The organism is Amycolatopsis sp. NPDC051061 (assembly GCF_040682935.1).
Classification (GTDB): Bacteria; Actinomycetota; Actinomycetes; order Mycobacteriales; family Pseudonocardiaceae; genus Amycolatopsis.
In genome coordinates this window covers 1-57,671 of record NZ_JBFBBZ010000023.1, presented here as the reverse complement: position 1 = coordinate 57,671, position 57,671 = coordinate 1, and the positions used below count along the sequence as shown (strand labels likewise).

Annotated in this window: 44 protein-coding genes (1 of these 44 running past the window's edge); 24 read left to right on the top strand and 20 right to left on the bottom strand. The window is 71.9% G+C overall.

Going from position 1 to position 57,671, the window contains the following annotated elements:
- A protein-coding gene (locus AB0N03_RS28520; RefSeq protein WP_364377760.1) for a MarR family winged helix-turn-helix transcriptional regulator crosses the window boundary here: on the bottom strand, nt 1–333 show its 5' portion. Its footprint begins 120 nt before the window's first position; only the first 333 of its 453 coding nucleotides appear in the window; the start codon lies at nt 331–333; its stop codon lies beyond the left edge, outside the window.
- Between the two features lie 67 nt (nt 334–400).
- Here AB0N03_RS28520 and AB0N03_RS28515 point away from each other — a divergent pair, with 67 nt between their 5' ends.
- Entirely contained in the window at nt 401–793 is a 393-nt protein-coding gene (locus tag AB0N03_RS28515) for a MarR family transcriptional regulator (protein ID WP_364377758.1), read from the top strand.
- A gap of 68 nt (nt 794–861) precedes the next feature.
- Nucleotides 862–1,632 carry a class III extradiol ring-cleavage dioxygenase gene (locus AB0N03_RS28510; protein WP_364377756.1) on the top strand — a complete coding sequence of 257 codons (771 nt, stop codon included), beginning with the start codon at nt 862–864 and terminating at the stop codon, nt 1,630–1,632.
- 183 nt (nt 1,633–1,815) lie between these two features.
- On the opposite strand, the gene AB0N03_RS28505 is transcribed toward AB0N03_RS28510, so the two are convergent.
- Nucleotides 1,816–5,241, bottom strand: a complete 3,426-nt coding sequence (locus AB0N03_RS28505; protein ID WP_364377754.1) for a PE-PGRS family protein — start codon at nt 5,239–5,241, stop codon at nt 1,816–1,818.
- 209 nt (nt 5,242–5,450) lie between these two features.
- Complete coding sequence (locus AB0N03_RS28500) at nt 5,451–6,374, bottom strand: hypothetical protein (protein ID WP_364377752.1); 924 nt, start codon at nt 6,372–6,374, stop codon at nt 5,451–5,453.
- Between the two features lie 231 nt (nt 6,375–6,605).
- Here AB0N03_RS28500 and AB0N03_RS28495 point away from each other — a divergent pair, with 231 nt between their 5' ends.
- From AB0N03_RS28495 to AB0N03_RS28485, 3 genes are read left to right on the top strand one after another with little or no spacing between them, the layout of a single operon-like run.
- Nucleotides 6,606–7,847, top strand: coding sequence for an AI-2E family transporter (locus AB0N03_RS28495; protein WP_364377750.1), 1,242 nt, complete (start codon nt 6,606–6,608; stop codon nt 7,845–7,847).
- On the top strand, nt 7,844–8,980 hold the full coding sequence (locus AB0N03_RS28490; RefSeq protein ID WP_364377748.1) for a DUF5931 domain-containing protein: 1,137 nt from the start codon (nt 7,844–7,846) through the stop codon (nt 8,978–8,980). Before AB0N03_RS28495 ends, AB0N03_RS28490 begins: the two co-directional genes overlap by 4 nt.
- A complete protein-coding gene (locus AB0N03_RS28485) occupies nt 8,977–9,633 on the top strand; it encodes a response regulator transcription factor (protein WP_364377747.1) in 657 nt (218 codons plus the stop codon). Before AB0N03_RS28490 ends, AB0N03_RS28485 begins: the two co-directional genes overlap by 4 nt.
- 3 nt (nt 9,634–9,636) lie before the next feature.
- Here AB0N03_RS28485 and AB0N03_RS28480 read toward each other — a convergent pair whose 3' ends face one another.
- Complete coding sequence (locus AB0N03_RS28480) at nt 9,637–10,671, bottom strand: hypothetical protein (RefSeq protein ID WP_364377745.1); 1,035 nt, start codon at nt 10,669–10,671, stop codon at nt 9,637–9,639.
- A gap of 96 nt (nt 10,672–10,767) precedes the next feature.
- Here AB0N03_RS28480 and AB0N03_RS28475 point away from each other — a divergent pair, with 96 nt between their 5' ends.
- Entirely contained in the window at nt 10,768–11,436 is a 669-nt protein-coding gene (locus AB0N03_RS28475) for a DUF1707 domain-containing protein (RefSeq protein WP_364377743.1), read from the top strand.
- 72 nt (nt 11,437–11,508) lie between these two features.
- Here the strand turns inward: AB0N03_RS28475 and AB0N03_RS28470 are convergent, their stop codons facing one another.
- The 8 genes from AB0N03_RS28470 to AB0N03_RS28435 all read right to left on the bottom strand — a co-directional run bounded on the left by AB0N03_RS28470 (nt 11,509) and on the right by AB0N03_RS28435 (nt 19,639).
- The gene (locus AB0N03_RS28470) at nt 11,509–12,909 is read right to left on the bottom strand and encodes an MFS transporter (RefSeq protein ID WP_364377741.1); all 1,401 of its coding nucleotides are present in this window, start codon (nt 12,907–12,909) and stop codon (nt 11,509–11,511) included.
- Nucleotides 12,910–13,019: 110 nt separating this feature from the next.
- The gene (ptsP, locus tag AB0N03_RS28465; protein ID WP_364377739.1) at nt 13,020–14,651 is read right to left on the bottom strand and encodes a phosphoenolpyruvate--protein phosphotransferase; all 1,632 of its coding nucleotides are present in this window, start codon (nt 14,649–14,651) and stop codon (nt 13,020–13,022) included.
- Nucleotides 14,641–15,381, bottom strand: coding sequence for a hypothetical protein (locus AB0N03_RS28460; protein ID WP_364377737.1), 741 nt, complete (start codon nt 15,379–15,381; stop codon nt 14,641–14,643). The genes ptsP and AB0N03_RS28460 overlap by 11 nt, the downstream gene beginning before the upstream one ends.
- A 28-nt stretch (nt 15,382–15,409) precedes the next feature.
- The gene (locus AB0N03_RS28455) at nt 15,410–16,279 is read right to left on the bottom strand and encodes a ribokinase (protein WP_364377735.1); all 870 of its coding nucleotides are present in this window, start codon (nt 16,277–16,279) and stop codon (nt 15,410–15,412) included.
- A 260-nt stretch (nt 16,280–16,539) separates the two neighbouring features.
- Nucleotides 16,540–17,673, bottom strand: a complete 1,134-nt coding sequence (locus AB0N03_RS28450; RefSeq protein WP_364377733.1) for a DUF6346 domain-containing protein — start codon at nt 17,671–17,673, stop codon at nt 16,540–16,542.
- A 41-nt stretch (nt 17,674–17,714) separates the two neighbouring features.
- Nucleotides 17,715–18,776, bottom strand: a complete 1,062-nt coding sequence (locus AB0N03_RS28445; RefSeq protein WP_364377731.1) for a hypothetical protein — start codon at nt 18,774–18,776, stop codon at nt 17,715–17,717.
- Nucleotides 18,769–19,107: a hypothetical protein gene (locus AB0N03_RS28440; RefSeq protein WP_364377729.1), complete on the bottom strand. Its 339-nt coding sequence runs from the start codon at nt 19,105–19,107 to the stop codon at nt 18,769–18,771. Before AB0N03_RS28440 ends, AB0N03_RS28445 begins: the two co-directional genes overlap by 8 nt.
- Before the next feature lie 22 nt (nt 19,108–19,129).
- Nucleotides 19,130–19,639 carry a YbaB/EbfC family nucleoid-associated protein gene (locus tag AB0N03_RS28435; RefSeq protein WP_364377727.1) on the bottom strand — a complete coding sequence of 170 codons (510 nt, stop codon included), beginning with the start codon at nt 19,637–19,639 and terminating at the stop codon, nt 19,130–19,132.
- Between the two features lie 147 nt (nt 19,640–19,786).
- Between AB0N03_RS28435 and AB0N03_RS28430 the strand changes: the two genes are divergently transcribed.
- Nucleotides 19,787–20,524, top strand: a complete 738-nt coding sequence (locus tag AB0N03_RS28430) for a TetR/AcrR family transcriptional regulator (RefSeq protein WP_364377725.1) — start codon at nt 19,787–19,789, stop codon at nt 20,522–20,524.
- Here the strand turns inward: AB0N03_RS28430 and AB0N03_RS28425 are convergent.
- From AB0N03_RS28425 to AB0N03_RS28415, 3 genes are all read right to left on the bottom strand, one after another.
- On the bottom strand, nt 20,521–21,258 hold the full coding sequence (locus AB0N03_RS28425) for an SDR family oxidoreductase (protein ID WP_364377723.1): 738 nt from the start codon (nt 21,256–21,258) through the stop codon (nt 20,521–20,523). The genes AB0N03_RS28430 and AB0N03_RS28425 overlap by 4 nt on opposite strands.
- Nucleotides 21,259–21,348: 90 nt before the next feature.
- Nucleotides 21,349–24,189: a leucine--tRNA ligase gene (leuS, locus tag AB0N03_RS28420; protein ID WP_364377721.1), complete on the bottom strand. Its 2,841-nt coding sequence runs from the start codon at nt 24,187–24,189 to the stop codon at nt 21,349–21,351.
- A gap of 154 nt (nt 24,190–24,343) precedes the next feature.
- The gene (locus AB0N03_RS28415; protein ID WP_364377719.1) at nt 24,344–25,504 is read right to left on the bottom strand and encodes an esterase-like activity of phytase family protein; all 1,161 of its coding nucleotides are present in this window, start codon (nt 25,502–25,504) and stop codon (nt 24,344–24,346) included.
- Between the two features lie 66 nt (nt 25,505–25,570).
- Between AB0N03_RS28415 and AB0N03_RS28410 the strand changes: the two genes are divergently transcribed.
- Nucleotides 25,571–25,990, top strand: a complete 420-nt coding sequence (locus tag AB0N03_RS28410) for an SdpI family protein (RefSeq protein ID WP_364377717.1) — start codon at nt 25,571–25,573, stop codon at nt 25,988–25,990.
- Here the strand turns inward: AB0N03_RS28410 and AB0N03_RS28405 are convergent.
- A complete protein-coding gene (locus AB0N03_RS28405; RefSeq protein WP_364377715.1) occupies nt 25,987–26,568 on the bottom strand; it encodes a YqgE/AlgH family protein in 582 nt (193 codons plus the stop codon). The two genes, AB0N03_RS28410 and AB0N03_RS28405, sit on opposite strands and share 4 nt — an antisense overlap.
- 201 nt (nt 26,569–26,769) lie before the next feature.
- Between AB0N03_RS28405 and AB0N03_RS28400 the strand changes: the two genes are divergently transcribed.
- The 9 genes from AB0N03_RS28400 (at nt 26,770) to AB0N03_RS28360 (ending at nt 44,450) form a co-directional block, all read left to right on the top strand.
- The gene (locus AB0N03_RS28400) at nt 26,770–28,062 is read left to right on the top strand and encodes an MFS transporter (RefSeq protein WP_364377713.1); all 1,293 of its coding nucleotides are present in this window, start codon (nt 26,770–26,772) and stop codon (nt 28,060–28,062) included.
- Between the two features lie 142 nt (nt 28,063–28,204).
- Nucleotides 28,205–28,756, top strand: a complete 552-nt coding sequence (locus AB0N03_RS28395) for a YbaB/EbfC family nucleoid-associated protein (protein WP_364377712.1) — start codon at nt 28,205–28,207, stop codon at nt 28,754–28,756.
- A complete protein-coding gene (locus AB0N03_RS28390) occupies nt 28,756–29,079 on the top strand; it encodes a WXG100 family type VII secretion target (RefSeq protein WP_284743459.1) in 324 nt (107 codons plus the stop codon). The genes AB0N03_RS28395 and AB0N03_RS28390 overlap by 1 nt, the downstream gene beginning before the upstream one ends.
- 15 nt (nt 29,080–29,094) lie before the next feature.
- Nucleotides 29,095–35,550: a toxin glutamine deamidase domain-containing protein gene (locus AB0N03_RS28385; protein WP_364377710.1), complete on the top strand. Its 6,456-nt coding sequence runs from the start codon at nt 29,095–29,097 to the stop codon at nt 35,548–35,550.
- Nucleotides 35,550–35,984: a hypothetical protein gene (locus tag AB0N03_RS28380; protein WP_364377708.1), complete on the top strand. Its 435-nt coding sequence runs from the start codon at nt 35,550–35,552 to the stop codon at nt 35,982–35,984. The genes AB0N03_RS28385 and AB0N03_RS28380 overlap by 1 nt, the downstream gene beginning before the upstream one ends.
- The gene (locus AB0N03_RS28375) at nt 35,981–37,396 is read left to right on the top strand and encodes a TNT domain-containing protein (protein ID WP_364377707.1); all 1,416 of its coding nucleotides are present in this window, start codon (nt 35,981–35,983) and stop codon (nt 37,394–37,396) included. The genes AB0N03_RS28380 and AB0N03_RS28375 overlap by 4 nt, the downstream gene beginning before the upstream one ends.
- On the top strand, nt 37,397–39,640 hold the full coding sequence (locus tag AB0N03_RS28370) for an ADP-ribosylglycohydrolase family protein (protein ID WP_364377705.1): 2,244 nt from the start codon (nt 37,397–37,399) through the stop codon (nt 39,638–39,640).
- Between the two features lie 16 nt (nt 39,641–39,656).
- On the top strand, nt 39,657–42,506 hold the full coding sequence (locus tag AB0N03_RS28365; protein ID WP_364377703.1) for an ADP-ribosylglycohydrolase family protein: 2,850 nt from the start codon (nt 39,657–39,659) through the stop codon (nt 42,504–42,506).
- Between the two features lie 36 nt (nt 42,507–42,542).
- Nucleotides 42,543–44,450, top strand: coding sequence for a TNT domain-containing protein (locus AB0N03_RS28360; protein WP_364377701.1), 1,908 nt, complete (start codon nt 42,543–42,545; stop codon nt 44,448–44,450).
- Here AB0N03_RS28360 and AB0N03_RS28355 read toward each other — a convergent pair.
- The 3 genes from AB0N03_RS28355 to AB0N03_RS28345 form a co-directional block, all read right to left on the bottom strand.
- Nucleotides 44,437–45,279: a class I SAM-dependent methyltransferase gene (locus tag AB0N03_RS28355; protein WP_364377699.1), complete on the bottom strand. Its 843-nt coding sequence runs from the start codon at nt 45,277–45,279 to the stop codon at nt 44,437–44,439. The two genes, AB0N03_RS28360 and AB0N03_RS28355, sit on opposite strands and share 14 nt — an antisense overlap.
- Before the next feature lie 12 nt (nt 45,280–45,291).
- Nucleotides 45,292–46,629, bottom strand: coding sequence for an ATP-binding protein (locus AB0N03_RS28350; RefSeq protein WP_364377698.1), 1,338 nt, complete (start codon nt 46,627–46,629; stop codon nt 45,292–45,294).
- Nucleotides 46,630–46,797: 168 nt separating this feature from the next.
- Nucleotides 46,798–48,240 (bottom strand): CCA tRNA nucleotidyltransferase, encoded by a 1,443-nt coding sequence (locus AB0N03_RS28345; protein ID WP_364377696.1) that lies wholly within the window; start codon nt 48,238–48,240, stop codon nt 46,798–46,800.
- Nucleotides 48,241–48,339: 99 nt separating this feature from the next.
- Here AB0N03_RS28345 and AB0N03_RS28340 point away from each other — a divergent pair, with 99 nt between their 5' ends.
- Nucleotides 48,340–48,894 (top strand): NUDIX hydrolase, encoded by a 555-nt coding sequence (locus AB0N03_RS28340; RefSeq protein WP_364377694.1) that lies wholly within the window; start codon nt 48,340–48,342, stop codon nt 48,892–48,894.
- On the top strand, nt 48,891–51,044 hold the full coding sequence (locus AB0N03_RS28335; protein ID WP_364377692.1) for a DUF6049 family protein: 2,154 nt from the start codon (nt 48,891–48,893) through the stop codon (nt 51,042–51,044). Before AB0N03_RS28340 ends, AB0N03_RS28335 begins: the two co-directional genes overlap by 4 nt.
- 124 nt (nt 51,045–51,168) lie before the next feature.
- Here AB0N03_RS28335 and AB0N03_RS28330 read toward each other — a convergent pair whose 3' ends face one another.
- On the bottom strand, nt 51,169–51,798 hold the full coding sequence (locus AB0N03_RS28330; RefSeq protein ID WP_364377690.1) for a hypothetical protein: 630 nt from the start codon (nt 51,796–51,798) through the stop codon (nt 51,169–51,171).
- A gap of 417 nt (nt 51,799–52,215) precedes the next feature.
- Between AB0N03_RS28330 and murJ the strand changes: the two genes are divergently transcribed.
- The 5 genes from murJ to AB0N03_RS28305 all read left to right on the top strand — a co-directional run.
- Nucleotides 52,216–53,934, top strand: a complete 1,719-nt coding sequence (gene murJ / locus AB0N03_RS28325; RefSeq protein ID WP_364377982.1) for a murein biosynthesis integral membrane protein MurJ — start codon at nt 52,216–52,218, stop codon at nt 53,932–53,934.
- A gap of 121 nt (nt 53,935–54,055) precedes the next feature.
- Complete coding sequence (locus tag AB0N03_RS28320) at nt 54,056–55,603, top strand: protein kinase family protein (protein ID WP_364377688.1); 1,548 nt, start codon at nt 54,056–54,058, stop codon at nt 55,601–55,603.
- A 31-nt stretch (nt 55,604–55,634) separates the two neighbouring features.
- A complete protein-coding gene (sigM, locus tag AB0N03_RS28315) occupies nt 55,635–56,258 on the top strand; it encodes an RNA polymerase sigma factor SigM (protein WP_086679039.1) in 624 nt (207 codons plus the stop codon).
- Nucleotides 56,255–57,061, top strand: coding sequence for a hypothetical protein (locus AB0N03_RS28310; RefSeq protein WP_364377686.1), 807 nt, complete (start codon nt 56,255–56,257; stop codon nt 57,059–57,061). The genes sigM and AB0N03_RS28310 overlap by 4 nt, the downstream gene beginning before the upstream one ends.
- An 80-nt stretch (nt 57,062–57,141) precedes the next feature.
- Nucleotides 57,142–57,671: FAD-dependent oxidoreductase (locus AB0N03_RS28305; protein WP_364377684.1), on the top strand; the 530-nt coding region annotated here is incomplete at its 3' end.

Here is a 57,671-nt window from a genome sequence, read left to right as displayed (position 1 = left end):
CTCGTCGAGGTGCGCCTGGCCGGCCTCGGTCGGCACGAGCACCGCACGCCGTCCGTCGCGCTGATCGGCTTCGCGGCGCAGGAGCCCCTGCTCGACGGCGCGCGCCACGAGCCGGCTCGCGCGCGGCTGGTCGACGCCCATCGCCGCACTCAAGGCCGTGACCGTGCTGGGTTCGCCGCGTTCGGCGAGTTCTTCGACGACGTCGAGCAGCTCGTGCACCGGGTCGTGCGCGCCCTGGCCGCGGGCCTTGCCGATCCGGCTCAGTGCCCGCCGCTGCTGGCTGCGGCGGATCGCGATCATCGCGCGCTCGACGTCGGCCACCGCGTCCGTCATGGTTGCCCCACCTCCGAACTACATGTAACTTTACATGCAGTTGTTCATCGACATAGTCGGAGTTCTCATGAAACCCCTCGGCTGGTGGCTTCGCCACGTCCACGAGCTTCTCGAATCCTCCATGGCCCGGGCCCTCGACGCCGAGTCGCTGAGCCGCCGGCACTGGCAGGTACTCAACACGATCGCCCTCGGCGCCCGCACGCCGGAGGAGGTCGACGCGGCACTGGCGCCGTTCGTCGCCACCGAAGGGCCGATGACGGCCAAGGTGGCCGACCTGCGCGCCCGCGGCTGGGTCGCCGAAAACGGCGAACTCACCGAAGCGGGCCGCGATGCCCACACCCGCGTCGAGGAGCGCGTCGAGGCGTTCCGCACCGCGGTGACCGGCGGGATCAGCGACGACGACTACCGCACGACGATCCGCACGCTGGAGCGCTGCGCGGCCAACCTCGAAGGTCACTGAAGGAATATCCCGGCAAGCGCCGGCGTCGGGTATCCTAGTAGTTGAACTTTCAAGCACTGGAGCCGTCGATGACCCGCACCCCGGTCCTCTACCTCAGCCACGGAGCGCCGCCGCTCGCCGACGACACCACGTGGACCCGCCAGCTCGCCGCCTGGTCGGCCGACCTGCCCCGGCCCCGCGCGATCCTGGTCGTGTCGGCGCACTGGGAGGAGGCGCCGCTGACCATCGCGGCCACGACGACCGTGCCGCTCGTGTACGACTTCTGGGGCTTCCCCGAGCGCTACTACCAGGTGAAGTACGCGGCGCCGGGCGCGCCGGAGCTGGCGGAGAAGGTGCGGAAGCTGCTTCGCTCGACTGACACGCCGGTGCACGACGCGCCCGAACGCGGGCTCGACCACGGCGCCTACGTGCCGCTCGTCGAGATGTACCCGGACGCCGACGTCCCGGTGCTGCAGGTTTCGATGCCCTCGCTGGACCCGCGGGAGCTGTTCGACTTCGGCCGCAAGCTCGCGCCGCTGCGCGACGAAGGCGTGCTGATCATCGGCAGCGGCTTCTTCACCCACAACCTGAGCGGCATGGCCCGCGCCACCGACGGGACACCGCCCGCGTGGTCGGCCGAATTCGACCACTGGGGCGAGGAGGTGGTGCGCGGCGGCGACGTCGACGCGCTGCTCGACTTCCGGCACAAGGCGCCGGCGGCGGCGCTCGCCCACCCGCGGATCGAGCACTTCGCGCCGCTGTTCGTCTCCCTCGGCGCGACCGCGGAGGAGAAGTCCGGCCGCACGGTCATCGACGGCTTCTGGCACGGCCTGGCGAAGCGGTCGCTGCAGTTCTCCTGACCCGCCCCCGAACACGAACGAGCCCCAGGAGCCGGTGTCGGCTCCTGGGGCTCGTCGTCTCCAGGGAAGGAGCGCTTTTTCGATCGTCAGGCACTCCGTGCGAGGAGACCTCGCGGCGCGTGGAGCACCTGCCGGGCTGGGGGGCCGGGCGGGTTCTGGCTGAACCCGCCCGGCGTCACCGAACTACTTGCGCTTGACCAGACCCATCAGCTTCGCGAGGAAGCCGGTCGAGTCGAGGCCCGACATCGCCGGAACCTGCGCGGCCGGGGCGGCGCTGTCCAGCACCGGCAGCTTCGCGTTCACCGGCAGGGCCGGGGCGGCGGGCAGTGCGGCCGGCAGCTTCGCGTTCACCGGCAGGGCGACCGGCAGAGCCGGGAGGCCACCCGCGGTGGGCAGCACCGGCAGCGCGACGGGCAGGCCGCCGGTCGGCAGGTCCGCACGCTTGGCGACGGGCAGGGCACCCAGGGCCGGCAGCGCGGGCAGGGCCGGCGCGGCGATCGGCAGGCCGCCGGTCGGCAGGTCTGCACGCTCGGTGTGCCCGGGCAGGGCACCACCCAGCGCCGACAGGCCGGAGACCGCGGGCAGCGCCGCGGTGTTCGGCAGGGCCGGCTTCGGCAGCGCCGAGACACCGGACAGGCCACCCGCGGCCGGCAGCTGCGCCAGCTTCGTCAGGCCGGCCAGCGGGTTGCCCCCGGTCGGCAGGTCGGCGCGCTCGGCGCCCACCGGCACGGCGACCGGCAGCGCGGGCAGGCCCTGGGTGGGCAGTCCGGCGATCGGCAGCTTGCTGGTCAGCCCGTCCAGCGAGGGCAGCCCCTGGGTGGGCAGGCCTTCGGTGGGCAGGACCTGGGTGGGCAGGCCTTCGGTGGACAGCCCCTGGGTGGGCAGGCCACCGATCGGCAGCCCCTGGGTCGGCAGGCCACCGATCGGCAGCAGGCCGGTCAGGCTCTCCAGCGAAGGCAGCCCGTCAGTCGGGAGCCCCGCGGTCGGGAGCCCCGCGGTCGGCAGGCCACTGCGGAGAGCGGCGAGCGAGGGCAGCTCGTCGGCCGCCAGCTCCGAGCCTTCGGTCGGGAACGCGATGGCGTCCTCGGCCTCGTCGATGCTCGTCATGTCGATCGCGTTCGCGGTCGCGACCCCGAGCAGCTCGAGGGGCACCCCGAAGATCTGCACCGGCAGCGCGAACGCGTGGTAGAAGTCGTAGCCCGACAGAGCGGACCCGTCGCCCGCGGTGAGGGCCTCGCCACCGTTCTGCGTGGTGAGCGTGTTGTCGCCGAAGGCGTGCGCGACGCCGCCCACGGTCACCGCGTCGCCGAACAGCTGCGCGATCGCCGTGGCCGGGATGTCGAGGATGTTGCCGGAGATGGCGCCCTCGACACCCGAGGTGGTGTCGTCGCCCGCGTTGTCCACGGACGTCGCGTTGATCCCGGTGCCGCCGGCGACACCCGCCGCGCTGACGGCGTCACCGAAGACCTGCGCCACCGGCAGCGCGTCCACGCCGACGATGTTGCCGGCCACGCTGCCGCGGTCACCGTTGGTGGTGGCGTCGCCACCGGCCTGCGACATGGTGTCGCTCGTGCCCAGGCCGTGGCCCAGGGCGGCACCCGCGACACCGTCGCTGAACAGCTGCGCGGCACCCGCGACCGGGGCCTTCACGATGTTGCCGGCCAGCGCACCGTCGTGCCCGTCGGTGAGGGCGTCGCCGCCCGCCGAGGAGTCGGTGATGTTGTCGTTCTCACCGGTGCCGATGCCCGCGAGGGCGGCACCGCTGCCGGCGGCCAGCACCGGGAGCGAGACCGGGGCCTCGATGATGTTGCCGGCGCCGGCGCCCGCGGGGCCGTTCGCCGTGACGTCGCCGCCCGCGTTGGACGTCGTGTCGGTCGAGCCCTTGCCGTGGCCCTGGCCGATGAACGCGCCACCGATGTTGGCGACCTGCACCGGCAGCGAAGCCGGCACGGTGCCCAGGTTCGAGCTCAGGAAGCCGTTGTCGTCGTGGGTGCTGCCACCGCCGCCGCCGGAGACGACCTTGGTCTCGTCGGCCGAGCCGACGCCCTGGCCGATGAACGAGCCGCCCACGCCGAAGACCTCGGCGGGCAGGCCGACCGGCACCTGGACGACGTTGCCCGAGCCGGACGAGTCGTTGCCCTGCGTGCCGTCGTACGCCCCGGCGGTGACCGTCTTGTCCTCGGTCGCCGCGCCGGACGCGTTGCCGATGTGGCTGCCGCCGATGCCGAAGACCTCGGGCGCGCCCGCGGCCTGGGTGTTGACGATGTTGCCGCCGAGGAACGAGCCGTTGCCCTTGGTGTAGCTGCCGTTGCCCGCGTTGGCGTCGGTCGTGTTGTCGTGCGCCGCGTTCGCCTGGCCGATGTAGGTGCCACCGATGCCGAAGGCCTCGACCGGCAGCGCGACCGACGGGTTCAGGACGTTGCCCGAGCCGCTCGCGTCGTCACCGGCGGTCTTGACGAAGCCACCCGAGTCGACCGTGCTGGACGAGCTGCTGCTCTCGTCTTCGCCACCGCGACCGGGGAGCGCGTCGCCGGACATGGCGTTGCCGATCCACGAGCCCGCGACACCCGCGACGTTCGCGATCGGGGACAGCGAGGCCGCGGCGCCGTTGCCGGACAGGAACGAGTCGTTGCCGCTCGTCTCGAGGTAGGTCGGGATGCCGAGGCTGCCCTTGCGGGTGTCCCCGGCCGTCGCGTTGGCGGTGGTGTTGCAGCCGTCGGAGTTCGACAGCGAGCCCCACACGGCGCCCGAGTTGCAGTTGAACTTGACCGGCAGGGCGATCGGCGCGCCGATCACGTTGCCGGAGCCGCTCGCCTGGTCGCCGGAGCTGAACAGCGAGCCGCCCGAGGTCCCGACGGTGTCGGCGGTGTAGCCGTGGCTCTGCCCGTTGCCGAGCAGGTACGAAGCGGCGTTGCCGGTCACCTGGACCGGGGTGGCGAACTGGCCCGCGACCACGTTTCCGGAGAGGGACGAGCCATCACCGCTGGTGTCGACGTCGCCGGTCTCGGTGGTGCTCTGGCTGGCCGACCCGCCGGTCACCCGGCCGGTGCCGCCCGCGACGCCGCCGCCGTTGCCGGCGATCTGGACGGGGAGCGCCCAGTCGAGGGCGACCGCGTTGCCCGCGAGGCTGGAGTCGTGCCCCGTCGTCGCGATGTCCTGGTCGTGGTTCCAGTTCTGGGTGTGGTCGCCACCCTGGACGTTCGCGTCGCCGAGCACGCCGACCGCGTTGTCCACGATCTGGACCGGGACGACGACGTCGCCCGTGACCTTGTTGCCCTTGAGGTTGTTGTGGCTCGGGGTGAACTTGGCACCGAAGGTGCTCTGGCTGGCCGGGCTCGCCTCGTCGAACTGCTTGGCAACCTCGTTCGCGGCGTTGGTGGCCGGCTTGGTGCTCAGCTCCGTCTGCCCGGCGGGCAGGTCCAGCTGGCCGAAGGGGGTGCCGACCGCGTTGTTGGCTTCCTGGATGGGAGCCGTGACGTTCAGGTCGAGCGGGGAAGCCGGGGCGTCGGGGTTGACGTTCTCGTCAGCCGAGGCGATGCCGGTACCCAGCATCAGCAACCCACCCGTGACAAGTGCGGTCTGGAGTCCGCGCTTTGCCCACGTCTGCATGGGGTTTTTCTCCTTTATTTCGGTTTCCCTTGCGGGCTTATGGGGGTGCGCTCGTCGAATTCGAAACGGGGTCCGAGCCGCACCGAGGGGGAAGGAACTTCTTGCGGGCGCGAGAAAGCGCACCGCCGTGTCACGGGTACTTCGCGGACGCGGGCGCCGTCAGATGAAGACGGACTTGGGCGCGTCGGCTACCCGTGGAAGGGAGGTGTTCAGTCGGGAGTGACGCCGGGCTGCTCGCCCGGGGTGCGCGACGTGTTCCGCAGGCCACCGCGGTAAGCGCTGGCGGCGGCGTCGTTGACGGCAGCGGAGACCCACGAGGGGACGCCGAAGTTCAAGCCGTCGAGGTGACCACCGGGGGCAGAGCTGCCACCCGGGGCGGTGGGAACGAACGGTGCGGCCGGAAGCTGCACCGGGACCAGCGGCGACGGCAGATCGCGGTGCCCGTCGCGGGACTTGCCCGCGGCACCCGTGCCGTCGTGCTGGACACCCGTCGGCATCGCGAGCGCGGCTCGCAGTGCGGCGGGGAGCTGGACGGTCGAGACGGCGACCGGGTCCGTGGCCTGGCCGGCCGGCGTGGTCACCGGCTCCTGCCCGGCCGGGGTGAGACCCGGGAGCGGGACCACGGCGCCGCGGCCGGCCGGGTCGAGCAGCTGCCACACCTGGTGGCCGAAGTTCTTGGCGGCCGGCTCGGGGGCGACGGTCTCCTCGATGACCTGGCGGGTGTCCTCCGGCTTGCGGGCGATGTGCTCGACCGCGCCGAGGGTGCGCCGCACCGGGCTGACGACGGCGTCCTGGCTCAGGTCCGCGGCCGAGTCGCTGACGCGCTCGGAAACCTCGTGCTGGAAGACCCTCGGCCGGCTCCACGACGTGGCGGCCTGGTGGGAGTCCGCGACGTTGCCCGGGATGCCCGAGACACCGTGGTTCACGTCGCCGAGGTCCCCGGCGGTCGCGGCGGTCACCGGCGTGACGGAAGAGGGGCCCACCTCGACGGTGTCCGCGGAAGCGGCGGCACCGGAGACGAGCCACGCGGCGGCGGTGCCGGCGACGGCCCCGCCGAGCACGAACAGCGCACGCGACACGAGACGGCCGGCGTGCTTGACGCCCTGCCCCTCGTTCGTCGCGGTGTCCGCCACTCGTGCTCTCCTCGTACCGGGGGATCGATCGGCCACAAGCCGTTGCGGAAGCGACCTAACCAAACCCGGGACGCGCCGCGCACCTTCGACACGACTTGATGCCCCCATCGTGTGAACGACACACTGTGTTGCCCGGTCTGACGGCGGGTGATCACGCCTGGCAGCGATCGGTGGCGGACGCGGCCGCGGGAAAGCGGCCGAATCGGGTGGTTCAGCCAGTACGGTGTGTCAGTGAGCCACGCGCGACGCGAAGACCCGTTCCTGCCGGAGCACGAGAACATCACCGGAGTGATCCCCCGGGGCCTGCGCATCAGCGCGGCGCTCGCGTGGCGGTTCATCGTGATCGTGGCCGCGCTGTACGCCGTGGTCTGGGTGATCGGCTACCTGTCCGTCGTCATCATCCCGCTGTCCATCGCCCTGCTGCTGTCCGCGCTGCTCGCGCCGGCGGTGCAGAAGCTGGTGGCGGTGAAGTTCCCGCGCGGGCTGGCGACGGCGATCGTGCTGGTCGCCGGGCTGGCGGTGCTGGGCGGGCTGCTGACGTTCGTCATCACGCAGTTCTCCTCCGGCCTGCCCCAGCTGCAGAAGCAGCTCAACGACAGCCTCAACCAGATCAAGGAGTGGCTGCTCAACGGGCCGCCGCACCTGCGCCAGGAGCAGATCCAGGACTTCATCAACCAGGCGATCGGGTTCATCCAGAACAACCAGGCGTCCATCACGACGACCGCGCTGACGACGGCGAGCACCGTCGGCGAGATCCTCACCGGCTTCCTGCTGACGCTGTTCATCACGATCTTCTTCCTCAGCGGCGGCGAGGGCATCTGGACGTTCCTCGTCCGCGCCGTGCCCGGCCGGGTCCGCAACCGCGTCGACGTCGCCGGGCGCCGCGGGTTCGCGTCGCTCGTCAGCTACGTGCGGGCGACGGCCGCGGTCGCCGTGGTCGACGCGGTCGGCATCGGCGTGGGCCTGTGGATCGTGGGCGTGCCGCTGGTGATCCCGCTGGCGACGCTGGTCTTCATCGGCGCGTTCATCCCCATCATCGGCGCGGTCATCGCCGGCGGGGTCGCGGTGCTGATCGCCCTGGTGACGAACGGGTTCATCGGTGCCGTCATCGTGCTGGCCATCGTGATCGGCGTGATGCAGCTGGAGAGCCACATCCTGCAGCCGCTGCTGCTCGGGCGGGCGGTGAAGCTGCATCCGCTGGCCGTGGTCCTGGCCATCACCGCCGGCCTGGTCGCGGGCGGGATCGCCGGCGCGCTGCTGGCCGTGCCGCTGCTGGCCGTGCTGAACGCCGGCGTCCGGTCGCTGCTGCACGAAACCAACCCGGACCCGGCCGAGGTGAACGTCCTGAAGGACCAGGCCGCGCAGCCGAACGACGCCAACCCCGGGTCGTCGACGGCCGAAATCGCGACGGTCGGCGAGGCCGAAGCCGAGTCGTCGACGGCCGAGCCGCCGAAGCGCACCGACCGGCCGTGACCGTCCGGCGGTCACCGGACCCGATCACGCCCATGTGGCGTGGCGTGCTCGCGTTCCGCGTGCTCACCTGGGCGTTCGCCTGCGGCACCGTGATCATCCAAAGCGGGCACTACCAGCGCGAGTGGCTGGCCTGGACGATCCTCGGCGTGATGGCCGCGTGGTCGGTCGTCAGCAGCTTCTTCTACCTGCGCGAGCGGACGCGGCCGCCAGTGCTGGTCGTCTTCGACCTCGTGCTCACCACCGCGCTGCTGCTGACCTCGCCGTGGGTGCTCAGCGACGCGCAGTTCGCCTCGAACGTCCCGCTCATCACGACGGTGTGGGCGGCCGTGCCCGCGGTCGCCGCCGGCGCGCGCTTCGGCGCGAGCGGCGGCGTGCTGGCCGGGCTGGTCCTCGGCGTGGCGACCGGGCTGGCGCGGGAGAAGTTCGACCTCGACGTCGCCCGCGACGGCGTCCTGCTGGCCGCCGCCGGGCTGCTGGTCGGCATGGCCGCGACGATGGGCCGGCGCTCCGCGGCGCGGCTGGAGCAGGCGCTGCGCAAGGAAGCGGCGACGGCCGAGCGGGAGCGGCTGGCCCGGTCGATCCACGACAGCGTGCTGCAGGTGCTGGCCCGGGTCCGCAAGCGCGGCAACGAGGTCGGCGGCGAAGCCGCTGAGCTGGCGAAGCTGGCCGGCGAACAGGAGATCGCGCTGCGGTCGCTGGTGACGACCGAACCGCTGAGGCCGAACGACAGCGGCACGGCGAGCCTGCGCGCCGCACTGCAGCTGCTCGCCACGTCGTCGGTGCAGGTCTCGGCGCCGGCGGACGACGTCGAGCTGCCCGCCCACGTCACCGGCGAGCTGGTCGCCATAACCCGCGAAGCGCTCTCGAACGTGGAGAAGCACGCGGGCCCCGGCGCACAGGCGTGGGTGCTGCTGGAGGACCTCGGCACCGAGGTGGTGGTGAGCATCCGCGACGACGGACCGGGCATTCCGGACGGAGTTCTCGAGCGAGCGGCCGCGGACGGGCACCTCGGTGTGGTGGAATCCATCCGGGGGAGGGTGCGCGACCTCGGCGGGAGCGCGACCCTCGACACCGGGCCCGGCCGGGGCACCGAGTGGGAGGTCAAGGTGCCGAGCACGAGGGGTGCGAAGTGAGCGACGAGCGGATCTCGGTGATGGTGGTCGACGACCACCCGATCTGGCGCGACGGGGTGGCCCGCGACCTGACCGAGCACGGCTTCGACGTGCGAGCGACCGCCCCCGACGCCGACGCCGCGCTGCGGATCGCGCGGACCGTGCGACCGGACGTCGTGTTGATGGACCTCAACCTCGGCACCACCTCGGGCGTGGCCGCCACCCGCGAGATCACCTCCGCGCTGCCGTCGACGAAGGTGCTGGTGCTGTCCGCGAGCGGCGAGCACCAGGACGTCTTGGAGGCGGTGAAGGCCGGCGCGTCCGGCTACCTGGTCAAGTCGGCGTCCGCGGCGGAGCTGGTGGACGCGGTGCACCGGACCGCGGCCGGCGACCCCGTGTTCACCGCGGGACTGGCCGGGCTGGTGCTCGGCGAGTACCGGCGGATGGCCGACGCGCCGGCCGAAGGCGCCGAGCCGCCCCGCTTGACCGAGCGCGAGACCGACGTCCTGCGCCTGGTCGCGAAGGGGCTGACCGCGCGGCAGATCGCCGAGCGGCTCGTGCTGTCGCACCGCACGGTGGAGAACCACGTGCAGTCGACGCTGCGGAAGCTGCAGCTGCACAACCGCGTCGAGCTGGCCCGGTACGCGATCGAGCACGGCCTCGACGAGGAGTAGCCCTCAGGGCAGCACCGCGAAGCCGGACCAGGTGCTCGTCGGCAGCGCCGCCTTGCCCATCCGCCACGCCGGCTCGCCCGGGTGCCAGGCGGCGAGCACGCCGTCGGCGAGCACGAGGTCACCGGAGTCCGACCAGTCGAAGCCGCCACCGCGTTTGAGGTGCTCGGTGATGAACGGCATCGCGGCGACGTGTTCCCAGTCCGGCCCGTCCAGGCGCAGCAGCCAGAGGTCGCGGGTCTGCGTGCTGGTGCCGCGGTAGGCGGGGTTCGCGAAGTCGACGGCCCAGATGCCGCCGTCGCGCGAGGGCACGACGGTGGGTGTCCTCGCGACGACCGGCCGGCTGAGCTGCCGGCGGCTGTTGTCCCGCAGGTCGACGAGGGTGAACTCGGTGAGGCCGTCGAGGAGCATCCGGTCGCCGGCGACGCCGAGGATGCGCGGCGCCTGCTGGACCGTGCGGCCGGTCTCCGGGTCGATCAGCGCGTCCGTCGACTCGGCGGCGCCGGAGTTGATGGTGATCAGCAGGCCGTGCGGGGTCCCGGCCCGGACCTGAGTGTGGCAGCTGGCGGACTGGCCGTGGGAGAACTCGCCGCCGGAGAGCGAGACGCGCTGCAGCCGGCAGGCGTCGGGCGTGTCCTGCCGGATGACCCACACGCTTTCGCCGTCGACGGCCGGCGCCACCGACCAGGCGCGGCCGAGGGAACGCGGCGGGCTCGCGGGGCCGGTGTAGACGAGGATTTCGAACGGGTCGTCGCTGCCGGTGCCGGACGGGTAGGCCGTCAGGACCGCGTGCGTCCCGACCCGGACCACGCTCAGCCCCAGGTCACCGCCGGGATAGCCGGGCGGCGTGGCGACGGGTCCGCGGTCCGCGTCGAACAGGGCGGGACCGGTGGTGGGGACGAGGGCGGTGATGCCGATGCCGCCGGTCGTCGGGGACCCGGCCAGGCCCTCGGGCAGGGTCGGCGGGGCGGCCGGCGCCGTGGTCGTGGCGCTCGGGCCCGGCGGCGGTGACGGCGTTTCGCCCGTGCACGCGGACAGCACGACCAGGGCCGCGCAGACGGCGGCGCCGCGGAATACGGGTCCGTTCAGGGTTTTCCCCCGATCTCCCTGGTGGAATCCGGTTCTACCATCGTGGGCATGGGTGAGGAAGAGACCGCGGCGGCGGAACCGCTGACCGAGACCAAGCCGTTGGGCGAGCGCGATCTTCGGGTGTCCGACGACGAGCGCGAGCACGTCGTCGGGGTACTGCAGAAGGCGATCGGGCGGGGGATGATCGACCTCGACGAGTTCACCGAGCGCACCGACCGCGCGCTGGCGTCCCGGACCCGCGGCGAGCTGAACGCCGTGCTGGCCGACCTCGCCGGGCTTTACCACCCGGCGGCCGCGGTCGCCGCCGCGCCGTCGTACGCGGCTGCTCCGCCGGTGGGCTACGGCGGTTACTCGCCCGGACGGCGTTTCGAACTCAACGCGAAGTACTCGTCGCTGGTCCGCAGCGGGCCGTGGGTGGTGCCGCCCGAGATGGTCGTGCGGAACAAGTACGGCTCGACGAAGCTCGACTTCACCGAGGCCCAGGTGCAGTCGCCGGTGGTGCACATCGAACTGGACGCCAAGTGGGGTTCGGTCGAGGTGATCATCCCGGAGCACGCGGCGGTCGACGTCAACTCGATCACCGACGTCAAGTTCGGCTCGCTGGAGGACAAGACGCGCAGCAACGGGCACCTGGGGAACCCGCGCTTCGTGCTGAGCGGCCGGGTCCACGGCGGTTCGCTGGTCATCCGGCACCCGCGGCGCGGGTTGTTCGGCTAGCCGGGGCCCTCTGCCCCCGGCGTCAAGAAGGCCTCCCCACCCAGGCATCGGGTGGGGAGGCCTTCGCCTTTGTCAGGCGCTTCGCAGATTCCTCGCGACGAAGCCGACGAGGATGGCGAACGCAACGGCCGCGAGCCCGGCGACGACGTGCAGCCCGCCGGCGAGACCGTGGGTGCGGACGACGGCGTTGCCCAGGGTCCCGACGGTGGCGATGCCGAGGGCGTAGCCGAACTCGTTGACGGTCTGGGCCAGCGACGCGGCGGCACCGGCCTTGCGCTGCGGGACCGAGCCGACGACCAGATCGGTGCCGAGCGCGACCATCGGACCGACCCCCACCGACGTCACGGCGAACCCGAGCGCGGGCCACGCGGGCCCGGCGGCGGGGTCGACGAGGGCGAGGATCGCCATGCCGGCCGCGGCGAGGGCAACACCACCGGCGATCAGGACGTTCGGCTTCACCCGGCGCGCGAGGGCGGGCGCGGCGAGGAAGCTGACGGTGGAGGCGGCCATCCCGGGCAGCAGGCCCAGAGCGGCCCCGACCGGCGAAAGGTGCTGCGCGACCTGGAGGAACTGCGCGACGAACAGCATCGTCGTGCCGCCGAGCATGCTGAACAGCAGCATCCCGCCGAGCGTGGTGCGGAAGGCCTTCGCGGCGAAGAGACTGAAGTCGACCAGAGGGTCTTGCAGGGTGCGCTGCCGCTTCACGAAGACGTACCCGACAGCCAGGCCGGCGATCAGCGCGGCCAGGGGAACGGGGTGGACGCCGTCGCGAGCCAGTTCCTTGACGCCGTAGACGGCGGGGAGGATCGCGGCGAGCGAGAGGGCGACGCTGGGCAAGTCGAGCCGGCCGGCCTGCTCGTCGCGGTATTCGGGCAGCAGCTTCGGGCCGATGACGAGCAGCAGGACCATGGCGGGCACGCCGAGGAGGAAGACCGAGCCCCACCAGAAGTGCTCGAGCAGGACGCCGCCGACCATCGGGCCGATGATGGCGCCGACGGTGAAGCAGCCGGCCCAGATCCCGATGGCCTGGGCTCGTTGCTGCGGGTTCTTGAAGAGGGTCCCGATGAGGGAAAGGGTCGACGGCGCGAGCGTCGCCCCGGCGATCCCGAGCACGGCCCGCGCGGCGATGAGCATGCCGGGCGTCGTGGCGAAGGCGGCTCCCACCGAGGCGACACCGAATGCGGCGGCCCCGATGAGCAGCAGCTTCCGCCGTCCGATCCGGTCGCCGAGCGTCCCCATGGTGACCATGAAGCCGGCGACCATGAAGCCGTAGGTGTCCATGATCCAGAGCTGTTCGGTGCCGTCGGCGTGCAGGCTGGTGGCGAGCTTCGGCAGCGCGAGGACGAGGACGAAGACGTCGAGCGAGACGAGCAGGGTGGGCAGGGCCAGCACGGCCAGGCCGATCCACTCCCGACGCCCGGCCCGCGCGGTTCCGGCCGCGGCTCCGGCCGGCGCTTCGGCGGTGATGGTCATGGCTGCTCCCTCTCGGCTCGGTGGTGCTTTCACCACTTCGTCGAGCGGGGTACGCCGGAATCGACAGCCCGGCCGTTCTTTTCGCCGAGAAGACCGTGCAGGCCCAGTTGTCAGGGGCGAGCTGCCGCCCGCGCCGCCGCCGGGTCCGACGTGGCCAACGCCGCCGCCGCCAGCGTCTCGCACTCCGCGAGCGCCGCCGAGGCCAGGCTCGCGCCCACCGCGCGGATCGCCGGGGCGTTCATCGACAGGCTCGTCAGGCCCAGACCCGCCAGGACCAGCGCCAGCCGCGGGTCCGCCGCCGCTTCACCGCAGACGCCGGCCGGCTTGCCCGTGGCCTTCGCCGCGTCGCCGATCAGCTTCAGCAGGCGCAGCAGGCCCGGCTGCCACGGGTCGTTGAGCTTCGCCACCGCGCCGAGCTGGCGGTCCGCCGCGAACGTGTACTGGGCGAGGTCGTTCGTGCCCACCGACACGAAGTCCACGGCTTCGAGGATTTCGCGGGCGCTCAGCGCCGCCGCCGGGATCTCGATCATCACGCCCGCCCGGGCGATGCCCGCCGCGCGGACGCGCTCGGCGAACCAGGCGGCTTCCTCGACCGTCGCGACCATCGGGGCCATCACCGAAACCTCGGCGCCGGAGTCCTCCGCCGCGCCGGCGATCGCCTCGAGCTGGCGGTCCAGAACCTCGGGGCGGTCGAACGCCACGCGCAGCCCGCGGACGCCGAGCGCCGGGTTCGGCTCGGCCTCCGGCGAAAGGAACGCCAGCGGCTTGTCGGCGCCCGCGTCCAGGGTCCGCACGATCACCGGCTTGCCGCGGAACGGCGAGAGCACCGCCGTGTACGCCGCGCGCTGCTCGGCCACCGACGGCTCCTCCGAGGCGTCCAGGTAGCAGAACTCGGTGCGGAACAGGCCGACACCCTCGGCGCCCGCGTCGGCCGCGGCCCGCGCGTCCGCCGGGGAGCCGACGTTGCCGTAGACCTTCACGCGGTGGCCGTCGGACGTCGCGCCCGTGCCGTTCCAGTCGGCCAGCTGCGCCACCGTCGCCGCGACGACCGGCGCCGACGGGTCCACGACCTCGACCGTGCCCGCGTCGCCGTCGACCGCAAGCGCTTGCGCGGCCAAGCCCAGCAAGCCCCGCACCGCGACGACGGCCGGGATGCCCAGTGCCCGCGCCAGGATCGCGGTGTGGCTCGTCGGGCCGCCCTCTTCGGTGACCAGGGCGAGCACCTTCGCCGGGTCGAGGCCCGCGGTGTCGGCCGGGGCGAGGTCGCGCGCGACCAGCACGCTCGGCGACGCCAGCTCGGGCACGCCCGGCGGTGCGATGCCGAGCAGCTCGGCGACCAGCCGATCGCGCACGTCGCGGACGTCGCGGACGCGCTCGGCCATGTACCCGCCCGCGGCGGCCAGCGCTTCGGCGAAGCCTTCGGCGGCCTGGTGGACGGCTCGCGCGGCGGGCAGTCCCTGCGTCTTGACCAGCTGCTCGGCCTGGGAGGCGAGCGCCGGGTCGGCCGCCATGGCGGCCGTGGTGATGAGGATCGTCGCGGCCTCGCCGGTGGCGGTCTCGGCCTGCTTCTCGAGCCGGCCGGCGACGATCGCGGCCGCCGGCGTGATCCGGGCGGCTTCGGCGGCCGGATCGGCCGGGGCGGGGGTGGCGGCGGGCTCGCCGAGCGGCTCCGCGACACGGACGACGGGACCACTCGCGCGGCCGGGGCTGACGGCGACCCCGGACAGAAGCTCAGACGACATGGTCTAGACCATAGCTCAGATACGTCTGGATATCTCGTGGTGGCGGGCGCAAGCCCCGCTGACGCACCTGTTCGAGCACCGGCCGGACCTCCTCGTGCCACCAGGCTTCGGCCAGTTCGCCGCGGCTGCGCACCGGCCGCCCGGCCAGCATACGGCGGAAACCCCAGGCCTCGGCCGAGTCGGCGAGCCGGAACCAGTCGGCCGGATCGTCGAGCCACAGCCCGAGCCGGACGTCGTCCGGCAGCGGGACGCGCTCGAGGAACATCCGCTCGGCGGTCTTCGACGGCAGGTCCGCGAGCGTCAGGCAGCGCAGCGCGCAGGCGACGGTGCTGATCCAGCGAACCCGGGCCCGGATGGTCGTGGCGCCGCGGGCGCGCGCGATGGCGACGCGGTGGTGGCCGTCGTCGACGAAGAACATGTCGGACAGGCGCACGAGCCGCACCGGCGGGAGGTCGGCCGACGTCCGCGTCAAGCGGTCCCAGCGATCGCGCAGCGCCCGGTTGCGCGGGCGGAACTCGCGGTCGAAGTCGCCGGCGCGGGCGACCGTGCCGACGATGCCCGCCAGCGGGACGTCGTAGACGCCTTCGTCGACCTCGGTCTGCTTGCCGAGCGCCTTCAAGGTTTCGCCGAGCGGCATGATCGCGAGGTGGTCGGGCCGGCGTGCCTCCGCTATCGCCCTCAGCTGAGCGGCGTAGCCGCGCCACCAGGCCGAACCGAACGAGTCGCCCATGTGAGGTGCAACACGCGCCTCGCGATGATCATTCCCCCAGGTCGGCGGCGGTGGGATAGGACGGCTGCGCGCCGTGCCGCGTCACGCTGAAGGCCGCGACGCGCACCGCACGCTTCGCCGCGGAGGCGAGGTCGGCGCCATCGGCGAGAGCCGCGGCGAGCGCACCCGCGAAGGCGTCCCCGGCGCCGGTGGTGTCGACGGCTTCGACCTCCGGCGCCCCCACGTTCGTCGTGCTGTCCTTCTCCACGACGACCGCACCCGCCGCGCCGAGCGTGACGACGGCGGCTCGCGGCCCGAGGTCCAGCAGCTTCCGGAAGTCGACGCCGGGCCCGGTGAGCCAGGCGGCTTCGTGCTCGTTGACGAGGAGGACGTCGAGCTTGGCCAGCGTCCCCGGAGAGAGCTTCGCCGCCGGCGAAAGGTTCAGCAGCACCTTGACGCCCTTTTCGGCGGCCCGCGCGACGGCGTGCTCGACGGTCGGCAGCGGCACCTCGAGCGAGGCGACCATGATCTCCACCCCGTCGAAGACGGCGTCGACATCGGTGGGCTCGAGGCTCGAGTTGGCGCCGGGGGAGACGAGGATGGCGTTCTCGCCGTCCGGGGTGACGGTGATGTAGGCGATGCCGGTCGGCCGATCACTGGTCCGGACCAGTCCGGTGTCGACACCGGCGGCACGCAGCGAGTCGAGCAGCAGCCGGCCGTAGGGATCGTCCCCGACGGCGCCGAGGAGCGCGACGTCCGCCCCGAGCCGGCCCGCCGCGACCGCCGTGTTGGCTCCCTTGCCGCCCGGCGAAAGCACGGTGTCGCCGCCCAGCACCGTCTCGCCCCCTGCCGGCCGCCGGTCCACCGCGACGACGAGGTCGGCATTGGCGGATCCCACAACGAGGACGTCGGAGTTCATCCCCGCACTGTGCCACTAAAGCCGTCCGACCAGGTCGGGAAGGGTGCGGTGGGGGAAAGTGAAGGTTTTTGTAACTTATCCGGCGTTGAGTGCGACAATCATGCGAGCAGCGGATGCCCGTCACTCGATCGGGGGATGTCTTACCCCCGGCCGTCACTATGCGGACCGGTCCCGCTCTCCAGGTGCGTCATCACGCGAAGACGTGGTGACGTTGTCCCGACCGGCGAGAGCCGGACAGGGCATCAGGTCGCCGGCGCCGATCACGTAGCCCCCCGAGTGATCGGCGTCGGCGGCGCCCCGCCACCGACCGCCTCGATTTCGGCGGTGAACTCGCGGTACCGCTCCGGGCGGTAGACCGCCACCGCCTCCCGCACCTGCCGGGCGGCGGCATCGGTGAACGCCTCCGGCAGCCGATACGCCCCCTTCTCGCCCGGTAGCCGGTGGCTCCCCAGCTCGGCACCGAGCTGCCACAGGCCTCGCAGCTCGGCGCGCCGCCCGACCGCCGCCTCGGTGAGGAACAGGTCGATCACGCGCAGAACGAGGCCGTCGTGGTCGATCGTGGTCAGCCTGACTTCGGCGACTTCCGCCCAGTCGAGCATGAACGTGGTCTGGCCCCGGCGGTACCAGCCGATCCCGTCGGCCGAGATCGTCACCGCCGTCGCGTACTCGCTCGTCCGGTACCAGCGCGGGGTGAAGGTCATGAGCCAGATCGGGGCCGCGAGGCACATCAAGCCGAGCGTGGTCAGGATCTTCAGCGCGTCACCGGAGCCGATGAGCGATCCGGCGATGGCGAAGACCGCCCCCGGCACCATGATCGACCCGGCCAGCCGCCAGTACCGCTGAGCCGACCATTCGGTCGGCGCGATCTTCCGGCTCCCGTGCCCGGTGCCCGACCCGGCCCCGGCAGCCAGCACGCAGCTCGGCGACGCCAGCCTGACGCTCGCCTGCCACGGCGTGACGCGGTGGCGCAGCCGCCGGCGCCGGTGTACCTCGGACCAGGCGGCGAGGCCGAGGAAGAAGGTGATCCCCGGCGCGATCGACCACCACACCAGCAGTTTGTCGGCGGCGCGCCGGAACTCCCTCGATCCCTCGACCGGCACCGGCTCGCCGATGTCGGCCGGCGTGAGCTCGTTCAGCTCGAACCGCGCTGAACGGGTTCGACCGTCTTCGGTCGTCACATCCGCCGTGCAAAACCAGTAGAAGCCGAGACCGCCTCGGCTGATCGGACCGATCCGATCGCACGACGTCACCCGCGCGACGCCGTCCGCCGTGCTCGGCCGGTCGGGTCCGTACTGGACCATTCCGCGAGCCGTCACGCTCCACAGCCCGAGGACCACCACCAGGACGACCAGTGACTGCCCGGCGATCTTCTTCCATCGCGGGCGGCGAACCACGGGAACGGACTCGTAACCGGCTGACCGGGTTTTCGCCGGGGTCACTCGATCGAACCGGAAATCCGCTGGGTGCCAGGCTGTCCGGAGAACGGTTGCCCGTCGTCCGCGGTCACCGGGCCGGACCTCGGCACCTTGTCGACCGGGTAGTTCGTCGAGTGGTCCTCCGGGACGATCGACGTTTCGTCCCGGTCGTGCTGCTGTTCTCCCGCGGACTGACCGGGACCGGTCGTCATCTGCTCGAAGAACTTCATGAACGCTTCTTGGCCGGCGCCCTTCGCGAAGCCCTTGAACATCTCGCCCGCCGCTTGCGCGGCCGCCTCCGGCAGGTGGCCCAGGCGGCTCACCACCCGCTGCGCGATGGGTTCCAGGACACTGCAGATCGACCGCAGGAAGTCCCTCGCTTTCGCGAAGGCCCTCGCCAGCCTGCCGCATTCCTCGACCATCTTGCCGCCTTGCTGGACGGCGAAGGGGATTCCCTCCGCGGCCAGCCCGGCCGGGTACGCCGGCGGCGGGTAGCGCATCAGGATCTTGACGATCTTGGCGAGGGTATCGGTGATGAGATCGCGAATGAGGGTCCGGACGACGTCGAGGATCGTCTTGCAGATTCCGATGACCGTCGCGACTTTGGTCGCCGCGTCGGACAAAGCCGCGTACGCGTCCAGCTGCTGCTGCACGTAGACGCGGTACTGGTCCGCGACCTTGCCCTTCCAGTCGAGGCAGTTCTTCCGGACCTCTTCGGTGAGCTTCTCGGCGGTCTCCTGGACGCGCTTGCCGATCGTCTCCCACTTCTTGCCCTCGAGATCGAGAGCGTCCTGGTCGCCGGTGACCCAGTCCAACGGCTCTTTGAGGAAGTCGATGTGCTCGATCAGCCAGCCGAAGCCCCAGCTGAGCAGGGTTTCGAACGGATCCTTGAGGAGGTCCTTGGCGCCGAACCCCGCGTTCGCGAGCGAGAAAAGCCCTTCGGTCCAATCACCGTGGAGAAGCTTTTCCGCCCCACCGACCAGGTCCTGGAGTCCGCCCGCGCCCTCGAGAGCGCTGTCGACCACGTACTTCTCGGCGTCGGTCTCTTTCTTCGCCTCGTCGAGCATGGAACCGTCAGCCACCTCGAACCTCCGAGGCGCGGTTCACCAGCGCCGACGCGGACGCCTCATCCACTCGGCGCGCCTTTGCCCAGGCCGCTACCGCCTGCACGTGGTACTCGGCGCCCTTGACCGCCGAATCCAACGTCTCCCGGCTCTGTCCGGCGACGTTGTCGCACCAGAGGTCGAGCAAGCAGAGCCGGCCGATCAGGCCGAAGGCCTCCGAGCCGATGGGGTCGTTGTTGCTCAGCTCGGCGGCTTCCTTCAGCACCCCGAACGTCTCTTCCAGCTGCTTGGCGTGCTCGTCTATCGCGTCCGGGTTCTCGTCGAACCCGGGCCCGGTCTGTCCGGCCATCTTTCCTCCCCGGTCCGCCGGCTCAGCGCAGGTAGTCGCTGTCGCCGAAGTAGTCGTCATCCGTGCCCTCGTCCGCCTGCGGCCGGCGAGGCGGCTTCGGGACAGCCGGCTTCGGCGGTTCTTCCTCGGCGACGAAGCGTGCGCCGTCGTTGCGGGCTTCGAAGCCACCCTCGACGAATCCTTGTGGCCGGGGCTCGGGATATTCGCGCTGCAGCCGGCCGACCAGCTCGGTCATCGTCTCGGTCCCCGCGATCGAGGGAACTCCGGCTTCGACCGCGGCGGCGAGCCTGCTCTGCGCGGCCTGGACGGTCCGGAGGACCTCACCGGCCAGGTCGGACTTGTCGCGGACCGCGTGCCCGATCTCGAGGCCGACGAGGTTGCCGAGGTGGTTGACCTCGACCGCGATCTGGCCGTCTTTGCTGCGCTCGGCCACCGAGACGGTCGCCATCTCGGCCCGCATCAGGTCGGCCTTCCGCTGAGCTTCGGCCATCTTGGCCTCGAAGCTCGAGAAGAGTTGCTCAGGGTTCGTCACGCGAACCTCCCCGTTCACGTCAGTAGCCGTACGGCGACCGAGTGTGGCACATGGCACCGACAGTCGTGGGGGGTTCAGCTCTTTGTGACGAAGACCCTCGGGGTCGTTAATGCAAGACTCGTCGTAGTAAGCACCTAGACTGTTCGGATGAGCCACCCCACGCGAAGGGGTCGCGCGCGTGCGGCTACCGAACAGGACATCCGGCGGACCGCCCGGAAACTGCTCGTCGAGCAGGGGCCGGAGGCGGTCACCCTGCGCGCCATCGCGCGGGAGCTGGGGATCACCGCGCCCGCGCTCTACCGGTACTACGAATCCCGCGATGACCTCGTCGAGAACCTGCGGCTGGACGTCTGCGCCGATCTGGCCGACGAGCTCGCGGAGGACATCGCCGAGCTGCCGGACGACGGGATCATGCAGCTCTTCGCCATCTGCAAGGGCTTCCGGCGGTGGGCGCTCACCCACACGAAGGAATTCACGCTGGTCTTCGCGTCGCCGACCGGGGGTGTCGGGTCCGCCGCCGGGTCCGCGCTGAGCCGGGTCGACGAGCCCTTCGGGCGCATCTTCCTGGCCGCCGCCGGGCGGGTGCTCGCGCGGACCGACATCGTGCTCCCGTCGGCCAGCGGGGTGCCCGACGAGCTGCGCGACGACCTCCAGACGTTCCAGGAATCGCTGGTCACCGTGCTCGCCGAGTCCGACCGGGCCGTACCGGTGGAGAAGATCGACCTCGGCGTGACGTACCTGATGATCCAGTTCTGGGCCCGGCTCTACGGGCACGTCACGCTCGAGGTCTTCGGCAACTACCCGATCCCCATGTCCAAGCCGGACGTCCTGTTCGAGGCGATGCTCATCGACCTCGCCCGGGAGATCGGGCTCTACTCCGGCTAGGCCGCGTGGCCGCCGTCCACCGACAGGGTCGCGGCCGTGACGTACGCGCTGCCCGGCGCGGCGAGGTAGGACACCGCCGAGGCGACCTCCGAAGGCAGGCCGTAGCGGTCGGACGCCGTCAACGCCCGCTGGTCCGCCGCGTACGGGCCGTCGGCCGGGTTCATGTCCGTGTCCGTCGGACCCGGGTGAACGAGGTTGACCGTGATGCCGCGCGGGCCGAGCTCGCGCGCCAGCGCCTTGGTCAGGCCGACCATCGCCGCCTTGCTCGTCGCGTACAGCGCCATGCCCGGGCCGGGCACGCGGTCCGTGACGCAGCTGCCGATCGTGATCACGCGGCCGCCGTCGCCCAAGACGCCGGCCGCGGCCTGGGTCGCCGCGAACACGCCGCGGACGTTCACCGCCAGCACGCGGTCGACGTCTTCCAGAGACGTCTCCGCCAACGCGCCGACGAAGCCGACGCCCGCGTTGTTCACCAGCACGTCCAGCCGGCCGAACTCGGCGACGGTCGCCGAGACGGCCGCCGACACCGCGGCCGCGTCCGCCGAGTCCGCCTGGATCGCCAGCGCGCGACGGCCGAGGTTCTTGATCTTGTCGACCACCTCGGCCGCCCGCGCGGCGTTGTGCTGGTACGTCAGCGCGACGTCCGCGCCGTCCTCGGCGAGCCGCAGTGCCGTGGCCGCGCCGATGCCGCGGCTGCCGCCCGTCACCAGCGCCACCTTGCCGTCGAGGGTCATCCCCGGTTCTCCTTCGATCGAACGAACTTCCTTGACCGTTCAATCAAATCGAGAACACAGGAAAAGCACCGGCGGCTTTCCGACAGCGCGCTACAACACGATGTTGACCAGCTTGCCGGGCACCACGATCACCTTGCGCGGGGTGCCGCCGCCGACCAGCGCCGCCACCTTCTCGTCCGCCAGCGCGGCCGCTTGGACCGCGTCCGAAGCGGCGTCCGCCGGCACCGTGACGCGGGATCGGACCTTGCCGTTGACCTGGATCGGGTACTCGACCGAGTCTTCGACCAGGTACTTCTCGTCCACCACCGGGAACGGGCCCTGCACCAGCGAATCCGCGTGGCCCAGCCGGTGCCACAGCTCCTCCGCCAGGTGCGGGGCCAGCGGCGCCAGCATCAGCACCAGCGGCTCGGCCAGCTCGCGCGGCGTCGACGCGCCCGCGCCGTACACCTTGGTGACGTGGTTGTTCAGCTCGATCAGCTTCGCGCCGGCCGTGTTGAACCGCATCTCCGCGTAGTCCTCGCGGACGCCCGCGATGGTCCGGTGCAGCGCCTTGCGATCCGCTTCCGAAGCGTCCTTAGTGGACACTCGCAGCTCGCCGGTCGTCTCGTCGACGACCAGGCGCCACAGCCGCTGCAGGAACCGGTGCGCGCCCACGACGTCCTTGGTCGCCCACGGCCGCGACATGGCCAGCGGGCCCATCGCCATCTCGTAGAACCGGAACGTGTCGGCGCCGTAGTTCTCGGCCATCTCGTCCGGCGTGACGACGTTCTTCAGGCTCTTGCCCATCTTGCCGTACTCCTGGCTGACCTCTTCGTCGTCGAAGAAGTACTTGCCGTCACGCTCCACGACCTGCTCGGCCGGGACGTAGACGCCACGCGCGTCCGTGTACGCGTACGCCTCGATGTAGCCCTGGTTGAACAGCCTCCGGTACGGCTCCTTGGACGTCACGTGGCCCAGGTCGAACAGCACCTTGTGCCAGAACCGCGAGTACAGCAGGTGCAGCACCGCGTGCTCGACGCCGCCGATGTACAGGTCGACGCCGCCGGTGTCGTCCACGCCGTGCTCCGCCGCGCGCGGGCCCATCCAGTACGCCTCGTTCTCGGGCGCGCAGAACGTCTCCGCGTTCGTCGGGTCCAGGTAGCGCAGCTGGTACCAGCACGAACCCGCCCAGTTCGGCATCGTGTTGATGTCGCGGCGGTAGGTCTTCGGGCCGTCGCCCAGGTCCAGCTCGACCTCGACCCAGTCGGTGGCGCGGGCCAGCGGGGACGACGGCATCGAGTCGCGGTCCTCCGGGTCGAACGTCACCGGCGAGTAGTCGGCGACCTCGGGCAGCTCGATCGGCAGCATCGACTCGGGTACGGCGTGGACTTCGCCGTCCTCGTCGTAGACCACCGGGAACGGCTCGCCCCAGTAGCGCTGGCGCGAGAACAGCCAGTCACGCAGCTTGAACTGCACCGTGGCGGTGCCGGCACCCTTTTCGGCCAGCCAGTCGATGATCGTCTTCTTGGCCTCGGCGACGTCCATGCCGTCCAGGAAGCTCGAGTTGATCGCGGGGCCGTCGCCGGTGAACGCCTTGCCGTCGAAGCCTTCCGAGGGCTGCACGGTCCGGATGATGTCCAGCCCGAACTTCTCGGCGAACTCCCAGTCCCGGACGTCCTGGCCGGGGACGGCCATGATCGCGCCGGTGCCGTAGCCCATCAGCACGTAGTCGGCGACGAAGATCGGGATCTGCTTGTCGTTGACCGGGTTCGTCGCGTACGCGCCGGTGAAGACGCCGGACTTCTCCTTGTTCTCCTGCCGGTCCAGCTCGGACTTGCGGGAGGCGGCGACGCGGTACTCCTTGATGGCGTCCGCGGGCGTCGCCGCACCACCGGTCCAGCGCTGGTCGACGTCCGCGGGCCACGTCTCGGCAACCAGCTTGTCGACCAGCGGGTGTTCCGGCGCCAGCACCATGTAGGTGGCGCCGAACAGGGTGTCCGGCCGGGTCGTGAAGACCTCGATCGCGTCGTCGCCGGCCTTGAACGTGACGCGGGCGCCGTGCGAGCGGCCGATCCAGTTCCGCTGCATGGACTTGACCTTCTCGGGCCAGTCCAGCAGGTCCAGGTCGTCGACCAGGCGATCGGCGTACGCGGTGATCCGCATCATCCACTGGCGCAGGTTGCGGCGGAAAACGGGGAAGTTGCCGCGCTCGCTGCGGCCGTCGGCGGTGACCTCTTCGTTCGACAGGACCGTGCCCAGGCCCGGGCACCAGTTGACCGGCGCTTCGGAGATGTACACCAGCCGGTGGTCGTCGATCACCTTCTTCCGCTCGGGCGCGCTCAGCGCCGCCCAGTCACGGCCGTCCGGCGTGGGACGCGAGCCGTCGGCGAACGCGGCCTCCAGCTCGGCGATCGGCCGCGCCTTGCCCGCGTCCGTGTCGTACCAGGAGTTGAAGATCCGCAGGAAGATCCACTGCGTCCAGCGGTAGTACTCGGGGTCGATCGTGGAGATGCGACGGCGTTCGTCGTGGCCCAGGCCCAGGCGCCGGATCTGGCGCAGGTAGGTCCGGATGTTCTCCTCGGTCGTCTTCCGCGGGTGCTGCCCGGTCTGGACGGCGTACTGCTCGGCCGGCAGGCCGAACGCGTCGAAACCCATCGTGTGCAGCACGTTGCGCCCGATCATCCGGTGGTACCGGGCGAAGACGTCGGTGCTGATGAAGCCCAGCGGGTGCCCGACGTGCAGGCCGGAGCCCGACGGGTACGGGAACATGTCCTGGACGAACAGCTTGTCGCTGGGCACCGGCTGCCCCTCGACCGAGAGCGGCCCGACGGGGTTGGGCGCGTGGAAGGTGCCCTGGTCGGCCCAATGGTCCTGCCAGCGCTGCTCGATCTGACCCGCCAGCGCGGCCGTGTACCGGTGCGCCGGGACGTCGGTCCCTGTTGTCTCGGTCATCGCCGTCTTCCTCCGTGGGAACTACTCCAGAAACAACTCGACCCCTCAGCCGCATGGGCATGAGGGGTCGCCGCGCCGGCCGGGCCGGGCCCGGTCAGCGCGGCAGGCTAAGGAGCAGCCGAGCCGTGTTCACACGTTCATCGTAACTTGCTGGTCAAAGCCGTTCCGAGGGGACCGCCAGTGCGACGAACTGGGTGACCTGCGTGGGTGAGAAGTTGTTGTCGCTGACGATGACCAAGCTGCGCTCGCCGTTCGGCAGCTTCGGGCCCCAGGTCATGCCCTCGATGTTGTCCACAGTGGACAGCCCGAGGTCGGCGGCGTCGAAGAGGAACCGCTTCTTGACCGGCTTGACGTGCTTCGCGTCGCCCAGGGACTTGACGTCCAGGACGTTCGTCGCGCCCTTCGTGTCGATCTCGTAGACGCGCACCTTGTTGCCGACGCCGGTGCTGAACGAGCGCTCCATCATCAGGAACTTCGTCGGGTCGGCCTGGTCGACGGCCAGCATCGAGGAGACGCCGGTGGTGGCGAACGCCGTCGGCGGCACCGGCGCGGCGAAGAGCGGCTCCTGCGGGTAGGCGTACTGCGCCAGGATCGGGCCGAACCGCGACTGGAGGGTGATCCGCGAGAGCGCGCCGGTGGTCGTCGTCGGCTCGGGGCCGTCCTGCAGGAGCGGACCCTCGACCTCGCCGGCCAGCAGCGAGCCGAACCCGGTGAAGGTGATGCCCTCGAGCACGAGGTTCTGGCGCGGGCCTGCCGTCGGGGTCATCTTCTCGTTCGCGGGGATCGGCAGGTCGCGGACGTATTTCCCGTCGCGGCGCGCCTCGCGGATCGACGGGTCGATCAACGTCGTGGCGGTGCGCTCACCCTCCTGCGACCAGTAGTAGCCGCCGGTCCACGGGTCGACGCGCAGCTCTTCGGGGTCGATCGTCTGCTCGTTCTGCGGCTTCGAGGGGTCGTTCTGGGTGAGCGGCGGGTACGGCGTCCCGTCCGGGCGCAGCAGCGGCTTGGTGCCGGTGAAGGTGACCGGGCCGACGCCCTTCGCCGAGACCGGGAAGGTCGCCGTGTAGAAGCGGGCGGGGTTGATCGCGGACCGGTCGTCGCAGATCAGGGCGTAACCGCCGGTCCGGGGGTCGTAGTCGATGCTGGAGAGGCCGCCGACCACCGTGCCCTGGAACAGCAGGGAGTTGGGGACGATCTGCTCGCCGAGCAGACGGATCGGCCGCTGGTGACTCTCGGTGGCTTCCGCCGGCGCCGCGGCGAAAATCCCCCCGATCAGAGCAGTGGCCAACACTGTGGGCAATACACGTCGTGACATGGCCTGTAGCACAGTCGGTCAGGGTATCCGCCAGGTTGCCAGGACGTCACGCTTATCCTTGACCTCGTGTTCGCTATCGCGCTGGTTCCGGTCGTGCTGGGTCTGCTCGTCGGCTTTGGTGGGTTCCTCGGGTTCCGCGAGCGCTTGACGCGCGAAGGCGGTACCGGCGTGCGCACGCAGGCCGCGTTGCGCAGCGAAGAAGCGTTCAAGCTGGCCAACCGCGTCGCGGGGCTGCCGACCATGGCCGGCGGCGCGATCTCCGTGCTCACCGGGCTGGCGGGGCTCGCGATGCCGACGTCCGCCGGCCTGATCTCGGCCGCGCTCGCCGGGGTCCTGGCGATGCTCGTGCTGGTCATGGGCGGTGGCGTGCTCGGGAACCGGGCCGCGCTGACCGTGCCCGCGCCGGCTCCGGCCGCGCCCGCGGGCTGCAGCGGCTGCGCGTGCGGCGCCGGCGGCTGCGGGGTCTTGCAGAAGGAAGAAGCTTAATTCCGCTGGAGGTCGCCCGGGTGGGTGGCCAGGAGGGCCAGCGGGATGCCCTGGCGGCGCAGCACCTGGCTCCACAGGTCGCCGCTCGGCGAGGCCAGGATGTCGCTCGGCAGCGCGGGCACGATGAGCCAGTCGGCACGCTCGATCTCGCGGGCCAGCTGACCGGAGTCCCAGCCCGCGTACCCGGCGAACACGCGCACGCCGCGGACCTTCGGCACCAGCGCCTCGGGGTCGGTGTCCAGGTCGACCAGCGCGACCGGGCCGCGGACCGCGATCACGCCCGGCACGCTCGCCGCCGTCTCGCCGGTGCGCAGCGCGGCCAGGCACAGCGCCGTCTTCTTCTCGACCGGCCCGCCGACGAACACCGCCTGCGGCTCGGCGACGTGCCCGCCCCAGTTGGGCAGCACGTCGTGCACGGCGACGTCGCTCGGCCGGTTCAGGACCACGCCGAGCGTGCCTTCGTCGCGGTGATCGATGACGAACACGACGGTCCGCTGGAAGTTGGGGTCGACCATCGTGGGGGCGGCGACCAGGAGCGTTCCCGGTTCAACCTCGGCGTCCGCTGGCACGCGACCCATGATCCCACCCCCGGCCCGGCGAATTACTTCGGCTCGGGAACAATCGCCCCACCCGCCTCGTTTGAACTCTGGTCGGCGCACTCCGTGTCCCCCGGGCTCACTGAAGAACCGCCTTTGTGGAATACCGTCCGGCAGGAGCCACACTGCGCATAGCCGCCGAGAGGCGACCTCAGTGCGTCGACCACCCACTACGCTGGGTCCGTGACGATCAGCGCTCGAACGGCGACAACGCGCAGGGGGCCGCGGGAGCTGCTCAAAGACCCCGACTTCCGGCGTCTTCTGTTCACCCGCTTCGCCGCGAGCTGGGGTGACGGCGTCTTTCGCGCGGGTCTCGCCGGAGCCGTGCTGTTCAACCCCGAGCGGGCCGCCGATCCCCTCGCCATCGCCGGTGGGTTCGCCGCGTTGCTGCTGCCGTACTCCGTGGTCGGCCCCTTCGCCGGTGCGCTGCTGGACCGCTGGGACCGCCGGAAAGTCCTGATCTTCGCGAACCTCCTGCGCGGCTTGGCGATCGTCTTGGCCTCGGCCGCCGTCGGGTTCGGCTTCGGCGGGGTCGGCCTGTTTTCGCTGGCCCTGGCCGCGGAAGGCATCTCGCGCTTCATCGGCTCCGGGCTTTCGGCGTCGCTGCCGCACGTCGTCGAAGAAGAGAGCGTCGTGACGGCGAACGCCTTCGCCACGACGCTCGGCTCGTTCATGGCGGTCATCGGCGGCGGCTGCGCGATCGGCCTGCGCGCGCTGTTCGGCAGCAACGACGTCGGATCGGCCGAGGCCACGGCGTTCGCGGTGCTCGGCACCGTCGTCTCGGCGTTCATCGCCCGCGGGTTCGCGCGCGGGGTACTCGGGCCGTCGGTGGTCGACGAGCCGACGAACCCCGTGCTGGCCGTCGCACGCGGGCTGGCCGACGGTGCTCGTCACGCCTTGCGCGCGCCGCGTGTCACGGCCGGGTTCATCGCGCTGTTCGCGCACCGGGCGTCGTTCGGGGTGTCGCTGCTGGTCACCGTGCTGATGATGCGGAACTACTTCACCGACCACGGCCTCTTCCGCGCCGGCCTGCCCGGGCTCGGGCAGATGGCCGCGCTCGCCGGGGCCGGCATCCTGATCGCCGGGCTGCTCACCGCGCGGCTGCTCCGGAAGTTCGGCCGCCTGCGCGCGGTGCTCGGTTCGCTGCTGCTCGCCGCGATCGCGCAGTCCGCGCTGGGCCTGCCGATGGTGCTGCCGCTGGCGCTGCTCGCGTCGTTCGTCATCACCGGCGCGGGGCAGGTGCTGAAGCTGTGCGTCGACTCGTCGATCCAGCTCGACGTCGCCGACGAGGCCCGCGGCCGGGTGTTCGCGCTGTACGACACGCTCTTCAACATCACGCAGGTCGCGGCGGTTTCGCTGGGGGCGCTGGTCGTCCCGGACGACGGCCGCTCGCCGGGCCTGCTCATCGCGGCGACCGTCTGCTACCTCGTCGGTGGAGCCGGGTACGTGGTCGCGCGGCGCCGTGCGGTTCGCTGAGGAAAACACCCGAACCGGTCACGGTCACTGCTCCATTGGCATTAGGGTGACGGCAAGTCATTAGTAGGTTCGAGGGACACCGGGGGGACCTGTGACCACCGCGGGCGACGACCGTGCACGGCTCGAAGCACGCAATGCCGCGATGAAGGACCAAATGGACACCCTCCTGGAGAACTTCGAGCGGCAGACGGCGCAGCTGCGTGACGCGCAGGCCGCGGCCGCGGAAACCACCGCTCAGGTCGATTCCCCCGATGGTCTGGTCCGCGCCACGATCGACGCCGGCGGCAACCTCGCGAAGCTCGAGTTCGCGCCGAACGCGTTCGAACGCACGACGCCCGCGCAGCTCGCGAACACCGTCCAGACGGTGGTGCGTCAGGGATCGCTGCAGGTCAAGCAGAAGATCGCGGAGCTGATGGCGTCGATCACCGAGGGACTGCCCGACCTCGCGGACCTCGTCGAGGGCGCGCCGTCGCTGGCCGGGCTGGTGCCGCGGTTCCCCGACTTCGTCGAGGAAGAGGCGCCGGCGCCGCGGCCCTCGTACGAAGAAGGCGGCTCGATCCTGCGCAACGAGGCCGTGCCGCCACCGGCGCCCGCGCCGCTGAGTCATTCCGAGCAGTCCGCCCCCAAGCGCGTCCGCCCGCCGCGTGACGAGGACGAGGAGCCGCCGACGTCCTGGATGACGAGGGGCGACTGATGCCCGAAGGGGGCTCCGGCTTCACCGCGGAACCCGACGCGGTCCTGCGCGCTTCGAACGGCCTGACCACGGCGGCGGACGGGCTGGACAGCGCGCTGAAGACGTTGCAGGGCGCCCTCGACGCGCAGGGCGCGTGCTGGGGCGACGACGACTCCGGCAAGGAGTTCGCGAAGGACTATGTGCCCGGTTCACAGGGCGCCGTCGAGGGCTTCGCCAACCTCGTGCAGGGGTTGCGCGGGATGCAGCAGAACGTCGCCAAGTCGATGAAGGCGTTGTCGGGCGCCGACGAAGACGTGACTTCGCAGCTCGGCAAGGGGCAATGACCCGTGGGTATGGAGATGCCCGACGCGGTCAAGTGGCTGCTGCCGATCGTCGTCGGGGAGAGCTGGCCCGAGGGCGATGAGACCAAGCTGCGCGCGCTGCGCGACGCGTGGCACACGGCGTCTTCGGCGATCGCCCCGGCGTCGGAGGCCGGTAACCAGGCGGCGTCCGGCATCCGCGACAACTGGACCGGCGACGGCGCCGACGCGTTCGTGGAGCAGTGGAAGAAGTTCGTCGAGGGCGACGAGGCGTACTTCAAGCAGCTGGCCGACGCGACGAAGGCGTTAGGCGATTCGTGCGATCAGACGGCGCTGGACGTCGAGTACACGAAGTACATGATCATCATTTCGCTGATCGTGCTGGCCGCACAGATCGCGGCGATGATCGCGGCGGCGGCGGTGACGTTCGGCGGCTCGACGGCGGGCATCGCGCCGGCGCAGGTGGCTACCCGGATGACCGTGCAGATGCTGTTCCGGCAGCTGCTCGAGAAGCTGGCGCAGCAGGGGTTCAAGCAGGTCGCGAAGGAGCTGCTGGAGCAGCTGCTCAAGCAGGGTCTCAAGAAGATCGGCATGGAGATCCTCAAGAACGAGGCCATCAACCTGGGGATGGACGCGGGCATCCAGGGCCTGCAGATGGCGAAGGGCGATCGCCAGAGCTGGGACTGGTCGAAGACTTCGGACGCGGCGATTTCCGGCGCGGTCGGCGGCGTGGTCGGCGCGGCTTCCGGGTCGATCGGGCGCGGGGCTACCGAGGGGCTTTCGCATTCTGCTGGTGGTCAGGTTGCTGACGCGGCTCTCCGAGCGGGGGGCCGGGGGGCGGTCGAGGGGGTTGCGCAGACGGTCGGGCAGGCGGCGGTCACCGGTGATTTGGGGTCTTTGACGCCGGAGCAGCTGCTGACCGGCGCTTCCAGCGGGGCGGTGGGGGGTGCCGTCGGGGGCGCGAAGGAGCAGATGCACTCGGTTCACGAGGCGAACATTCCGCGGGATCCGGGTTCTTCCGGGGAGTCTCGGTCTGGGGATGGTTCGGGTGAGGAGCCGGGGTCGGCTTCGGAGCCCGGATCGCGGCGGGAGACGTCGGCCGAGGCTGAACAACACGCGGACAGCGCGCCTGCTCAGACGCCGGAACGTCAGTCCGTCGAGCCGCGGCACGCGGCGGATGAGCCCCCGCGTCCGAGTGCGGACCACGTCCAGCAGGCAGGACGGCCGGAGGTCAGGGCGCCGGCCGACAGTCCAGCACCGCAGCAACCGGCCCCGGCGCCGAGCCAGCCGGTGGGCGAGGCGGCACCGGTCTCGTCGCACGGTGCGACGCCGGGTTCGGCGGGCGCACCGTCGAGCGGCGGCTACGGCATGGCCCCACCGGAACCCGGCCGCCAGATCGGTGGACGCCCCCAGGACAACGTCGGAGCGGCCGGCTTCACGGGCGGCACGAACCAGCCCTTCGCGGCCGACGGGGGGACGGCGCCGTCCCAGAGCGGACCGTCGCCGCAGCAGGCCCCGCCCCCGGGCGGACTCACGCCGCCCCCACCGAGCGGAATGCCGAACGGCGGTGGTGGCCCCGGACTCGCAGGTGGCCCAGGTCCGCGCCCGACTGGCCCGGCACCGCAAGCTCCGATGCCCCCGCACGAACAGCCACGACGGATGCCGCCGCAGGACCCGCGCCGGATGCCGCCGGGTGGCCAGCCGATGCGTGGGCAACCGCCGATGCCGTCGGGTGGGCGGCCGTCGCAGGCCGGCCAGCCACCGCACAGTGGCCAACCGCAGAACGGCCGGCCACACAGCGGGCAACCGCACGGCGGCCAGCCACCCGGCGGGCAACCGCACGGCGGGCAGCCACCGCACGGTGGGCAGTCGCAGGGCGGGCAGCAACACGGCGGCCAGCCCCCGCACGGCGGCCAACCGCAGAGCGGGCAGTCACACGGCGGACAACCGCCGCGCGGTGGGCAACGGCCGCCGGGAGGTCAGGCGCCGCTTGGTGGGCAGCCGCCTCGGGGTGGGCCGCCGCCGCAGGGTGGGCATCCCTCTCACCGGGGTCAGCCGCCGAACGATCCGCGACGGATGCCGCCGCGGCCGCCGGTGGGGCCGCAGGGTGGTCCGCCGCAGCCGGGGATGCCGGGCGGGCAGCGTCCCGCGGGGTACCCGAACCAGCCACGCGGACCGCAGGGGCCGACTCCGGGCGGACGGCCGCCGATGCCGCCACCGCCGACTGGCCGGCCGCCGATGCCGCCGCACGATCCGCGGCTGGGTCCGCCGCGCCCGATGGGGCCGCCGCAGGTTCCGCCGCCGCGGTTCGGTCCGCCGCAGGAACGCCTTCCTCGTGGTCCGCAGGGTCCCCTCGAGCCGCCGCGACCCACAGAGCAGCCGGCCGCGAGGCCGGTGGAGCCGAACCTGCCCGTGGCCGAGCACGCTCCGGTTCAGGAGCGGCCGGTCGAGCCTGCTGAGCACGCGCCGGAGCCGTCGACGGACCAAGAGCACGCCGGTGGACCGGAGCACGAGCCGACCCACTCCGAAGACGAGCCCTACCTCGCCGATCCCGGGTTTCGGGCCCAGGACCCCGCCGGCGTCACGCGGATCGAGGACACCTTCCTGGACTCCGGGCGGCAAAGCCCGGAAACCGGCGAATGGCGTCACGAACAGGTCCGTCGCGAGGCCCTCGCCAAGCGGGACGAGTTCCATCCCGGCATGTCCGACGAAGGCGCCTTCGCCGTGCACGCCTACACGCGGCACGAGCTGGTCGGGCCGCTCAACCGGGCGCTGCGGCTCGGGGGCCCGGAACTGATCGACCTCGCCCCCCAAGCCGGGGCGCTCGTTTCGGGACTCAACGAAATGCCTGCCCACGTCGGCACCGTCTCGCGGCGGGTCGACTTCCACGGGGATCCCTCGCGGCTCCAGGCCTTCCTCGGGCGGTTCCACGAGGGCGCGCACATCACCGAGCCCTCCTTCCTCAGCTCGTCGAAGGTCGACGCGGAGCATCCGCGCAGCACTTTCGCCGGCGAGGTCGAGATGCGGATCGAGTCCCGGACCGGCCGCGACGTCGAGTCCATGGCCAGCATCGGGCGCGAGCGCGAGGTGCTCTTCAAGGCCGGGTCGCAGTTCGAGATCACCGGGGTCGAAAAGGGGCCCGGGCACCCCGGGCACCCCGATTTCGAGAACCGCCCCGGCGCCCGGGACCAGCCGCAGTGGATCGTGCACGCCGAAGAGATCGCGCCCGGGGATCCGCGGTATCGCGGTGACACCCGGGACGCGATCGACGAACGCCGTGCCGCCGCCCGCGCCGACGAAGAGCGCTTCGAGCGGGAACAGGCCGAAAAGGACGCGCGGTTCTACGCCGAGTACCCCCATCTCAAGCCGTCCGGCGATCTGTTCAAGCTGCTCGGTGGCGACGACTCCGCGCCGCCGCCCGCCGAAAAGCGTCCGCCCGCCACGAACGCGCCCGAAGGTGGCTGGTCGCAGCTCGCCGAACCGCTGACGCCGGGCGGCCCGCCCGTGCTCCACGCCGGGTCCGTCGAGACTCCGCAGCAGCACGCGCGGCTCGTCCGGGACGCCGTTCCCGAACTCGCCGCCGTCAACACCCGCAACCACTACAGCCCGGGCGAACACGGCTACCGGACGAACTCCGCCGAGTCGATGACCGCCTTCGACCGGCGGATGAACGGTGAGGACGTCGTCGCCGGGCCTGCCCGGGGAGAGAGCCTCAGCGGGCCGTGGAGCGGCCGGGGCAGCTTCGACGACGTCGCGCGCGACCTCGGGGGACGTCCCGTCGGCGCGCGGTCCGCCGTCGCCTTCGAGCACGCCGGTGGCGACGCACTGGTCGCCGCCGTGCACACCGAGCACGGGGTCCTGTTCGCCGATCCCGTCACCGGGCGGCTCGCCGAACTGCCGCACGACGCCACCGGGATCCGCGAGCTGCCCCTCGGCGGCGAGGCACCGCACGAAACGCCGTCGATCACCGACCGCCTCGGCCCGGCGCCCGAACGGCTGCCGCACGACGAGGGCTACCTCTTCGACGACGACCACCGCGGGACCCCGGCCGACCACGAGAGCATCCGCCGCGCGGTCGGCGACGAACGCATCTACCAGGACATCCACGACCGCGCGCTCGTCCGCCGGGACGCCGCCGGCCTGCCCCTGACCGACGACGGCGCCGTCGCGGTGCACGGCTACACCCGCGGCGAGTACGCCTACGACGTCAACGAGGCCCTGCGCCGCGGCCCGGGTCACCCCGGTTTCGACCTGGCGCAGGCGAACGCCCGCGCCATCACCGACGGCCTCAACCAGGTCCCGCGCACGTCCGGCGAGACCATCCGCGCCTTCGACGTCAGCGGTGACCCGCGGCTGGCCGAACTCGTCGCCGGGCCGTACGAGCCGGGCGCGGTCGTCGTCGAGCCGTCCTTCTCGAGCGCGTCCATCAAGACCGGCGAGTTCTCGACCAGCAAGTTCGGCGACGACGTCGAGCTGCACGTCCGGTCGGACAACCTCCGCGACATCTCGAAGCTCGCCGAAAACCCGTCCGAGCGCGAGTCGCTGTCGCCGCCCGGCACGCAGCTGCTGGTGCACGAGCGGCGGCTGGAGCTCACGCCCGAGGGCCGCCGCAAGTGGGTCATCGAAGCCGAGGAGATCGGCCCCGGCCACCCGCGCTACCTCGATTCCGAGGCCGCGCGGCAGAAGATGGCCGAGCGCCGCGCCGAGAACGACCACGACGCGGCCGAGTTCGAACGGCGCAAGCAGGCCGCCCTGATGGAACGCCTCGGCGGCTTCGGCGAGCCGGAGCACGTCACGCCGCAGCCCGAGCCCCCGAAGGTCAGCGACGTCCTCGACGGGCCGGCCGAGACACCGCCCACCCCCGAGCCCCAGCCGGACTACTCGAGCCTGGTGCGCGCGACGAACCCGCCCTCCGAGCCGGCCATCCACGCCGGCGCGGCGACGCCGGCGGAGCGCGCGGCCTACGTCCAGGACCGGCACCCGCACCTGCGCGAGGTCAACCCGGGCTTCCACCAGCCGGGCGCGCTGGAAAACGGGTACCTGTCCAACTGCACCCGCGCGCCCGAGGCGTACCTGGACCGGCTGCGCGGCGGGGACATGACGGCGGAGCCGATCCTCTTCCACGAGATGGGCACCCGCGGCACGCTGGAGCACCTCGAGGGCCGGTTCGGCGAGACGTTCTCCGAGCGCGGCAGCTACGACGACGTCATCCGCGAGATGCGGGACAAGCCGCTCGACCACCACGCCGTGGTCGCGGTGAAGTACGAGGGCCCGAACGGCGTCGAGTACGGGCACGTCGCGATGGTCGTGCACACCCGCGACGGCGTCGCGTTCATCGACCCGCAGTCCGGCGACCTCCTGCACCTTCCGCAGCCGCCGAAGGGCATCAAGCTGATGCACGTCGGCACGCCGGAGGAGGCGCACGTCCAGACCGAGCACGCCGAGACGACCGAGCACGGCGGCTACGGCAGCGCCCCGCAGTCCCGGCTCGGCGAGCTCCTCGCGCAGCCGCGGGTCGCCGAAGCGCTCGCCGGCGCGACCACCGATCTCGTCGTCAAGGACCACGAGGGGAACCCGCAGAACCTCGGGCCGGTCGGCGAGTTCGTCCGGACGCGGCTGGCCGGGCACCCGGAGCTGGTGGAGCTGCTCCACGACCCGGCCAACGAGTTCTTGACGCGCTCGCTGCTGCGCAAGCCGGAGACGATCGCGAGCCTGCTGGTGCACGACGAGGCCATCCCGATCCTGGCCGACGCGGTGCACGAGGTGCACCACCCGGCCCCGGACACGGAACCGGTGGCACCGCACGCGGACCCGACGCCGCTGACACCCGAGCAAGCCGAGACGTCGCGGGAAGTGCTCGACGAGGCGAAGGACCATCCGAACGCACACCGCAAGCAGGCATCGTTCGACCCGGGCAAGCTCGGAGATGAGGCGCACACGCGGGAGTACCTCGCCGAGCGCTACCGGGAAGCGGCTCGGGCCGACCTCAAGCTGAAAGAAATCCTGCCGCCGCTGGCCGAGGAGACCGGCGGCCACGCCGGGTTCCGGCCCGGGCCGAAGTCCGAAGGCCGGGCGATGGACAAGATCAACACGAACTACGACGGCGACGCATCGCGGCTGGTCGATCTCGCGGGCGCGATGATCCAGTTCGAACGCGTGCAGGACGCCTACGCCGCGTTGGCGCGGATCGCGGAGCATCCCGACCTGGAGGTCGTCGACTTCGACGACCGGTTCGCGAACCCCGCTCCGGCGGGCTACCGCGACCTGCAGATGAGCGTGCGCATCGACGGGCACGTCGCCGAGCTGCGCCTCCATCTCAAGGCGCTGGACGACGTCTCGGCGTACGAGCACTCGCTGTACGAGGTGCGACGTGACCTCAAGGCGCTCAAGAAAGCCGAAAGCCGACCACACACCGCCGAGGAACAGGCCCTGATCGACGGGCTGGTCAAGCGCGAACGAGAGCTGTTCTGGGACGCGCTGCAGGGGAGTCTCTAATGGTTCATACGCCGTCCTACTTCGAGTACTACGACCACACGTACGTGGTCGAGAGCACGCCCGACGGCGGGCTGACCGGTCGCATCTTGAACTGGAAGACCGGCGCCTTCGAGGAAAAACCGGAGCACGTCACCGATGTGCTCCTCGACCACAGCCCGGACATCCGGAGCCTCGACCGCGAACGGTTCGTGCGCCGGACCGAGGAGGAGCGACACCACTACCTCCGCGGTGACGGGCCGATCTTCGCGCTCTACCAGACCATCGACGCGATCTGGGCCGCGACCGAAGAGGAGCACCGCAAGATCACCAAGGAGGAACGCGCCTTGATCGACTCGCTGTACCGGCGCACCTTCAAGATGTGGGAGGACGAGTTCGCCCGCCGCGACGCCGGCGAGGCTCCGGCCTTCACCTTCACCTCGGTGCTGGCGCGATGATTCACGTGGAACATCGACTTTCGCCCGAAGAGCAGCGCACTGTCCTGGTGCAGCTGGGAAAGCTCGTCCGCGAGCTCCGGACCGACGCCGCCGGGCCCGCCGCGATCGACTTCCGGCAGGTCGGGACGCACACCGAACTCCAGGGCCACAACGCGACGACGTCCGACGCCGTCGCCGAGCTGTTCACCGAGCTGCGCAAGGGGATGTACGCCGAGGACCGCGGCACCTGGCTGCAGGCGCGGTTCACGCTCACCCCGGACGGCACCTTCGACTTCGACTTCGCGCTCGACGACGATCCGGTGTGGACGGACGCGCCGCCGTCGGCCGCCTACCCGGACGAGCTCGCCGCGTTCCCGCGCGCCGAGGAGCACATCCCCGACTGGTGGCGGCTGCGCGCGCAGCTGCCGCTGGGCGTGGTGTTCCGGCACGCGGACGTCGGCGGCCCGGACGCCGAGCGGCCGCCGCTGACCGACACCGAGGTGCCGCTCGTGCTGCAGTACCTCGAACGGGAAGCCGTCGTGCACGAAGACGGCGACGAGCGCTTCCACACCGACGGGGCCTGGATCTGGTCCGAGTCGGTGGCGCGGTTGCTGGCCGAGGACGGGCTGCCGCCCGAGCCGGACCTGGTCGCGCACATCCGCCGCCACCACTACCAGCCGCCGTACGTCGAGCTGCTGGTCCGGCGGACCGCCGAAGCGGACCTGCTGGGCAAGCCGCGGCCGAAGCCGAGCCGCGCGGACGTGAAGAAGACGAGCGGCGACGTCGTCGCGGAGCTGGAGACCACGCCGGATCCGAAGCTCGGCGACGAAGACCTGCTGATCGTCCTGGTCCAGCGGCTCGGCGAGCACGGGGTCTGGCCGGAGGCGTACCGCGTCGGCGGCCGGGCCGACGGCACGTGGTGCCTCAACTTCACGCCCGACGGCTGGGAGGTCGCCGCCCACGCCGGCGAGGAGCCCCGGGAGCCGAAGTACTTCGAGCGGCTCGAAGACGCCGCTCAGCAGCTGCTCGGGGCGTTGCTGCTGCACCCCGCCCGGATGACCGCCGGGCACGAAACACCCTTGGAAACCGCCAAGGAGCTCGACGACTGGCCGGTCCACCCGGCTCCAGGTGAGCCTCCCCTCACCCTGCTCCGCAACAAGCGCATCACCCGGCTCGTGGCGGGTACGGTCGTTCTGCGCTTCGGCGAGGAACCCGGCAACCTCGTCCACCACGGGGAGGTACGGTTCGCCACGACGTCGCTGCCGCTGGAACGTGAGCGGGAGCGGCGGAGCTACCGGCTGAGACGCCCTCTGCACGTGATCACCGGCATCACGGTTCCGTGGGCGAACCTGCCGGGTGGCGCGGTGGCCTTCGTGCTGCCGAAGACGATCGCCGAGCACGAGTCCGACGGAAGCCTGGAGAGGATCGAGTAGGTGGAAGCGGCGGAAGCGGTTGCCAAGGTCGGCCAGTGGCTGCGCGCGGTGCACGGCCCGGACGTCTCCGGTCCCGCCGGGCTCCGGGTGGACACCGAGAAGGTGCTGCGCATCCCCGAGGGCTGGTCGGTGCCCTACAACACCATCGAGTTCCTCGACGAGGGCCGGCCGGAGAAGGAGATCTTCCCGCCGCCGTCGGTCGTCGTCCGCGAGCCGGACGGCGAGCTGCGGCAGGCGCACCCGCACCCCGGCGGCCTGTCGGTGCCGGTGGCGTTCCCCGGCCAGGAGAACTGGCGCGAGGTCGTCGACCCCGAGTACGTCAAGGCCGGGCTCGGCGAGCTGGGCGTGCCGCTGCAGGCCGTCGCGGGCTGGGTGAAGGTCGACGCCGAGGGCAACCAGACCGGCGAAGAGCGGGAGAACCCCGAGTACAAGGCGGGGCCGATCCGCCGTGGCTACCCGAAGCCGGAGAACACCCTCGAGACGCTGCTGTCGTTCGCCAGCGTCGGCTGGCTGACCCGCGAGCTGCTGCTCATCGGGCTGATCCGGTGCGAGGTGTTCGTCCCGCTCGACCTGGAGACCGGCAAGACCGACCGGTTCTACTTCGCCGAGGAGCGCAACGAGCTCAAGGTGTTCAGCTCGACCCGGAACCTGCCCTCGCGCGAGCACGGCTGGTGGAAGGTCGACGTCGCGACGCTGGCCGAGTTCGAGCACCCGCCGAACCTGGTGATCAACGGCGGCCCGACGACCATCGAGGACGTCTCCAGCGGCGAGCTCGCCGGGATCGTCCAGCGCTTCCCGCGGCACGAGCCGCGCATCGACGTGCACGGCCGCTGCCCGGAGGCCGAGGAGGACCTGATCCGCGTCGCGTCCGACACGGCGTCGCGGATGGGTCTGCCGGATCCGGTCAAGCCGCCGCTCGCCGCGGCCGAGAAGGCCCGCAAGCGCGGCTACGAGCTCACCGCCGAGGAGTGCGCGAAGACCGTGCTCGGCGAGTCGTGGCTGAAGCGGCTGCAGATGCCGGAGCCGCCGCGCAGCAAGCCCAACGACCTGCGCGCGAACGGCCTGGCGCCGACGTACGACAACGCCGGCCGCGCGACGCCGCGGCTCGACACCTTCGGCAAGTACTTCGAGCAGGACCTCGACGGCTTCCGCTACGGCTGGCAGCGCGTCACGGGCGCGTACGTCGGCTTCGCGCTCGGGGAGGCCCTCGGCGCGGCCGTCGACCGGATGATGCTGCACGACATCCACGCGAAGTTCGGCATCGAAGGCGTCACCGACCTGGTGCCGGCGTTCGACCAGGCGGGCCGGATCGGCTCGCTGACGCAGCGGCTGCTGTTCTACACCGAGGCCGCGATCCGCAGCCCGCACCGCGAGCAGCCGGAGTCCCGCGAAGCCGAGCAACTCTTCCCCGGGGTGGTCCGCGGTGCGCTGCAGCGCTGGCTGCGCACGCAGGGCGCGCCGCTGGAGGACGCGGACGGCTGGCTCGTGCAGGTCGCCGACCTGCACGCCCGCCGCGACGCCGACGACGTCGAGCTGAACTCCTACCACCAGCTCGCGACCGAAGCCGGGGGCGCGCCGCCGCTGTCCGGCCCGGCCGCGCTGATCCCGGCGCTGCCCGCCGCGCTGACCATGGCCGGCCCTGGGAGCGGGTTGAGCGGCGGTGCGCGCCAGGCCGTGCGCGACCTGGCCGGCGTCACCCACCCGACCGAGCCCGACCTGGCCGCCGCGACCTACCTGACCTGGCTGTTCGAGCACGCGCTGACCAAGGACGCGTTCAGCTTCCCGATCTGGAACCTCAGCCGCGAGGTGCTCAACCCGGACAACCAGTACCAGCAGGGTCCGGAGTGGACGGACATCAAGGACATGGTCGCCGAGTCGGTGCCGTTCTTCGGCGAGCACGGGCTGCCCGACCTGCGGATGCCCGAGCTGATCGGCGACGGCAAGTCGACGCTGTCGGTCCTCGGACGCGCCTTCGCCGCGTTGTCCGGCTTCGAGAACTACCCGGAGCAGGCGCTGCTGCGGGCCGTCAACCACTCCGGCCGCAGCGCGCTCACCGGCGCGGTCGCCGGCGCCCTGCTCGGCGCGCGCACCGGCATCCCCGGGCTGCCGCAGAAGTGGGTCGACCAGCTGGAGCTGCGCTACCTGGTCGAGAACGTCGCTTCGGACGCCTACTGGCACTTCGACCGGCACTCGGCGCTGAGCGCGCTCGGCGACGAGTGGATCGAGCGGTACCCGCGGCGTTGACGCGAGGATGGGGAGAATGACAGAAGCGGAAGCCATCGACGACGGCTTCGTCGAGTGGCGGCCCGACGTCGACCCGGAGTTCGACGAGAAGGCGTTCCCCGAGCTCGGCATCCCGGTGCGCGCGATCCGCGGCTGGGCGCAGTACACGCTGTTCGGGGAGCCGACCGGGCCGCGCCGCGCCAACGAGCAGTACCGCCCGGGGCCGGTCTGGCGCGGTTTCCCCGTGCCGACGACCGACGCCGAAAAGCTGCTCGGCTACCTCGGCGCGAGCTGGATCAGCCGCGCCGAGTTCGTGACCGCGCTGCTCGACTGCGAAGTGCTGGCGCCGACGCCGGAGGGAGAACCCGTGGTCCGCCCGGTGCCGGGCGGCCACGAAGTCATCGCCTACAGCTCGTCGGCGAAGGTGCCCGGCCGCTATCCGCGGCGGTGGCGCGTGACGGTCCGCGAGCTGCTGGCCGGCCGTCCGTCGACCGGACTGACCCTCGACCCCGGTACCGGGGTGGTGCGGAGCCTGACCGCCGCCGAGCTGGGTGCCGTCGGCGCCGGCGAGCGGCGGCCTCTGCTCGACGAGCCCGCGCCGGAAGCCGGGCCCGAGGTCGCCGAGGCGCTGCCCGCGCTGGTCGCGGAGTTCGGCGTCGAGCCGCCCGACCTGCTGGAACGGCACCTGCGGTACGCCGTCGACCACGCCCGCGACCACCACTTCGAGCTTTCGCCCGAGGACTGCGTCCGGTACCTGCGCGGGTTCGCGTGGCAGTACCGCAACGGCGTCCGGCGGCGGGCGGGCCAGGACCCGGAGTGGCCGGCCGACCTGGGCGCGAACGGCCTGATCACGCACGTCGACGAGGACGCGCGCCCGCGGCCGGTGCCGTGGACGTTCGGGAAGTTCTCCGCCTTCGGCACGGTGGCCGCGCGCTTCGCGTGGCACCGGATCGTCGGCGCGTACGTCGGCTTCGCGATCGGAGACGCTCTGGGAGGCGGTGCCGCCGGCACGCTGGGCGGGCTGACGCGCCACCTGCTGTTCCACACCGACATCGTGCTGCGCGGCCTGCCGCCGGTGCCGACCGGCGAGGTGCCGGCCACGCTGCCGGATCCGGACCCGGTCGGCTGGCTGGCCGTCGCGACGCGGCGCGCGGCCCCCGCGCCCGACGACCTCTCGACGTTGCTGGCCACGGCGCTGGCCTCGACGCCGGCGAGCGCGGTCGCCATCGACGGCGTCGACGGCGAGCAGTACGCGAAGGATGTCGCTCGCGCGCTGACCGGTGACGAGGCCGGCGCGGAGGTCACTGAGGGCGTCGAGCTGCTGATCGCGCTGTTCCAGGCCCTGCTCACCCGCGACACGTTCGCGCTGCCCGTCCACCTGCGGCTGCGGGAGCTCGGTGGCGACCTGGCGACCTCGACGCTGGCGTTGCGCGAAGACCGCGACGCCGACGACGTGACCCAGCTGGAGAGCATCGGCGACGGCCGGAGCGTCCGGTCGGTGCTCGGCCGGGCGCTGTTCGCCGCGGCCAAGCGCGGTCACGACCCGGAAGCGGCGATCACGCTCGCCGCGCGGTCCGGCCCGGTCGCGGGCGCGATCGCCGGGGCGCTCGTCGGTGCCCGGCTCGGCGTTCCTGGCCTGCCCGCCGCGTGGGTCGCCGCCCTGCCGGACCTCGGCCTGCTCGACGACGTCGCCGGCGACGTCTTCTGGTACTTCAACCGCAACGGCCTCCAGACGGAGACCGCGGAACACCCGCGCTGGGAACGCCGATACCCCAGTGGCCGCTTCGCGCCGAAACCGAAGGGACCGGACTTGCGCTCACGACTGCGGGGGAGCCTGCTGGCCGGGGCGATCGGCGACGCGCTCGGCGCGAAGACCGAGTTCGACTCGATCGACCGGATCCGCGAGATCGCCGGGCCGGCCGGCATCACCGACTACATCCCCGCGTACGGCGGCGTCGGCCGGATCACCGACGACACGCAGATGACGCTGTTCACGCTCGAAGCGCTGATCCGGGCGCACGCCCAGCGGCGGCGGACCGGCTCGGCGGACGTCGTGCACTCGCTGCAGATGGCGTACCAGCGCTGGCTGCACACGCAGGGCGTCGCCTGGGACCGGGCGCGCGGGCCGCAGTCGGACGTCGAGGCGCCGGACGGCTGGCTCGTCACCCACCAGGAGCTGTTCAGCCGGCGTGCGCCGGGCCTGACCTGCTTCGGCGAGCTGGAGGCATACGGCCGCTCGGGCGTCCGGGGCACCATCGAACGCCCGGTGAACAACTCGAAGGGCTGCGGCGGCGTGATGCGCGCGGCGCCGGTCGCTTTGTGGTCGGACGACCTCGCCGAGGTGTTCCGGCTCGGCGCCGAAAGCGCGGCGCTGACCCACGGTCACCCGAGCGGGTATTTGTCCTCGGGTTGTTTCGCCGTGCTCGTCCACGGGCTGCTGCACGGGAAACCGCTGCTCGACGCCCTGGCGGCCGCGCGCGACGAGCTCGTGAAGCACCCGGGTCACGAAGAGCAGGGCGCGGCGCTCGACGCGGCTCTGGCGCTGGCGGAGCAAGGACCGCCGACGCCGGAGAAACTGGAGTCGCTCGGGCAGGGCAACGTCGGTGAAACCGCGTTGTCGATGTCCGTGTACGTCGCGCTGACCACCACCGACGCCGATACGGCGTTGCTCGCGGCGGTCAACCACAGCGGGGACAGCGACTCGACCGGTTCGGTCTGCGGCAACCTCGTCGGCGCGATGTACGGCGAGGAAGCTCTGCGGCGGAGCTGGCTGGAGCGGCTGGAGCTCCGCGATGTCATCGTCGGCCTGGCGGACGACGCGGTCACCGAGTTCGGCCCGGCCGCGCCGGGTGACGACCGGTGGTTCGCTCGGTACCCGGTCGACTAGGTTTCCGGTGTCACTGGGGTCAGGGGAGGACGAAACGTGCGTTACCGGGTAGAGGTGGCCGAACGCCCGGACGGCCTGTACGCGACGTGGGGCGAGGGGACGTTCCGCGCGCAACGTTCGACGACCGACGGCACCGTGCTGCTGTCCGTGTTGCCGGAGGAAGAGGCGCCGGAGGGCTTCGACAAGGAGTTCGAAGACCGGCCGGCGCGGGTCGTGCCGGCGAGCGAGGTGCCGGCGACGTTCACGCTGCGCACCTTCGGCGAGTACGACGGCGAAGTCTTCGAGGTCGCGCCGGGCGCGCGACCGGAGCTGACCCTGCGCTGGGTCAAGGACGACGCCGCCCGCGCGGCGCAGCTGGGCCTGACCGACTTCTCGGTCACGGTGCCGGCGAAGCAGGTCACGGCGCTGTGGCAGACACGGCTGGACTTCACCGAGACGCCGGAAGCGCGGCCGCAGCCGGGCACCGGCGACCAGAACGCGCTGCTGCGCGCCATCGGCCGGACGCTGCTGCACACGGTGCCCGGCGGCTGGGCCCGCGTCGGCGCGCAGTTCCGGCAGGTCGGCGACTACTCCGAGATCGAGGTCCGCGCGGTCGGCGACGAGGACGGCCCGGTGTCGGTCTCGCTGCCCGCGGCGCCCCGGCTCGGCGGGCTCTTCGCGCGGTTGCGGGCCGCGATGTTCCAGCCCGAGGTGGGCACCTGGTATCAGGGGACGTTCACGCTCGACGCGGAGTCGCAGTTCGACTTCGACTTCGACGCCGACCGCGAACCGCACTGGCGGGTGCCGCCCAACGAGGGCGGCCGCCCGTCGACCGCCGCTTACGAGCTGGAGCTGGCGACCTTCCCCCGGACGCCGAAGCACGTTCCGGCGTGGTTGACCGCTAAGGCCGGCCTGCCCTTGGACGTCACCTTCCGGCTCGCCCGGGCCGCCGACTCGCACACCGAGGGCGAGCGGCCGGTGGTCAACCGCCCGCCGGTGCCGCCGGACCAGGTCCGCGGCGTGCTCGACTACCTGTTCCGGGCGCCGGTCGCGCTGCACCGGCCCGCGCCACTGCCGGACATCTTCGGCGCGCCGGGCGCGAAGCCGGACGTGCCGAACGCCTTCCACACCGACGGCACCTGGATCTGGCCCGCCGCCGTGCCGCACTACCTGCGCAAGTACGGGGTGCCGCCGGAGCCGGAGCTCGTCGAGCACGCGCGCGCGGCGGGCTTCCGGCCGCCGTTCGTCGGCGACCTCGTCCGCGCGACGGCGGAAGCCGAGGTCCTGGGCCAGCCGCGGCCGCCGCAGACGACCGCCGACCTGCCGGACGAGCGCGCGCTCGTCCGCGTCGCCCGCGGCGAAGACGTGCGTGAGCTGCGAGGCGCGGAGACGCTGGAGCTGCTCCAGCAGCGGCTCGCCGAACACGGCGTGCCGGCCGCGGCCTACCGGATCGGCGCCAAGGAGATCCCGGCCGACGGCGTCTGGACGCTGCGGCGGGCCGAGAACGGCTGGGAGGTCTCGCGGCCGCCGTCCGACGAGCCGGTGGCGTTCGGCTCGCTCGGCGACGCGGCCCGGTTCCTCCTCGGCGTGCTGCTGATGCTGCCGCCGCGGCCGGCGGAGGAGTCCGACCTGCCCGCCGACTGGCCGATCCTGCCGATGCGCGGCGAACCGCCGTTGAACTTCTACCGCGGCAAGCGCGTGATCGTGCTGCCGCCGGGGACGACGGTCGTCCGGTTCGGCCCCGAGACCGGCAACCTGGTGCACGCCGAGGGTTCGCGGTTCGTCGAGACGTCGCTGGCGTTCGAACGCGAACGCGAGAAGCGGCTCTACCGGGTACAGCGCTCGGTGCGGGCGCTGACCGGCGTGACGGCGCCGTGGAGCGGGATGCCGGGCGGCGCGGTCGCCTACCTGCTGCCGCGACCGCTCGCGCAGCACCTCGAGACGGGCTCGCTCAGCAGGCAGTGATGAGGACGGCGGGTGACCACCAGTAGTCGGCGAGCGGTTCGACGCCGACCTCGGTGAAGCCCGCCGTCTCCAGCTGCTCGGCCCAGCCGGCGGCCGGGTGCTCCCAGTTCGTGCGCTCGTGGCCGTCGACGATCCCGAGCAGGACCGGCAGCAGGAAGCCCTGCGCGACCAGCGACGCGTCTTCGCCGTACTCGGCGACTCCGCGCTCGTAGCGCTCGACGAGCGAGCGAAGGTGCTCCGGCGACCCTTCGACGTACTCCGGGATGTCGAACTCGGCGAGCACCAGCGTCCCGGTGCGCAGCTGAAGCGCGCGAAGCACGTCGGCGCGCTGCTCCGGCTCGATGGACTGCAGGGCGAACGTCGACTGCGTGAAGTCCCAGCCGAGGTCGTCGCGCGCGAGGAACTCCTGCGCGGTGGCCCGCCAGCACTGCGCCGACGGCACCCGCTCCCGGACGCCGTCGAGCAGCGCGGCGGACGGCTCGACCAGGTCGATCCGGCTCGGCACGTGCGTGGCCTGCTCCAGCGCGGGCACGACCGCCAGGCCGTCACCGCAGCCCAGGTCGAGCAGCGATTCCGGCTTCGCGTCGTCGTAGCGGGCGGCGAGGGCGGCGCTCAGCGCCCGGTACAGCTCGACGTTGCCGCCGCCGCGGATGAACGTCGTGAACGCCTCCGGCTGGTCGTACACCGCTGCCGAGCCTTCACCGGCCAGGTGGATCCGCAGTTCGCCGGCCAGCGGCGAGCCGGACCGGCGGGCGAGTTCGGCGGCCTGGTCGCGGTCACCGGAGCGGTAGGCGGCGAGGGCGTCGGCGAGCAGCTCGATCGAGTTCATGCTCCGGGGATATCAGAACGGCACCCACAACGTCACCCGCGTGCCGCCCCCGGCGAGTCCCGACTCGACCAGCGACGTCCCGCCGACCTCCGCCAGCCGCGCGGTGATCGACTCGCTGATGCCGAACCCGGCCGGGTGGTCGGCCGCGCTGAAACCGGCGCCGTGGTCACGGGTGATCACCGCGATCCCGCCTTCGCGCTCCTCGACGCGGACCACGACCCGGTCGGTCCCGGAATGCTTCATGGTGTTCCGCATCGCCTCGCGCACGGCGTCGCGGATGGCGATCTGCCGGACCTCCGACAGCGTGTCGTCGTCCAGCTCGGCCACCACGAGCTGAGCGCGCAGTCCGTCGCGCGCCATCTCGGCGGCGAGCGCGGCGAGCTTCTCGCCCAGCGGCCGCGCGCCGTCCTCGGCCTGCTCGGACGCCGCCGACTCGATCGTCTGCCGGATCTCCATCGCCTGCGCCCGGGCGAGCCGCTGGATCTCGATCAGCCGTTCTTCGGCGTTCGACGCACCCGAAAGCGCCATCGCCTCGAGCGTCTGCAGCACGGTGTCGTGCAGCATCCGGTGCTGCTGGGCACGCTCGGCCAGCCGGCCGTTGCGGGTGCCGTAGGCCAGGGCCAGCCGGGTGCCGAGCCCGGTCAGCACCAGCGCGGCGGCGGCCAGGAACAGCTCGGCGAGCAGCGCCGAGAAGGTCGAGAACGCGGCCCCGACGTGGAACAGGCCGCTGTTGAGCCAGTTCGCGAGCATCCGCAGCGGGAAGCTCGCGAGGCCGAACACGAGCCCGCTGGGAACCCCGAGCGCGAGCGTCAGCAGCCCGGCCTCGCCGAGGAGGTGGACGCCGCTGACCGCGAGCGCGTCGAAGTACACCTCGGTGGGGACGGTCAGCGCGAGGACCAGCGGCGAGAACACCGTGAAGACCAGATCGACGGCCAGCAGCTTCCCCGCGTCCCGGCCGCGGAACGGCGCCGAGCGGAACATCCAGCGGAAGCCGATCACGTTCAGCGCGACCGAGAGCAGGGTGAACACGCCGACCGGCAGCAGCCCGCTCGTGCCGTTCCGGATGGCGTAGACGCCGAACTGCCCGGGCACGGCGAGCAGCCGGAAGGCCAGCGGGATGAGCACGACGTACCGGGTGGCGCGCAGCAGCAGGCCGTCGCGCCGGCTCGGGTCGATCGGCCCGGCCATCCTCGAGATCCGCTTCAGCGCGTGGATCGGGGTCGGGTCGCCGATCTCGTCCGAGAGCTCGCTGGTGGCCGTCGCGATCGCGGGCGCGCCCTGCCTCAGGAGCGCCACGAAGAAGCTGCCCCCGGTCGCCGTCTTCGGCGGGTCGGGCGCTTCGGTGGACATCGCGCGGACAACCCCCTGGTCACGTCGGTGAACCGAGGTTAGGGAGTATCACCGATCCGCGACGGCCAGGTCCAGGCTTCCACGAAATTCACAGTAAGCCGGCCAATCTTTTACGGGGGCTCCGGGTGGCGGAGCCCCCGGCCCGGAGCGAAGCTCCGGAGGACGCTGTCAGGAATTTCCGATTCCCTGCTCGGCGGCCCACTTCTTCAGCTCGGCGACAGCGTCGTCGTGCTCCAGCGGGCCGCGGTCCAGGCGCAGCTCCTTGAGGAACTTCCACGCCTTGCCGACGTCCGGCCCCGGCCTGATGCCGAGCAGCTCCATGATCTGCTCGCCGTTGAGGTCCGGCCGCACGCGGTCGAGGTCCTCCCTGGCCTTGAGCGCGGCGATGCGGGCCTCGAGGTCGTCGTAGGTCGCCTGCAGCGCCGCCGCCTTCCGGCGGTTGCGCGTGGTGCAGTCGGCGCGAACGAGCTTGTGCAGCCGGGTCAGCAGGGGACCGGCGTCGGTGACGTACCGGCGGACCGCCGAATCCGTCCACTCGCCCTTGCCGTAGCCGTGGAACCGCAGGTGGAGGAACACGAGCTGGGAGACGTCGTCGATGATCTCCTTGGAGAACTTCAGCGCCCGCAAACGTTTGCGGGCCATCCGCGCCCCGACCACCTCGTGGTGGTGGAAGCTCACGCCGCCGCCCGGCTGGAACTCCCGCGTCGCCGGCTTGCCGGCGTCGTGCAGCAGCGCCGCCAGCCGCAGGATGAGGTCCGGCTCCGACGTCGGCTCGTGCGACTTCTCCAGGTCGATCGCCTGGGCCAGCACGGTCAGCGAGTGCTCGTAGACGTCCTTGTGCTGGTGGTGCTCGTCGATCGCCAGCCGCATCCCGGGCACCTCGGGCAGCACGCGGTCGCCGAGACCGGTGTCGACCAGCAGCTCCAGGCCGGGCCGGGGGTCGTCCGCGAGCAGCAGCTTCGACAGCTCGGCCTGGACGCGCTCGGCGGTGATCCGGTCGATCTCTTCGGCCATCGACGTCATCGCGTCGACCACCCGCGGCGCGGCGGTGAAGCCGAGCTGCGCGGCGAAGCGGGCGGCCCGCAGCATCCGCAGCGGGTCGTCGGCGAACGACTCCTGCGGCGTCGCCGGCGTGTCGAGGACCTTCTCCCGCAGCGCGCTCAAGCCGTCGTGCGGGTCGATGAACGTCTTGGACGCCAGCTCGACGGCCATCGCGTTGACCGTGAAGTCGCGCCGGAGCAGGTCGCCCTCGATGCTGTCGCCGAAGGTGACCTCGGGGTTGCGGCCGACACGGTCGTAGCTGTCTGCGCGGAACGTCGTGATCTCGAGCTGCATGCCCTTCTTCGTCACGCCGACCGTGCCGAAGGCGATGCCGACGTCCCAGACCGCGTCGCCCCAGTCGCTGACGATCTTCAGCACCCGGTCCGGCCGCGCGTCGGTGGTGAAGTCGAGGTCGCCGGAGCGCCGGCCGAGCAGCGCGTCGCGCACGCTCCCGCCGACGAGGTACAGGCGGTGCCCGGACCGGGCGAACCTCTCGGCCAGCTCGTCCGCCAGGGGGGAGAGCCGCATCAGCTCCACCACCGCGTTCTCCTTGGCGACCACGTCGTTCACGAAAATCCCACTGGGTTCGGGTGCGGTTACTACAGGCACCACCGGACAGGACACGGAGAGCCAGCCTACCGGGGCAACCGTTTGCTCTAGCATCGCAGCATGTCTGGATCAGCCGGCCGCCCCGGCGCCTCGAAGCCGCGGAGGCGGCGGAGGCGTCAGCGCGGCAGGCGCCTGACCACGGTCGACGAGACGTCGGCCGGTGGCCTCGTGGTGGACGCCGAGCGCGAACAGGCGGTGCTGATCGGCCGGCTCGACCGGCACGGCAGACTGCTCTGGTCGCTGCCCAAGGGCCACATCGAGGACGGTGAGACGGTGGAACAGACGGCCGTGCGCGAGGTCAAGGAGGAAACCGGCATCTCCGCACGCGTGCTGCAGCCGCTGGGCACCATCGACTACTGGTTCGTGGCCGAGCGGCGGCGCATCCACAAGACCGTCCACCACTTCCTGCTCGAAGCGCTCGGCGGGGAGCTCTCCGACGAAGACGTCGAGGTCACCGAGGTGGCCTGGGTCCCGCTCGCCGAGCTGGAGACCAAACTCGCCTACTCCGACGAGCGCAAGCTCGTCCGGAAGGCCGGCCAGATGCTCAAGGAACTTTTCGCGCGCCCGGACGTCCACGGACGAGACGAGCACGCCCCTGAGGGAGCCCCCGAGTGAAGCGGTTCGCCGCAGCCTTCCTTTCCGTCCTCTTCCTGGCCGTCCCCGCCCTCGCCGGCGCGACGGTGGCCCAGGCCGAGGAGGGCGCCCGCTTGCGCGTCGAGCTGAACGAGCTCAACCCGCGCGTGATCACCGGTTCGACGACGACGCTGACCGTGTCCGGCACCGTGACCAACACCGGCGACCGCAAGGTCAACCGGCCGCAGGTCCGGCTGCAGGTCGGCGAGCGGCAGACGACGTCGCGCGGGATCGGCGACGTCCTGTCGGGCGCCGTCATCAAGGACGCCCCGCTGACCGACTTCACCTCGCTCGCCGACGCGCTCGAGCCCGGGCAGAGCGCGCCGCTGAACATCACGGTGAACCTGACCGGCTCGAAGGCGGCGTTCGCCCGCCCCGGCGTCTACCCGCTGCTGGTGAACGTCAACGGCACGCCGGAGTTCGGCGGCCCCGCCCGGCTGGGCGCGGTCAGCATGCTGATGCCGGTGCTGGCCGGGCCGGGCAAGACGACCGGGCACTCGTCGGCGGGCGCGCCGAGCATGACCCTGCTCTGGCCGCTGACCAGCAGCGTCCCGCCGGTCTACGCGGCACCGTACGGCCAGCCGCTGGTGCTGCGCGACGACAAGCTGGCCGACGAGATCGGCCCCGACGGCCGGCTGAACGCGCTGGTCACGGCCGCGACCACGGCCGTCCAGGGTGATTCGAGCCTCGCGAAGTCGATGTGTTTCGCGCTCGACCCGGACCTGCTGGCGACCGTCGACTCGATGAGCCGCGGCTACCAGGTGCACACCGAGAACGGGAACATCGACGGCAAGGGCGTCCAGACCGCGAAGACGTGGCTGACCTCGCTGCGTTCCCTGCTGACCGGCCGGTGCGCGGTGGCGCTGCCCTTCGCCGACGCCGACCTCAACACCGTCTCCCGGATCCGTCCCGGCGATCCCATCCTGGTCGCCCAGGCGGCCGCGGCGGCAGCCACGATCCAGCAGCTGGCCGGCGTCACGCCGCAGACCGGCGTGCTCTGGCCGGACGGCACGCTCAACGAGTCGGTGCTCACCGCCCTGACCCAGGCCGGCGTCAAGACCGTCCTGACGGACGCGGCGAAGCTCGCGCCCGCCGGCGCCGGCGGCGGGGTCACCGTGCAGGGCAGCACGGTGTGGGCCCAGCCGACCGACTCGCTGATCTCCGCGGCCATGACGGGTGTGCCGAGCGTGCCCGACTCGGTGACCGTCGCCGCGAACACCGAGCGGGCGATCGCCGGCCAGAACGGGCTGGGCGCGCTCGCCTTCCGGGCCGGCCTCGGCCTGCCGGCCGGGCAGGAGCGCCCCAACCACCTGCTCGTCGCCCCGCCGCGGCGGTGGGACGCGCCGGCCGCCGAGCTCACGACGTACCTGCAGCAGGTCGGCGACTTCCTCAACGCCGGCGTGGTCACGGCGGCGTCGCTCCCGTCGCTGCTGTCCGCCGGCCCGGCGAGCTCCGGCGCGGTCGGCGACGGCGGCCAGGATCCCGGCGCGGCCATCGACCCCGCCGTCGTCTCGACGCTGGCGAAGCTCGACGACCAGGCCACCGGGATGGCGTCCGCGATGCAGCTGGACCCCACCAAGCGGGTGAAGCCGGAGGACGTCGTCGCGCCGGTCCGGCTGGCAGAGCTGCGCGGTGCGTCCACCGGCTGGCGGGGCCTGCCCGCCGACGCGGCGACCATGAACGCCCAAGCCGAGATCGGGGCCATCAGCGACCGGGTGAGCGTCCAGCAGCCGCGGCAGACCATCGCGCTCGCGTCCGGCAACTCCCCGCTGCCGGTGTACGTGGTGAACGACCTGCCGGTCGGGATCAACGCGCGGTTCACCCTGAACAACAACATCGGCCTGCGCGCGGACGACCGCAAGGAAGTGTCCTTCCCCGCGGGCGGCGGGCGGCAGTACTTCCTCCCGGTGGAGGCGCTGCGGGCCGGCCGGTTCAGCGTCGATGTGTCGTTGAGCACGCCCACCGGTACCCCGCTCGGGTCATCCGCGCGGTTCGAGCTGACGTCGACGGAGTACGGCGCGATCACCATCATCGCGACCGTCGCTGCAGGTGTGGCCCTACTTCTGCTGGCCTCCCGGCGCATCTACCGGCGGGTGAAGGACGCCCGCACGGGTCGCGACTTGGTGGACTGATCTCTCGCCCTTCGAGTGTTACGGGCGGTTCCCGATTACCCTTGGTCCGCACGTGCGGCGGCACCCGGCCGCGGCACCGGACCGAGCACCGAGGATTGGGCACGCGTTGGAGAGAGAGCCGGGCTTACCACCCGAGCGTGCGAGTCGTCCTCGGCGCGAAGGCGCTCCACCCCCGCAACGGGGCGATGGGCCCCCGCGCGCGTCGCAGCCGGTCCGCCGTCAGCCGCCACCGCCACCGCAGCCGCCGCCTCCTCCCCCGGAGCGCGGCCGCCGCCAGCCGCCCCGGAACGGTCACACGCGCCAGATCCCGCCCCCCGAGGATGCGACGGTCCGTGACCAGCGCCCGCCCCGCGAAGACGGGGGGCCGCGCCGCCCGGCTCGCGAGGACGCACCGCCCCGCCGCGCCCCTCGCGACGACGCCCCGCCCCGGCGACCGGCGCGCGAAGACGGGCCGCCACCCCGCCGACGTGCGCGCGACGACGCACCGCCGCGCAAGGGACGTCCCGTCGACGGACCCGTCCGCGACGGCCGGCCGGTCCGCGAAGGGCGGCCCCCGCGCGACGACGTACCCGGACACGACGGGCGTCCCGTCCGCGACGACGGCCTCCGCGACCCGCGACCCGTCCGCGACGACGCACCTGTTCGTGACGGCCGCCCCGTCCGAGACGAAGGCCTGGTCCGCGACCAGCGGCCCGTCCGAGACGAACCACCCGTACGCGACGACGTGCCCCCGCCCGACGCCTGGCCCGTCCACGACGAGGCCCCGCCCCGCGAGCCGCAGCGTCCCCCTCGGCGCGTCCCGCCGCCCCCAGGCCCCCCGGGACCGCCTCCGCAGCTGCCCCCGCAAGGCCCCCCGCCGCGTGGCGGGCAGCCGCCCCGCGGCGCCGGACCTGGCCCGGCACCCACCCGCATCCAGCCGGTGCCGCCCGTGCCGCCGCCTCCGGGACCGCCGGGTCAGCCGTCGGCCCAGGGACGGCTGCCGCAGCCGGCCCCGCCGTCGACCCCGGCCCAGGGCAACCCGGCCCCCGGCACCCCGCCGCCCGGCATCCCGGTGCCCCCGCGCGGGCGCGGGTCCCGGCGTCCCGCGCCGGTCCGGCCGTGGCAGGAGGAGGGCCAGCGCCCGCCCGACCCGGAGGCCACGCGGTTCATCCCGCGCACCGCCGGCGTTCCGATGAACTCGCGCTGGCCGGTCGCCGACCCGGACGTCATGCGCCCGTACGACGCGCTGGCCACCCAGGTCATGCCGGCGCTCAAGACGCCGCTCGTCAAGCCGGTCGAGCCGGGCGCGGAAGCCCCGGCCAAGGCGCCGTCGCTGGCGAAGGCGTCCGGCCGGATGGCGATCGCGTCGCTGATCAGCCGCATCACCGGCTTCCTCTGGAAGCTGCTGCTGGTCGCCGCGATCGGCCAGGGCATCGCGAACGACTCGTTCAACGTCGCCAACACGATGCCGAACATCATCTTCGAGCTGCTGATGGGTGGCGTCCTCGCCAGCGTGGTGGTGCCGCTGCTGGTGCGTTCCCAGGACGAGCCGGACGGCGGCGCGGCCTACACCCAGCGGCTCATCACCGTGGCGTTCTCGCTGCTGCTGGTCGGCACGGTGGTCGCGGTGCTCGCCGCCCCGGCGTTCACCGGCCTCTACGTCGACGGCTCCGGCAAGGCCAGCTCGGCGCTCACCACGGCGTTCGCCTACCTGCTGCTGCCGGAGATCTTCTTCTACGGCGTGTTCGCGCTGCTCTCGGCGGTGCTGAACGCCAAGCAGATCTTCGGCCCGACGGCGTGGGCACCGGTGATCAACAACCTGGTGGTCATCTTCACGATCATGGTCGTCTGGGTCATGCCGGGGGACATCGACACCGTCCACCCCTCGATCACCGATCCGAAGGTGCTGACGCTCGGCATCGGCGTCACGGGCGGCATCATCGCCCAGGCCTTCCTGCTGGTGCCGCCGCTGCTGCGCTCGGGCTTCCGGTTCAAGTGGCGCTGGGGCATCGACAAGCAGATGAAGGAGTTCGGCGGCCTCGCGCTGTGGATCCTCGGCTACGTCGCGGTGAGCCAGGTCGGGTACACGATCAACACGCGCGTGCTGACCAGCGGTTCACCCGGTGGTGTGACGGCGTACAGCAACGCCTGGCTGCTCTTCCAGCTCCCGTACGGCGTCATCGGCGTCTCGCTGCTGACGGCGATCATGCCGCGGATGAGCCGCGCGGCCGCCGACGGCGACCACAAGAAGCTGATCGGCGACCTCTCGTACGCGTCCCGGATGTCGACGGTGATGCTCGGCCCGATCTCCGCGGTGATGACCGTGGTCGGCGGCTCGATCGGCATCGCGCTGTTCACCTTCGGCAAGGGCACGATCGAGACCGCCGAGCGGCTCGGCGACGCGCTCGCGATCTCGGCGTTCGCGCTGCTGCCGTACGCACTGGTGATGCTCCAGATGCGTGTCTTCTACGCCATGAAGGACGCCCGCACGCCGACCCTGATCATGATCGTCATGACGCTGGTCAAGGTGCCGCTGCTGTACCTGTGCCCGGTGCTGCTGTCGCCGGACAACGTCGTGCTCGGCGTCATGATGGTCAACGCGCTGACGTTCGTCGTCGGCGCGATCCTCGGCCAGGTGTGGCTCTGGGTGACATTGGGCAACCTGCGCAGCAAGCGGGTGATCGGCGTGATCCTCTTCACGGTCGTCGCCAGCGGGCTCGGCGTCGGTGCGGCCTGGGCGGCCGGGCGGATCGTGCCGGACTCGTTCGGGCCGACTTTGCAGGCGTGGATCAAGCTGTTCCTGCAGGGCATCGTGGGGATCGTCGTCTCGTTCGGCGTGCTCATGGCGTTGAAGGTCGAAGAGCTGAAGCCGGCGACTTCGAGGTTCACCCGGTTGATCAAGCGGGGGTAACGATTCCGGTACGGATGGCGACGACTCCCGCGTCGTATTCTGGGTAACCTTGGTGCGGGGAGCTAACGGGAGAGTGCGGGTGGACACGAGGCGGAGCGAACAGGCGGGGGGTGCGAACCACGTGGGCAAGGCCCAGGTCGGATCGCTGGCCCCCGGGCGCGTGGTCGGCGACGGCCGCTACCGCCTCCTCGCGCAGTTCGGCGTGGACGAGCGGGGTGACGCGCACCTTTGGCGTGCCCGCGACGGGCAACTGAAGCGGGACGTCGCGCTGACCCTGCTGGTCGGCGACCCGGCCGACCCGGAAGCCGCGCGGCTCGCGCGGCGCACCCTCGAACGCGCCACGCACGCGTCCAAGTTCGGCCACGGCGGCGTCGCCCGCGTGCTCGACGTACTCGCGCTCGGCAGTGGCATCACCTCCAGCGAAGGCCTGCTCGGCGTCGTCGTCGCGGAGTGGACCAAGGGCAGCGACCTGGTCGACCTCGTCGCGCAGCGGCCGGTGGCCCCCGCCGCGGCCGCGCGGATGGTGCAGGCGCTGGCCGAAGCCGTCGAGCAGGCCCACCAGAACGGGCTCGTCCTCGGCCTCGACCACCCCCAGCGGCTGCGGCTGACGCCGAACGGCGCCCTGAAGCTCGCGTTCCCCGGCCCGCTGCCGGAGGCGACGCTGCGCGACGACGTCAAGGCGCTCGGTGCGGTCCTCTACCTGCTGCTGACCGGACGCTGGGCGCTGCCCGGCGGCCCGCCCGCGATCCAGCCGGCCCCGACGACGCCGGAGGGCCGGATCGTCCCGCCGCGCCAGCTCATCCCCACGGTGCCCGCCGACCTCTCGTCGCTGGCCGTCCGCACGATCGAAGACGGCGGCAACGGCGGCATCCGCACCAGCGCGGCCATCCTCCGGATGCTCGACCAGGTGGCCGAGGAAGAGGAGCGCACGCAGCTGATCAAGGCCGTCGGCGGCGACGCCGCCGAGGCCGAAGGCACGGTCTGGACGACCAAGAAACCGGTCAAGGACGTCGCGCGGCGGCGCAAGCTCGCGCTCGGCGTCACCGTGCTGGTGGTCGCGACCGTCGTCATCCTCGCCTGGGGCGGGCTGATGCTGATCAACGTCTTCCAGGGCGACTCGAAGGCGAGCGGGCCGACGATCAACGTCGCCGCGCCGCCGGCGTCGAGCCAGCCGGCCGGGCAGCCGTCCGCGTCGAGCCAGCCGGCGCCGCCGCCGTCGCCGACCGTGGGTGCCGCGGTGAGGCCGCAGGTCGTCGCGGTCTACAACCCCGAGGGCAAGGGCGACAACGCCTCGCGGGCGAAGTACGCGACCGACGGCAAGGCCGAGACGCAGTGGCGCACCGAGCAGTACAAGCAGCAGTTCCCCGTCATCAAGCCGGGCGTCGGGCTGGTCGTCACCTTCAAGGACCCGATCAACCTCAGCCAGGTGCAGGTCGTGGGCGGCACCGCGGGCACCAAGGTCGAGATCCGCTCGGCGACCGAGAAGAACCCGGACTTGGCCGACACGAAGGTGGTCGGCAACGCCGACCTGAAGGACGGCGACACGACGATCCCGCTGGCCCAGCCGACGCAGGGCGAGTACTTCATCGTCTGGATCACTCAGCTGGGCGGCGGCGACGGGAAGTTCCAGACCGAAATCGCGGACCTGGCCTTCCTGCCTGCGGGGTGACGCACCCGACAGGGTCAGTAGGCTCTCCCGGGTGACAGCTGCAGCTCCCACGGATGCGGATCTGATAGCGGCTCACGCCGCGGGGGACCCTCATGCGTTCAGCGAACTCGTCCAGCGACATCGAGACCGCATGTGGGCAGTCGCCCTGCGCACGGTCCGCGATCCGGAAGAGGCCGCCGACGCGTTGCAGGACGCGTTCATCTCGGCCTTCCGGGCGGCCGACAAGTTCCGCGCGGAGTCGCAGGTCACGACGTGGCTGCACCGGATCGTCGTGAACGCCTGCCTCGACCGGATCCGCCGCCGCCAAGCGCGCCCGACCGTCCCGCTGCCGGAGACCGGCTTCAACGAGCCCGCCACCCCGCGCGACTCGATGGCCGAGCGCGAGACCAGCCTGCTCGTCCGCGAGGCCCTGGACCAGCTGCCCGAAGACCAGCGCGCCCCGATCGTGCTCGTCGACGTCGAGGGCTACTCCGTGGCCGAGACGGCGAAGATGCTCGGCATCGCCGAAGGCACCGTGAAGAGCCGGTGCGCCCGGGGCCGCGGAAAACTCGCGAAGGTTCTCGGACACCTGCGGAACCCCGATGCGATTGCGAACGTCCCAACTCACGAAAGCAAACGGGCCGGGCGTCAGCCGGGTAGCGGGGAGGGACGATGACGGACGAAAGCCGGGGGATCGGGGGGACCGTCGGTCCGCCCTGGTCTGTCGATGTGCTCGCCGACCTCCACGCCGGTGTCCTGGACGACGCCGAGACCTCGCGGCTGTGGCCGCTGGTCAACGCCGACCCGGAGGCCCGCGCGATCCTGGACGCCCTCGACGCGACGCAGTCCGACCTCGCCTCGCTCGCCGATGCACCCGCCCCGCCGATGCCCGCCGAGTTCGCGGCCCGGCTCGACGCGGCGCTGGCCGCCGAAGCAGCGGCCGCCTTTCCCGGACAGGACCGGCCCGGACGCACGCAGGCGCCGGCACCGCGGCAGGCCGGGTCCGGGGACGCCGAGGTGGTGGACCTCGCGGCGGCCCGGCGGCGCCGGAACAAGCGGCTCGGCTGGGCCGCCGGCGTCCTGACCGCGGCCGCGGCGGCGGTCGTCGCCGTGACGGTCGCGATCCCGGGGACGTCACAGCAGGCCGGCACCCCGAACGTCGCGGCACCGGCGCCGACCGGCCCGTCGGTCGGCAGCGACGGCGCCGGTGCCCAGGCCCTGATCGGCAAGGCGGTCGGCGTCCGCGACTTCGGCCCCCTGCGGACCGAAGACAAACTGGACGCGTGCATCGCGGCCGCCGGGCTCGACCCCGACGTGCGCCCCGAGGGCATCCGCCCGGTGAATGTCGGCGGCAAGTCCGGGGTCATGATCATCCTGACCACCGGCAAGCTCGCCCAGTTCCGGCTAGTGGCCTTCGGCGCGGACTGCGGACCCGGTAACCCGGCCGTCCTGTTCGACAAGGTCGTCGGGGAGAAGTAGCGGCTGTCACGGCTGGGAACATGGCCACCTACGATCGTGTTGAGCCTGGTACACGGGTCACTACGAGCGGAGGTCCACGGGTGGCTGCCGAGGAAATCAGGAACCTGATCGTCGTCGGGTCGGGTCCTGCCGGATACACCGCTGCCGTTTATGCGGCGCGGGCCCAGCTGGAACCGCTGGTGTTCGAGGGTACGCAGTTCGGCGGCGCGCTGATGACGACGACCGAGGTCGAGAACTTCCCGGGGTTCCGGGACGGCATCATGGGTCCGGACCTGATGGAGGAGATGCGCAAGCAGGCCGAGCGTTTCGGCGCCGAGTTGCGTGCGGAGGACGTCGAGTCGCTGGAGCTGACCGGGGATGTCAAGTACGTCCACGCGAACGGTAAGCGCTACGCCGCCCGCGCGGTGGTGCTGGCGATGGGTGCGGCGGCGCGGTATTTGAACGTGCCGGGTGAGCAGGAGCTGCTCGGGCGTGGTGTGTCGGCTTGTGCGACCTGTGACGGTTTCTTCTTCCGCGACCACGACATCGTGGTCGCCGGTGGTGGTGACTCGGCGATGGAGGAGGCGACCTTCCTGACGAAGTTCGCGAAGTCCGTCACGGTCGTGCACCG

Excerpts from the sequence above, each read along its gene's own strand:
- AB0N03_RS28515 (WP_364377758.1), top strand. The coding sequence starts at position 401 with ATGAAACCCCTCGGCTGGTGGCTTCGCCACGTCCACGAGCTTCTCGAA.
- AB0N03_RS28510 (WP_364377756.1), top strand. The coding sequence starts at position 862 with ATGACCCGCACCCCGGTCCTCTACCTCAGCCACGGAGCGCCGCCGCTC.
- AB0N03_RS28505 (WP_364377754.1), bottom strand. The coding sequence starts at position 5,241 with ATGCAGACGTGGGCAAAGCGCGGACTCCAGACCGCACTTGTCACGGGT.
- AB0N03_RS28475 (WP_364377743.1), top strand. The coding sequence starts at position 10,768 with ATGGGTGAGGAAGAGACCGCGGCGGCGGAACCGCTGACCGAGACCAAG.
- AB0N03_RS28470 (WP_364377741.1), bottom strand. The coding sequence starts at position 12,909 with ATGACCATCACCGCCGAAGCGCCGGCCGGAGCCGCGGCCGGAACCGCG.
- ptsP (WP_364377739.1), bottom strand. The coding sequence starts at position 14,651 with ATGTCGTCTGAGCTTCTGTCCGGGGTCGCCGTCAGCCCCGGCCGCGCG.
- AB0N03_RS28460 (WP_364377737.1), bottom strand. The coding sequence starts at position 15,381 with ATGGGCGACTCGTTCGGTTCGGCCTGGTGGCGCGGCTACGCCGCTCAG.
- AB0N03_RS28455 (WP_364377735.1), bottom strand. The coding sequence starts at position 16,279 with ATGAACTCCGACGTCCTCGTTGTGGGATCCGCCAATGCCGACCTCGTC.
- AB0N03_RS28440 (WP_364377729.1), bottom strand. The coding sequence starts at position 19,107 with ATGGCCGGACAGACCGGGCCCGGGTTCGACGAGAACCCGGACGCGATA.
- AB0N03_RS28430 (WP_364377725.1), top strand. The coding sequence starts at position 19,787 with ATGAGCCACCCCACGCGAAGGGGTCGCGCGCGTGCGGCTACCGAACAG.
- AB0N03_RS28425 (WP_364377723.1), bottom strand. The coding sequence starts at position 21,258 with ATGACCCTCGACGGCAAGGTGGCGCTGGTGACGGGCGGCAGCCGCGGC.
- leuS (WP_364377721.1), bottom strand. The coding sequence starts at position 24,189 with ATGACCGAGACAACAGGGACCGACGTCCCGGCGCACCGGTACACGGCC.
- AB0N03_RS28415 (WP_364377719.1), bottom strand. The coding sequence starts at position 25,504 with ATGTCACGACGTGTATTGCCCACAGTGTTGGCCACTGCTCTGATCGGG.
- AB0N03_RS28405 (WP_364377715.1), bottom strand. The coding sequence starts at position 26,568 with ATGGGTCGCGTGCCAGCGGACGCCGAGGTTGAACCGGGAACGCTCCTG.
- AB0N03_RS28395 (WP_364377712.1), top strand. The coding sequence starts at position 28,205 with ATGAAGGACCAAATGGACACCCTCCTGGAGAACTTCGAGCGGCAGACG.
- AB0N03_RS28390 (WP_284743459.1), top strand. The coding sequence starts at position 28,756 with ATGCCCGAAGGGGGCTCCGGCTTCACCGCGGAACCCGACGCGGTCCTG.
- AB0N03_RS28385 (WP_364377710.1), top strand. The coding sequence starts at position 29,095 with ATGCCCGACGCGGTCAAGTGGCTGCTGCCGATCGTCGTCGGGGAGAGC.
- AB0N03_RS28380 (WP_364377708.1), top strand. The coding sequence starts at position 35,550 with ATGGTTCATACGCCGTCCTACTTCGAGTACTACGACCACACGTACGTG.
- AB0N03_RS28375 (WP_364377707.1), top strand. The coding sequence starts at position 35,981 with ATGATTCACGTGGAACATCGACTTTCGCCCGAAGAGCAGCGCACTGTC.
- AB0N03_RS28365 (WP_364377703.1), top strand. The coding sequence starts at position 39,657 with ATGACAGAAGCGGAAGCCATCGACGACGGCTTCGTCGAGTGGCGGCCC.
- AB0N03_RS28355 (WP_364377699.1), bottom strand. The coding sequence starts at position 45,279 with ATGAACTCGATCGAGCTGCTCGCCGACGCCCTCGCCGCCTACCGCTCC.
- AB0N03_RS28350 (WP_364377698.1), bottom strand. The coding sequence starts at position 46,629 with ATGTCCACCGAAGCGCCCGACCCGCCGAAGACGGCGACCGGGGGCAGC.
- AB0N03_RS28340 (WP_364377694.1), top strand. The coding sequence starts at position 48,340 with ATGTCTGGATCAGCCGGCCGCCCCGGCGCCTCGAAGCCGCGGAGGCGG.
- murJ (WP_364377982.1), top strand. The coding sequence starts at position 52,216 with ATGAACTCGCGCTGGCCGGTCGCCGACCCGGACGTCATGCGCCCGTAC.
- AB0N03_RS28310 (WP_364377686.1), top strand. The coding sequence starts at position 56,255 with ATGACGGACGAAAGCCGGGGGATCGGGGGGACCGTCGGTCCGCCCTGG.